The 56,952-nt window shown below is 66.0% G+C and carries 49 protein-coding genes and 1 other RNA gene; 15 read left to right on the top strand and 35 right to left on the bottom strand.

What is annotated here, in order from left to right:
* Positions 1 to 106 precede the first annotated feature (106 nt).
* From CPBF1521_RS00935 to egtB, 3 genes are read right to left on the bottom strand one after another with little or no spacing between them, the layout of a single operon-like run.
* The gene (locus CPBF1521_RS00935) at positions 107 to 376 is read right to left on the bottom strand and encodes a DUF3253 domain-containing protein (protein WP_115675615.1); all 270 of its coding nucleotides are present in this window, start codon (positions 374 to 376) and stop codon (positions 107 to 109) included.
* 15 nt (positions 377 to 391) lie between these two features.
* The gene (egtD, locus tag CPBF1521_RS00930; RefSeq protein ID WP_115675614.1) at positions 392 to 1,378 is read right to left on the bottom strand and encodes an L-histidine N(alpha)-methyltransferase; all 987 of its coding nucleotides are present in this window, start codon (positions 1,376 to 1,378) and stop codon (positions 392 to 394) included.
* Complete coding sequence (gene egtB, locus CPBF1521_RS00925) at positions 1,375 to 2,664, bottom strand: ergothioneine biosynthesis protein EgtB (protein ID WP_181901059.1); 1,290 nt, start codon at positions 2,662 to 2,664, stop codon at positions 1,375 to 1,377. Before egtB ends, egtD begins: the two co-directional genes overlap by 4 nt.
* 65 nt (positions 2,665 to 2,729) lie before the next feature.
* Here egtB and CPBF1521_RS00920 point away from each other — a divergent pair, with 65 nt between their 5' ends.
* Complete coding sequence (locus CPBF1521_RS00920; RefSeq protein WP_115675613.1) at positions 2,730 to 3,911, top strand: aminotransferase class V-fold PLP-dependent enzyme; 1,182 nt, start codon at positions 2,730 to 2,732, stop codon at positions 3,909 to 3,911.
* Positions 3,912 to 4,031: 120 nt separating this feature from the next.
* On the opposite strand, the gene CPBF1521_RS00915 is transcribed toward CPBF1521_RS00920, so the two are convergent.
* Genes CPBF1521_RS00915 through CPBF1521_RS00900 form a run of 4 tightly spaced genes read right to left on the bottom strand, consistent with a single transcriptional unit; the run spans position 4,032 to position 7,877 of the window.
* Positions 4,032 to 5,504 carry an ABC transporter permease/substrate-binding protein gene (locus CPBF1521_RS00915; RefSeq protein WP_115675612.1) on the bottom strand — a complete coding sequence of 491 codons (1,473 nt, stop codon included), beginning with the start codon at positions 5,502 to 5,504 and terminating at the stop codon, positions 4,032 to 4,034.
* Positions 5,501 to 6,238, bottom strand: coding sequence for an ATP-binding cassette domain-containing protein (locus tag CPBF1521_RS00910; protein ID WP_115675611.1), 738 nt, complete (start codon positions 6,236 to 6,238; stop codon positions 5,501 to 5,503). Before CPBF1521_RS00910 ends, CPBF1521_RS00915 begins: the two co-directional genes overlap by 4 nt.
* 48 nt (positions 6,239 to 6,286) lie before the next feature.
* Positions 6,287 to 6,619, bottom strand: coding sequence for an EF-hand domain-containing protein (locus CPBF1521_RS00905; protein WP_115675610.1), 333 nt, complete (start codon positions 6,617 to 6,619; stop codon positions 6,287 to 6,289).
* Between the two features lie 52 nt (positions 6,620 to 6,671).
* On the bottom strand, positions 6,672 to 7,877 hold the full coding sequence (locus CPBF1521_RS00900) for a DesA family fatty acid desaturase (protein WP_115676463.1): 1,206 nt from the start codon (positions 7,875 to 7,877) through the stop codon (positions 6,672 to 6,674).
* A 153-nt stretch (positions 7,878 to 8,030) separates the two neighbouring features.
* Between CPBF1521_RS00900 and CPBF1521_RS00895 the strand changes: the two genes are divergently transcribed.
* From CPBF1521_RS00895 to CPBF1521_RS00885, 3 genes are all read left to right on the top strand, one after another.
* Positions 8,031 to 8,876, top strand: coding sequence for an ABC transporter ATP-binding protein (locus CPBF1521_RS00895; protein ID WP_115675609.1), 846 nt, complete (start codon positions 8,031 to 8,033; stop codon positions 8,874 to 8,876).
* 249 nt (positions 8,877 to 9,125) lie between these two features.
* Positions 9,126 to 10,136 carry a TIGR00266 family protein gene (locus CPBF1521_RS00890; protein WP_115675608.1) on the top strand — a complete coding sequence of 337 codons (1,011 nt, stop codon included), beginning with the start codon at positions 9,126 to 9,128 and terminating at the stop codon, positions 10,134 to 10,136.
* 429 nt (positions 10,137 to 10,565) lie between these two features.
* Positions 10,566 to 11,603 (top strand): patatin-like phospholipase family protein, encoded by a 1,038-nt coding sequence (locus CPBF1521_RS00885; protein ID WP_115675607.1) that lies wholly within the window; start codon positions 10,566 to 10,568, stop codon positions 11,601 to 11,603.
* 403 nt (positions 11,604 to 12,006) lie between these two features.
* Here the strand turns inward: CPBF1521_RS00885 and CPBF1521_RS00875 are convergent, their stop codons facing one another.
* Entirely contained in the window at positions 12,007 to 14,205 is a 2,199-nt protein-coding gene (locus tag CPBF1521_RS00875) for a TonB-dependent siderophore receptor (protein WP_115675606.1), read from the bottom strand.
* 224 nt (positions 14,206 to 14,429) lie between these two features.
* Positions 14,430 to 14,912: an Lrp/AsnC family transcriptional regulator gene (locus CPBF1521_RS00870; RefSeq protein WP_115675605.1), complete on the bottom strand. Its 483-nt coding sequence runs from the start codon at positions 14,910 to 14,912 to the stop codon at positions 14,430 to 14,432.
* A gap of 127 nt (positions 14,913 to 15,039) precedes the next feature.
* On the opposite strand from CPBF1521_RS00870, the gene phhA reads away from it, so the two are divergent.
* Both phhA and CPBF1521_RS00860 read left to right on the top strand, forming a co-directional pair.
* Positions 15,040 to 15,930, top strand: coding sequence for a phenylalanine 4-monooxygenase (phhA, locus tag CPBF1521_RS00865; protein WP_115675604.1), 891 nt, complete (start codon positions 15,040 to 15,042; stop codon positions 15,928 to 15,930).
* Between the two features lie 68 nt (positions 15,931 to 15,998).
* Entirely contained in the window at positions 15,999 to 16,643 is a 645-nt protein-coding gene (locus tag CPBF1521_RS00860) for a DMP19 family protein (protein ID WP_115675603.1), read from the top strand.
* 86 nt (positions 16,644 to 16,729) lie between these two features.
* Here CPBF1521_RS00860 and CPBF1521_RS00855 read toward each other — a convergent pair whose 3' ends face one another.
* From CPBF1521_RS00855 to CPBF1521_RS00810, 10 genes are all read right to left on the bottom strand, one after another.
* Positions 16,730 to 17,848: a GDSL-type esterase/lipase family protein gene (locus CPBF1521_RS00855; protein WP_181901057.1), complete on the bottom strand. Its 1,119-nt coding sequence runs from the start codon at positions 17,846 to 17,848 to the stop codon at positions 16,730 to 16,732.
* A 224-nt stretch (positions 17,849 to 18,072) separates the two neighbouring features.
* On the bottom strand, positions 18,073 to 18,735 hold the full coding sequence (locus tag CPBF1521_RS00850) for an RpiB/LacA/LacB family sugar-phosphate isomerase (RefSeq protein ID WP_115675602.1): 663 nt from the start codon (positions 18,733 to 18,735) through the stop codon (positions 18,073 to 18,075).
* 270 nt (positions 18,736 to 19,005) lie between these two features.
* The gene (gene kduD / locus CPBF1521_RS00845; RefSeq protein WP_115675601.1) at positions 19,006 to 19,761 is read right to left on the bottom strand and encodes a 2-dehydro-3-deoxy-D-gluconate 5-dehydrogenase KduD; all 756 of its coding nucleotides are present in this window, start codon (positions 19,759 to 19,761) and stop codon (positions 19,006 to 19,008) included.
* 146 nt (positions 19,762 to 19,907) lie between these two features.
* Complete coding sequence (gene kduI / locus CPBF1521_RS00840; protein ID WP_102255330.1) at positions 19,908 to 20,762, bottom strand: 5-dehydro-4-deoxy-D-glucuronate isomerase; 855 nt, start codon at positions 20,760 to 20,762, stop codon at positions 19,908 to 19,910.
* Positions 20,763 to 20,968: 206 nt separating this feature from the next.
* A complete protein-coding gene (locus tag CPBF1521_RS00835) occupies positions 20,969 to 22,027 on the bottom strand; it encodes a LacI family DNA-binding transcriptional regulator (RefSeq protein WP_024939515.1) in 1,059 nt (352 codons plus the stop codon).
* A 141-nt stretch (positions 22,028 to 22,168) separates the two neighbouring features.
* Positions 22,169 to 23,752, bottom strand: a complete 1,584-nt coding sequence (locus CPBF1521_RS00830) for a family 43 glycosylhydrolase (protein ID WP_115675600.1) — start codon at positions 23,750 to 23,752, stop codon at positions 22,169 to 22,171.
* Between the two features lie 236 nt (positions 23,753 to 23,988).
* On the bottom strand, positions 23,989 to 25,272 hold the full coding sequence (locus CPBF1521_RS00825; RefSeq protein WP_016901232.1) for a TRAP transporter large permease: 1,284 nt from the start codon (positions 25,270 to 25,272) through the stop codon (positions 23,989 to 23,991).
* Positions 25,272 to 25,793 (bottom strand): TRAP transporter small permease, encoded by a 522-nt coding sequence (locus CPBF1521_RS00820; protein WP_181901056.1) that lies wholly within the window; start codon positions 25,791 to 25,793, stop codon positions 25,272 to 25,274. Before CPBF1521_RS00820 ends, CPBF1521_RS00825 begins: the two co-directional genes overlap by 1 nt.
* 10 nt (positions 25,794 to 25,803) lie before the next feature.
* Positions 25,804 to 26,802, bottom strand: a complete 999-nt coding sequence (locus CPBF1521_RS00815; RefSeq protein ID WP_115675599.1) for a TRAP transporter substrate-binding protein — start codon at positions 26,800 to 26,802, stop codon at positions 25,804 to 25,806.
* 37 nt (positions 26,803 to 26,839) lie between these two features.
* Complete coding sequence (locus CPBF1521_RS00810) at positions 26,840 to 27,661, bottom strand: 2-keto-4-pentenoate hydratase (RefSeq protein WP_115675598.1); 822 nt, start codon at positions 27,659 to 27,661, stop codon at positions 26,840 to 26,842.
* Positions 27,662 to 27,800: 139 nt separating this feature from the next.
* Here CPBF1521_RS00810 and CPBF1521_RS00805 point away from each other — a divergent pair, with 139 nt between their 5' ends.
* The 3 genes from CPBF1521_RS00805 to CPBF1521_RS00795 all read left to right on the top strand — a co-directional run bounded on the left by CPBF1521_RS00805 (position 27,801) and on the right by CPBF1521_RS00795 (position 31,677).
* Complete coding sequence (locus tag CPBF1521_RS00805) at positions 27,801 to 28,898, top strand: alpha/beta hydrolase (protein ID WP_181901055.1); 1,098 nt, start codon at positions 27,801 to 27,803, stop codon at positions 28,896 to 28,898.
* Positions 28,895 to 30,514, top strand: a complete 1,620-nt coding sequence (locus tag CPBF1521_RS00800; protein ID WP_181901054.1) for a carboxylesterase/lipase family protein — start codon at positions 28,895 to 28,897, stop codon at positions 30,512 to 30,514. Before CPBF1521_RS00805 ends, CPBF1521_RS00800 begins: the two co-directional genes overlap by 4 nt.
* 230 nt (positions 30,515 to 30,744) lie before the next feature.
* Positions 30,745 to 31,677, top strand: a complete 933-nt coding sequence (locus CPBF1521_RS00795) for a rhamnogalacturonan acetylesterase (RefSeq protein WP_115675597.1) — start codon at positions 30,745 to 30,747, stop codon at positions 31,675 to 31,677.
* A gap of 423 nt (positions 31,678 to 32,100) precedes the next feature.
* On the opposite strand, the gene CPBF1521_RS00790 is transcribed toward CPBF1521_RS00795, so the two are convergent.
* From CPBF1521_RS00790 to CPBF1521_RS00750, 9 genes are all read right to left on the bottom strand, one after another.
* Positions 32,101 to 33,249 carry an aldo/keto reductase gene (locus CPBF1521_RS00790; RefSeq protein ID WP_115675596.1) on the bottom strand — a complete coding sequence of 383 codons (1,149 nt, stop codon included), beginning with the start codon at positions 33,247 to 33,249 and terminating at the stop codon, positions 32,101 to 32,103.
* Positions 33,250 to 33,500: 251 nt separating this feature from the next.
* A non-coding RNA gene (locus tag CPBF1521_RS00785) (sX9 sRNA) lies at positions 33,501 to 33,577 on the bottom strand.
* 103 nt (positions 33,578 to 33,680) lie between these two features.
* Positions 33,681 to 34,148: a metallophosphoesterase family protein gene (locus CPBF1521_RS00780; protein ID WP_115675595.1), complete on the bottom strand. Its 468-nt coding sequence runs from the start codon at positions 34,146 to 34,148 to the stop codon at positions 33,681 to 33,683.
* Between the two features lie 147 nt (positions 34,149 to 34,295).
* Positions 34,296 to 35,870 carry a PepSY-associated TM helix domain-containing protein gene (locus CPBF1521_RS00775; RefSeq protein ID WP_115675594.1) on the bottom strand — a complete coding sequence of 525 codons (1,575 nt, stop codon included), beginning with the start codon at positions 35,868 to 35,870 and terminating at the stop codon, positions 34,296 to 34,298.
* A complete protein-coding gene (locus tag CPBF1521_RS00770) occupies positions 35,867 to 36,139 on the bottom strand; it encodes a hypothetical protein (protein ID WP_115675593.1) in 273 nt (90 codons plus the stop codon). The genes CPBF1521_RS00775 and CPBF1521_RS00770 overlap by 4 nt, the downstream gene beginning before the upstream one ends.
* Positions 36,129 to 36,425, bottom strand: a complete 297-nt coding sequence (locus tag CPBF1521_RS00765; protein WP_115675592.1) for a hypothetical protein — start codon at positions 36,423 to 36,425, stop codon at positions 36,129 to 36,131. Before CPBF1521_RS00765 ends, CPBF1521_RS00770 begins: the two co-directional genes overlap by 11 nt.
* Before the next feature lie 387 nt (positions 36,426 to 36,812).
* On the bottom strand, positions 36,813 to 38,996 hold the full coding sequence (gene glgB / locus CPBF1521_RS00760) for a 1,4-alpha-glucan branching protein GlgB (RefSeq protein WP_115676458.1): 2,184 nt from the start codon (positions 38,994 to 38,996) through the stop codon (positions 36,813 to 36,815).
* 11 nt (positions 38,997 to 39,007) lie between these two features.
* Positions 39,008 to 42,358 carry a maltose alpha-D-glucosyltransferase gene (gene treS / locus CPBF1521_RS00755; RefSeq protein ID WP_115675591.1) on the bottom strand — a complete coding sequence of 1,117 codons (3,351 nt, stop codon included), beginning with the start codon at positions 42,356 to 42,358 and terminating at the stop codon, positions 39,008 to 39,010.
* Positions 42,355 to 45,471, bottom strand: coding sequence for a maltotransferase domain-containing protein (locus CPBF1521_RS00750; RefSeq protein WP_115675590.1), 3,117 nt, complete (start codon positions 45,469 to 45,471; stop codon positions 42,355 to 42,357). Before CPBF1521_RS00750 ends, treS begins: the two co-directional genes overlap by 4 nt.
* 350 nt (positions 45,472 to 45,821) lie before the next feature.
* Here CPBF1521_RS00750 and CPBF1521_RS00745 point away from each other — a divergent pair, with 350 nt between their 5' ends.
* The 3 genes from CPBF1521_RS00745 to CPBF1521_RS00735 all read left to right on the top strand — a co-directional run bounded on the left by CPBF1521_RS00745 (position 45,822) and on the right by CPBF1521_RS00735 (position 47,351).
* A complete protein-coding gene (locus CPBF1521_RS00745; protein WP_115675589.1) occupies positions 45,822 to 46,301 on the top strand; it encodes a hypothetical protein in 480 nt (159 codons plus the stop codon).
* 213 nt (positions 46,302 to 46,514) lie between these two features.
* Positions 46,515 to 46,712, top strand: a complete 198-nt coding sequence (locus CPBF1521_RS00740) for a hypothetical protein (RefSeq protein ID WP_115675588.1) — start codon at positions 46,515 to 46,517, stop codon at positions 46,710 to 46,712.
* A 339-nt stretch (positions 46,713 to 47,051) separates the two neighbouring features.
* Complete coding sequence (locus CPBF1521_RS00735; protein WP_115675587.1) at positions 47,052 to 47,351, top strand: hypothetical protein; 300 nt, start codon at positions 47,052 to 47,054, stop codon at positions 47,349 to 47,351.
* Between the two features lie 77 nt (positions 47,352 to 47,428).
* Here the strand turns inward: CPBF1521_RS00735 and CPBF1521_RS00730 are convergent, their stop codons facing one another.
* Entirely contained in the window at positions 47,429 to 48,049 is a 621-nt protein-coding gene (locus CPBF1521_RS00730) for a DUF4142 domain-containing protein (RefSeq protein ID WP_115675586.1), read from the bottom strand.
* A gap of 277 nt (positions 48,050 to 48,326) precedes the next feature.
* Between CPBF1521_RS00730 and CPBF1521_RS00725 the strand changes: the two genes are divergently transcribed.
* Together CPBF1521_RS00725 and CPBF1521_RS00720 are read left to right on the top strand one after the other, a co-directional pair.
* Positions 48,327 to 48,995, top strand: a complete 669-nt coding sequence (locus tag CPBF1521_RS00725; protein WP_115675585.1) for a hypothetical protein — start codon at positions 48,327 to 48,329, stop codon at positions 48,993 to 48,995.
* Positions 48,996 to 49,197: 202 nt separating this feature from the next.
* A complete protein-coding gene (locus CPBF1521_RS00720; RefSeq protein WP_235858374.1) occupies positions 49,198 to 50,589 on the top strand; it encodes a hypothetical protein in 1,392 nt (463 codons plus the stop codon).
* Between the two features lie 853 nt (positions 50,590 to 51,442).
* On the opposite strand, the gene CPBF1521_RS00715 is transcribed toward CPBF1521_RS00720, so the two are convergent.
* The 4 genes from CPBF1521_RS00715 to CPBF1521_RS00700 form a co-directional block, all read right to left on the bottom strand.
* The gene (locus CPBF1521_RS00715) at positions 51,443 to 51,880 is read right to left on the bottom strand and encodes a hypothetical protein (RefSeq protein ID WP_115676457.1); all 438 of its coding nucleotides are present in this window, start codon (positions 51,878 to 51,880) and stop codon (positions 51,443 to 51,445) included.
* Positions 51,881 to 52,168: 288 nt separating this feature from the next.
* Positions 52,169 to 52,528, bottom strand: a complete 360-nt coding sequence (locus CPBF1521_RS00710) for a hypothetical protein (protein WP_115675583.1) — start codon at positions 52,526 to 52,528, stop codon at positions 52,169 to 52,171.
* A gap of 542 nt (positions 52,529 to 53,070) precedes the next feature.
* Entirely contained in the window at positions 53,071 to 53,496 is a 426-nt protein-coding gene (locus CPBF1521_RS00705) for a hypothetical protein (protein ID WP_147295404.1), read from the bottom strand.
* Positions 53,497 to 53,652: 156 nt separating this feature from the next.
* Positions 53,653 to 54,129, bottom strand: coding sequence for a DUF4262 domain-containing protein (locus tag CPBF1521_RS00700; RefSeq protein ID WP_115675580.1), 477 nt, complete (start codon positions 54,127 to 54,129; stop codon positions 53,653 to 53,655).
* 249 nt (positions 54,130 to 54,378) lie between these two features.
* Between CPBF1521_RS00700 and CPBF1521_RS00695 the strand changes: the two genes are divergently transcribed.
* Positions 54,379 to 55,110, top strand: coding sequence for a carbon-nitrogen hydrolase family protein (locus CPBF1521_RS00695; RefSeq protein ID WP_181901052.1), 732 nt, complete (start codon positions 54,379 to 54,381; stop codon positions 55,108 to 55,110).
* 67 nt (positions 55,111 to 55,177) lie between these two features.
* Here CPBF1521_RS00695 and CPBF1521_RS00690 read toward each other — a convergent pair whose 3' ends face one another.
* Together CPBF1521_RS00690 and CPBF1521_RS00685 are read right to left on the bottom strand one after the other, a co-directional pair.
* Positions 55,178 to 55,804, bottom strand: coding sequence for a hypothetical protein (locus CPBF1521_RS00690; protein WP_235858373.1), 627 nt, complete (start codon positions 55,802 to 55,804; stop codon positions 55,178 to 55,180).
* Positions 55,805 to 56,025: 221 nt separating this feature from the next.
* On the bottom strand, positions 56,026 to 56,346 hold the full coding sequence (locus CPBF1521_RS00685) for a hypothetical protein (RefSeq protein WP_115675578.1): 321 nt from the start codon (positions 56,344 to 56,346) through the stop codon (positions 56,026 to 56,028).
* Positions 56,347 to 56,952 lie beyond the last annotated feature (606 nt).

The following is a 56,952-nucleotide window of genomic DNA, read 5'->3' as shown; positions in this document are numbered from 1 at the left end:
TGCACGGCAGCGGTCAGCACCTACCGGGTCGATGCGCTGTCGGTGCATCGCTCGGCATCATCGTCTGCCGAGCGCCAGCAGTCATGCACACGCAGGGCAGCGCGCGTCATTCGAAATGCCGACCACGTATCAGACGGACCGGGCCACGCACCGTGCCCAGATCGACCACGTCGCCGCGCTGGGTGACCCGTACCACGTCCTTGCGGGCTAGATCGGCAGCAACGGCGCGTACCTGCGGCATCAGCGCACGCCAGCGGTTCTCGTCCTCGCTGAGCGCGCGGGCGACTTCGGACGGGCAGATCGACTGCTGCGGCAGCCGGCGCGCCAGCAGCGCACGCATGGTCGCGGCGATCTGCCCGTCATCGATTCCTTGCACGCCAGGCGCGCGAGATCAGAGCGGACGCAACACGCGCAGGCCGAACCAGTCCTTGGCATCGTTCCAGCCGTGGGTGACCTTCAACCCCGCGGCAGCGGCGAGTTCGGCAAAGCGTGCGTCGGTGTACTTGTAGCTGTATTCGACCTGCATCGCTTCTCCGTCGGCAAATTCGAATTCCTTGCCGCCCACCTGCACGCGCTGTGCGCGCTGGCTGATCAGGAAGGTTTCGATACGGCCACGTTCGCGCGCGTACACCGCATGGTGGCGGAAGCCGTCCAGATCGAAGTCGCTGCCGATCTCGCGGTTGAGCCGCGCCAGCAGGTTCAAGGTGAACTCGGCCGTGACCCCGGCCGCATCGTTGTAGGCGGCCTCGATCAGGCCGGCATCCTTGTCCAGGTCGATGCCGATCAGCGCGCAGCCGTCGCTGCCCATGGTCTGGCGCATCGCATCCAGCAACTCGATGGCGGCAGCGTCGGTGAAATTGCCCAGCGTGGAGCCGGGGAAGAACACCAGATGCCGGCGCGCCGGGCGCTGCGCCTGCGGCAGCTGCAGCGGCTTGGTGAAGTCGGTGCACACCGGCAGCATCTGGATCTGCGGAAACTGCTGCGCCAGCCGCGCAGTGCTATCGAGCAAGGCGGTGCGCGAGATTTCCAGCGGCGTGTAGGCCACTACATCGCGCAGCCCCTGCAGCAGCAACTCGGTCTTGCGACCGCTGCCGCTGCCGTATTCGACCACGTGCACGCCGGCGCCGATGGCCTGGGCAATCGAGGCCATGCTGGCCTCCAGCAACGCCAGTTCGGTGCCGGTGAGGTAGTACTCCGGCTGCCGGGTGATCGCCTCGAACAACTGCGAGCCGCGTGCATCGTAGAAATACTTCGACGGCAGCGTCTTGGGCGTTTGCGACAGGCCGGCCAGCGCGTCGGCAGTGATGTCGTCCGGTTGCGGGCGCAGGTCGGTCAGCGCGGCGTGCGCGCGTTGCATGGCGTGGGCGGCGGCGTTCAAGGCAGATCCTTGGCAAGGCGCACGCCGGCAAACTGCCAACGCGCATCGGAGGGAAAGAAGTTGCGGTAACTGGCGCGGACATGGCTGGCCGGGGTGGCACAGCTGCCACCGCGCAGCACCCATTGCGCATTCATGAACTTGCCGTTGTATTCGCCCAGCGACCCGGGCCACGGCGCAAAGCCGGGATACGGCAGGTAGGCGCTGCCGGTCCATTCCCAGACATCGCCGAACAACTGCTGCAGGCCGGTATCCACCGTGTCGGCGCCGCGCGGATGCAGGGCATCGGTATCGACGAAGTTGCCCTGCACCGCCACACCGGTGGCGGCCTGTTCCCACTCGGCCTCGGTGGGCAGGCGCGCGCCGGCCCAGCGGGCGAAGGCGTCAGCCTCGAACAGGCTCAGGTGGCATACCGGTGCATGCGCATCGCGCGGGCGCCAGCCATCCAGGGTGAACTCGCGTCCGTCTGCATCCCAATACAGCGGATGCTGCCAGCCCTGCGCCTGCACCATCGCCCAGCCATCGCTGAGCCAGGCACTGGCACTGCGGTAGCCACCGGCGTCGATGAACGCCTGGAACTCGGCGTTGCTGACCACCCGATGCGCCAACGCATGCGCGCCGACCAGCACGCGGTGACGCGGCGACTCGTTGTCGTAGGCGAAGGCATCGGCCTGCGGCCATGCCGCTGCGCCGATCTCAACGATCTGTTCGTCGCGTGCCTGCCAGCGCAGCGTGCTGGCGACGGCAGCAGGCGGGGCCGGCGCATCGCGATACGCCGGCTGCAGCGGGTTGCTCCACAGCGCATGCTTGATGTCGGTCAACAGCAATTCCTGGTGCTGCTGCTCGTGCTGGATGCCGAGTTGCACGATGGTGCAGGCCTGCGCATCCAACGTCCCATCACCCAGGCGCTGCTGCATCTGCGTATCGACTGCGGCCCGGTAGTCGCGCACCTGCTGCAACGACGGCCGCGACAACACTCCGCGACGCGCGCGCGCGTGCATCGGGCCCACGCTCTGGTAGTAGCTGTTGAACAGGAAATCCCAGGCCGGGTCGAACACACGGTAGGCCGGATCGGCCTGCAGCACGAAGCGCTCGAAAAACCAGGTGGTGTGCGCCAGATGCCATTTGCTGGGGCTGGCGTCGGGCATGCTCTGCACCATCGCGTCTTCAGCGCTCAGGGGTGCGGCGAGGCGATCGCTCAGCGCGCGGGTCTGCGCGTAGCGTTCCAGCAGCGTCAGCTGCTGTTGCTGGTGGTGGCCCAGCAGAGATGAGAGTGCAGACATCGCCATATGCTTGAGGAGCGCCTGTGAACGCGCCGTGTCGGCAGCGTGGCAGCCAGCGGTAAGCTGTCGCCATGTCTTCTTTTTCTCTGTCCAGCCTGCTCCCCGCGCCCGTCGAATGGGAACGCCGCCAGCAGGCATTTGCGTTACCTGCCGACATCACCTATCTGGATGCCGCCTCGCGCGGCCCGCTGCTGCGCGCGGTGCAAGCGGTCGCGCATCAGGCGGTGGATGCGCTGGCCACCCCGTGGCAGCTGCCGTTCGATGCCTGGCTGCAGGACATCGAGCGTTTGCGCACGCTCGCTGCAGGCCTGTTCGACGACGATGCCGACGGCGTGGCAATGCTGCCCTCGGCCGCGCACGGCCTGGCGACCGCCGCACGCAACCTGCCGCTGCAACGCGGCGAGGCGGTGCTGCTGCTGGAAGGCCAGTTCCCCTCGAACCTGCTGATCTGGCAACGCTGCTGTGCCGAGGTGGGCGCGCACATCGTGGCGGTGTCCACGGCCGGTGGCGATGCCTTGACCGCGGCGGTGCTGCAGGCCATCGCCCAGACACCGGCCTTGCGCATCGTCACCTTGCCGCATGCGTACTGGCTGGATGGACGACAGCTCGATCTGGACCGCATCAGCGCCGCGGTGCACGCACGCGGTGCGGCGCTGGTGCTGGATCTGAGCCAGAGCCTGGGCGTGCTGCCGACCGACCTGCCGTGCTGGCGGCCGGATTTCGTGGTCAGCGTCGGCCACAAATGGCTGCTGGGGCCGATGGGGCTGGCCTGGCTGTGGGTGGCCCCGCAATGGCGGGCGCACGGCGTGCCGATCGAAGAACACTGGATCGGCCGCGATGCCGGCAGCAGCTGGGAATTTCCGGTGGCCCAGGCGCCGTCCTATCGCAGCGGTGCGCGCCGGTTCGATGCCGGCGGCGTTGCCGATCCAATGAGGATCGCGATGGCGACGGTGGCCTTGCAGCAGGTCGCTGCCTGGCAACCGGCGCGCATCGCGCAGGCGCTGGGCGCGCTCACCGCGCGCTGGGATGCGGCGCTGCAGGCACGCGGTCTGGGCAGCTGGTGCACACCCGCGCACGCGCCGCATCTGACCGCCCTGCAGCCGCCGGCACACCGGCTGGAGGCCGTGGCAACGGCATTCGGCGAACGCGGGGCGATCTGCACGCGGCGGCACGGACGCCTACGTATCGCACCGCACCTGAGTGTCACCGGTGATGCGCTCTCAGCCCTGATCGCAGCGCTGCCAGAGCCATGACGCAGCACACGTAGGAGCGGACCCGGCCGCGACGGGGCGTTACCGAAAGATGGCATCATCCCGGTAACGCCTGACAACGCTCGATAAGGCCCCGTCGCGGCCGGGTCCGCTCCTACGTGGTTAGGCGCGTTGGCTGAGGCGCAAGCCACGCGGCGTGACCCAGCGCTCCAGGCCTTCGAACACTGCCTGCACGACCAGCGCGAGTACCGCTGCGGGAATCGCGCCTTCCAGGATCAGGCCGATGTCGTCCAGGCGGATGCCGGTGAGGATCGGTTGGCCGTAGCCGCCTGCACCGATCAAGGCGCCCAGCGTGGCGGTGCCCACGTTGATCACCGCCGCGGTCTGGATGCCGGCCACGATGGTGCGACGCGCCAGCGGCAGCTCCACCCGCCACAGGCGCGTCCACGCCGGCAGCCCGATCGCCTGGGCGGTCTGGCGCAACTCGCGCGGGATCGCGGTCAGCCCGGCATGCGTGTTGCGCACGATCGGCAGCAGGCTGTAGAGAAACAACGCGGCAATCGCAGGTTTGGCGCCGATGCCGAACAGCGGAATCATGAACACGAACACCGCCAGCGACGGCAGCGTCTGCAGCACGCCAGTCAGGGAGAGCACCACCTGCCCGAGCCGTGGCCGCCGCGCCGCCAGCACGCCCAGCGGCAACGCGATCAGCAAGGCAAACCCCAACGAGATGCCGACCAGGGCCAGATGCTCGCGCGTATGCCGCAGCAGGCGGCTGATGCGCGAGTCGGCTGCGGATGCGGGCGCCACGCCCAGCCACTGCGCCGCTACGGCCGCCTCGGACTGACGCTCCAGCTTTACCTGTGCGTTGAGCCGCTGCATGGTCGCCTCGTCGATGCGCCCCTGCAGCCCCTGCAATGCGTTGAGCATCGCCGGTGAGCGCTGCGCCAGGTCCTTGCGATACAGGAACACCGCCTGGTAATCGGGAAAGTAATGGCGGTCGTCGCGCAGCACCTGCAACCGGTAATACGGAATTTCCGCATCGGTGCTGTACAGATCGGTGACCTCGATCGCCCCGCTCTGCAGCGCGCGATAGGCCAGATCGTGATCCAGCCCGGTCGCCGTCTGCGGCAGTGCATAGGCGGCGCGTACGCCCGGCCAGCCGTCGGCGCGCTGCATGAATTCGTTGCTCAGGCCGATCGTGAGCGATGGATGCCGCGCCAGATCCGACATCGAGGCGATGCCGAGCGCCTGCGCACGTTCGACGCGCATGCCGAAGGCATAGGTGTTCTGGAAGCCGAGCGAATCGGTCATCGCCAGCCCGCGCGCGTCCAGTGCGGCGCGCAGTTCGGCCTGGCTGGCCTTGGGCAGCTGCAGCAGTTCCTGCGCCAGCGTGCCGGTGTATTCGGCGTAGGCGTCGATCTGCCCGGTCTCCAGCGCACGCCACAGGATGCGCGTGCCACCGAGCTGGGCGCGGTGTTGCACGTCCACCCCATCGCGCTGCCCGGCGGCGGTGGCGATCTCGCCCAGCAGCACGGCCTCGGTGAAGTTCTTCGAGCCGATTGTCACCTGCGCGGCCTGCGCACCGACGCTTCCGACCAGCAATGCAATGGCGAGCAGCACGCGCGCGCTCATGCGGCGTCGCCGATGCTGCGCTGCGCAGTGAGAAAGCGCTGCACGAACGGATCGGCCGGCTGTTCCAGCAGGCTGCGCGCACTGCCCTGCTGCACCACCTGGCCGGCCCGCATCAGTACCAGGGTGTCGGCCAGGTAGGCCGCTTCGGCAACATCGTGCGTCACCAGCACCACGGTCTTGCCGAGCTGGGCGAACAGCGCACGCATCTGCGCCTGCAGGTCGTAACGCACGATCGGGTCGAGCGCGCCCAGCGGCTCGTCCAACAGCAAGGCCGGTGGGTCCAGCATCAGCGCACGGATCAAGCCCACGCGCTGGCGTTGACCACCGGAGAGCTCGGCCGGATAACGCGCCAGCAGCTCCGGCGGCAACTGGCACAGCGCGCACAAGGTGTGCAGGCGTTGATCGATGCGTTGCCGCGTCCAGCCCAGCGTCTGCGCCAGCAACACCACATTGCTGCGTGCATCCAGATGCGGAAACAGCCCGCCTTCCTGGATTACATAACCGATGCGCTGGCGCTGCGCCTGCAGGCTGGCGCGTTGCAGCGGCGCACCATCGAAGGCGACCGTGCCGCTGTCCGGCCATTCCAGCCCCACCAGCATCCGCAGCACGGTGGACTTGCCGGCGCCGCTGGGGCCGATCAAGGCGGTGGTGATGCCGCTGGCGAACTGCAGGGAGACGGTGTCGAGGGCAACGGCCTGGCCGTAGCGACGGCTGACCTGGTCGAGAGTGAACATGCGCTCGAGCTTGCCGAACGCAGCGTCAGACGCGCGCGAAGGTGCGCATCAGCGCGGCGGCGCCAGCAATTCGCGTGCGCTCAGGTAGCCGTCGCCGTTGGCGTCCTGCCGCGCAAAACGCTCGATCAGCGTGTTGCGATGCGCGGCGCGGGTGATCGGCTTGCCGCGTCGGCCAGGCAGTTCATCGCCCTGCAACACGCCGTCGTGGTCCAGGTCGCGCTGATCGAAGGCGTAGCTCATCCACACCAGGTATTCATCGCGGCCGACGCGGCCATCGCCATCGGTATCCATGCGCTGCAGATACTGCTGGCTGTCCTGCACCTGGGCCTGCGCGAACACGGCCGGCCCGCACACACCACAGGCCATCAGCAGGCTACGCATGACCGGACCACGCGCTCCGCGCGCACGCACATCAGCCCGCGTGTCGCCATGCTCACGACCCACTCAGCGCATAACCCTTCAGACGCGCCGCATAGGCCTGCAAGGCGGCATTGCCGCTGGCTTCGGCCTCGTGGCACCACTGCTGCAGATGCTTGAGCCGTTCGGACGCATCGTGGCTGCGCGCCTCCAGCACGGCGGTCAGGCGCGCGCGGTACTCCACCAGCGTGCGCATGCGCGGGCGCTCGGCCACCCAGTGCTGCAATTGCGCACGCGCATCGGGCTTGAGCCAACGCCCGTCATCGACCAGGCCCTTGCGCAGGCGCCGCGGCAGCAACTGCCGCAGCTTGGCGCCGGTGGCCGCGGCCTCTTCGCGCAGCGCCGGGGTGAACACATTGCGCTGGTAGTCGGTCATGGCCTGGAAGCGATGCGAGAGCAGGGCCTTGAGCGTGTCGGCATCGGGCACGGCGATGTTGGGGCGGATGTCCAGCGACGGCGCCACGCGCAGCACCTTGGCCAGGCCGATCGCCTGCAGCCCGCGAATGGCGACCCAGCCGATATCCAGCTCCCAGCGCCGCATCGAGAACCGCGCCGAACTCGGGAACGCATGATGGTTGTTGTGCAGCTCTTCGCCACCGATCCACAGCGCCCACGGCGTGAGGTTGGTGGAGGTGTCGGCCGATTCGAAATTGCGATAGCCCCACCAGTGGCCCAGGCCGTTGACCACGCCGGCGGCCCAGAACGGAATCCACGCCATCTGGATCGCCCATAGCGCGATGCCGGGCAAACCGAACAGGACCGCGTTGATCACCAGCAGCGCGATCGGGCCGGCATTGGCATGCGGGGTGTACAGATGCCGTTCGATCCAGTCGGTGGGTGCGCCCTTGCCGTACTGCTCGATGTCGGCACGCTGCGCGCGTGCTTCGCGGTACAGCTCCACGCCACGCCAGAACACCTGGCCGATGCCCTTGGTCTGCGGGCTGTGCGGGTCTTCCTCGGTCTCGACCTTGGCGTGATGCTTGCGATGGATCGCCACCCATTCGCGGGTGATCATCGAGGTGGTCAACCAGGTCCAGAAGCGGAAGAAGTGCGCCACCACCGGATGGAAATCCACACCACGATGGGCCTGGCTGCGATGCAGGTACAGGGTCACCGCGAAGATGGTGAGCTGGGTGAACACCAGCAGCACCGCCAGCATGCCCCACACGCCCAGCCCGGCCACGCCGGAGGTCAGAAGGTCGATGATCGGGTCGGACAACATCGGCATCTCCACAGCGGCGCCATCGGGTTGGGTCGATGCAGACATGATGGGGGCGATGGCGGCAAACTTCACCCTTCGGATGCGTAGGGTGCGTCCTACATTCCTAAAGCGGTTCACACGCCTCCTTTCCCCACTGCGCCTGATGTCACCCGTATGACGGTTACTGCCCAGATGTCCACCGATCCTGCTGCTGTTGCGAACGCCACCCCGTTGATCGAGCTCGACCAGGCCAGCGTGATGCGCGGCCAGGTGCGTGTGCTGCATGCGCTCAGTCTGCGCATCGCGCTGGGGCAGCACACCGCCATCCTCGGCCCCAATGGCTGCGGCAAATCCTCCTTCATCAAGCTGATCACCCGCGAGCTGTATCCGCTGGTGCGCGCCGATGGCCAGGCGGCGGTGAAGGTGCTTGGGCAGACGCGTTGGCAGGTGGATCGCCTGCGCTCGCAGCTGGGCATCGTCACCGGCGATCTCAGCGTCAACCTGGCCGACATGCCGGGGCTGGACGTGGAAAGCGCGGTGCTGTCCGGTTTCTTCGCCAGCTATCTGGTGCCGCCGCATCGCGAGATCAGCGACGCCATGCGCGCGCGGGCACGCGAGGCATTGGCCCTGGCGCGCGCCCTGCCGTTGCTGGACCGGCAGTTTGCCGAACTGTCAGCCGGCGAAACCCGCCGCGTGCTGATCGCGCGCGCATTGGTCAACCGCCCGCAGGCGCTGCTGCTGGACGAGCCGTCCACCGGCCTGGACCTGGTGGCGCGCCAGCACCTGCTCGACACCATGCGCCACCTGGCCCGGCAAGGCATCACGCTGATCCTGGTGACCCATCACATCGAGGAGATCGTGCCGGAGATCGCGCGGGTGATCCTGTTGCGGGCCGGCACCGTGGTGGCCGACGGTCCGCGCGATGCGCTGCTCACCGATGCCAGCCTGTCGGATGTGTTCGCCGGCCCGGTGCGGGTGCAGCGCGACGGCGAGCGCTACTGGGCGAGGGTGGGGGAATAAGCGCGAGGCCAATGCGGCGGTCAGCGTGACGGCGTTGTCGGAGGCAGGCGCCAGCCACGCTCCGGCCCACGTCAACGCGATTGCCTGCTCGCGACCGCCCTAGCGGCATGCAGGCCTGAGCGGCACGTGTGGGATATCTGCCCGGTGGCAACCACACCTGACCGCCCTCCCGGCATGACCTTGGACACGGGACGCGGCCGCGGCGGCTGCGCTTAGACTCGGCGGACGCACAGATCAGGAGTCGTCCCGATGGCCCAGTGGTATTTCCATGTTCCCGGACAGGCCGATCGCATCGGCCCACTCGACGACGCCAGCGCCCGCGCGTATGCCCAGCGCCAGCCCGACGCGCTGGCCTGGCGCGACGGACTCGATGGCTGGACGCCGGCCCGCCAGCTGGCCGAGCTGCAGGGTAGCGGCAGCCTGCCGCCCCCGCTGACCGGCGCGACCGGGCGTGCCGACGAGATCGACTACCGCATCGTCGGCAACGACATGCAGTTCGTCGAGGTCGAGCTGGACCCGGGTGAAAGCGCCATCGCCGAGGCCGGCGCGCTGATGTACAAGGACGCCGCAGTGCAGATGGACACCGTGTTCGGCGACGGCTCGCATGCCGGCCAGAGCGGCGGCGGCGGGCTGATGGGCAAGCTGCTGTCGGCGGGCAAGCGCGTGGTCACCGGCGAGAGCATGTTCACCACGGTGTTCACCCATGCCGGCAGCGGCAAGGCCAGGGTCGCATTCGCCGCGCCCTATCCGGGCACGGTGCTGGCGCTGCGCCTGTCCGAGCATGGCGGGCAACTGATCTGCCAGAAGGACAGCTTCCTGGCCGGTGCGCGCGGGGTGTCGCTGGGCATCGCGTTTCAACGCAAGATCCTCACCGGCCTGTTCGGCGGCGAGGGCTTCATCATGCAGAAGCTCGAAGGCGATGGCTGGGTCTTCGTGCATGCCGGCGGCACCGTGGTCGAACGCGAGCTCGGCCCGGGCGAACGCATCGATGTGGATACCGGCTGCGTGGTCGCCTATCACGCCGGCGTGGACATGGACGTGCGCCGCGTCGCCGGCCTGAAGAGCATGTTCTTCGGCGGCGAAGGCGTGTTCCTGGCCACCCTCACCGGCCCCGGCAAGGTCTGGCTGCAATCGCTGCCGTTCTCGCGCATGGCCGGGCGCATGCTGCAGGCCGCCCCGCAGGCCGGCGGCCAGCAACGCGGCGAAGGCTCGGTGCTGGGCGGACTGGGCCGGTTGCTGGATGGGGACAACCGGTTCTGATGGGGTGAAGCGGCAGGCGGGTGCGCTGCCACCCTTCTCCTGCCGGGAGAAGGGTGGCGCGTAGCGCCGAATGAGGGAACGGACGAAGCCTGCTGCGGTCGCATTCTCATGTGGCCTCGTTCCTTACCCTCACCCCAACCCTCGCTCCGCGCCCCGGCCCGCGCTTGCGGCGCGGGCGCTCCAAGGCACGTGCGCCATGGCGCGCAAGCAGTGCCTTCTTGCCCCGCGGGGAGAGGGCTCTGGTTCCGTGCTGCGTGCAGGTGGCTGCGGTCATCGCACGAATGAACCGGCTCGCCCTTCTTGCCGGGACCAGGAGTGCAACGCCTGCAAACGATGCCGTTCTGAGTAATCTCCACGCACGCCGACCATCAGCGCCACAGTGATGGCACGCGTGTATTCTCCCTCGCCTTTCCCATCGACGTTTCCGCCATGACCGCGCTCCGCCGCCCCCGCCTTCTCGCCCTGATGTCCTTGCTCGGCCTGCTTTGCGCCTGCGGCGGCGAGCCACGTCCGGCGGCACCGGCGCCGCTCGTGCAAACGCCGTCTGCCGGCGCGCCCAAGCCGGTGAAGATCGGCATTGCGCTCGGTGGTGGCGCGGCCAAGGGCTTTGCGCATATCGGCGTGATCAAGATGCTCGAAGCCAACGGCTTTGCGCCGGTGGTGGTGTCGGGCACCAGCGCCGGCAGCGTGGTCGGGGCGCTGTATGCCAGCGGCATGGATGCGTTCCAGATGCAGGAAAAAGCCGTCGCGCTCGACCAGACCAGCATCCGCGACGTGCGGATCTTCTCCGGCGGCCTGGTGCAGGGCCAGAAGCTGCAGGACTACGTCAATGCGCAACTGGGCGGCAAGCCGATCGACAAGTTGCGCAAGCCATTCGCGGCGGTCGCCACGCGGCTGGAAGACGGCGAACGCACCGTGTTCGTGCGCGGCAATGCCGGCCAGGCGGTGCGCGCGTCCAGCAGCATTCCCGGCGTGTTCGAGCCGGTGACCATCGGCCAATACCACTATGTGGACGGCGGCGTGGTCAGCCCGGTACCGGTGGATGCCGCGCGCCAGCTCGGCGCCGAATTCGTGGTGGCGGTGGACATCTCCAGCAAGGCCAGCGGCAAGAATCCCGGCGACCTGCTCGGCACCGTCAACCAGTCGATCTCGATCATGGGCCAGCGCCTGGGCGAGGCCGAACTCAAGCGTGCCGACGTGGTGATCCGTCCCAAGGTCAGCGACATCGGCTCGGCCGACTTCAACCAGCGTGGTGCGGCCATCCTGGAAGGCGAACGGGCCGCGATGGCGGCAATGCCGCAGATCCGCGCCAGGATCGCGCAGTTGCAGGCGCAGCGCAGCAGCGCCACGCGTACTGCCGCCGAGCAGGCAGCCGCCGCCAAGGCGGACGCATATCGGCGCTGTCTGGAACAGCGCTCGCGCTGGCAGAAACTGCGCGGCAAGGACGAGGCCTGCGTCGCGCCGTGAGGCCGATGCAGTGCGAGGAAATGCGGAGGTGATGCGGGTACCGCGCGCGGCCATGCGGAGCGACGCGGGTGTGGCGTGCCTGTTTTGCGATGCGCGCTTTTAACGCCGATGCGTGGGGCGACTGCGGTATTGCTGCTGTGTCGATGTGCCGGGCGGGGTCGCGGCCGGGGCCGCTCCTACGAAGGTGCGGCGTTTTGGGGGACTGACGGCGTGCCGGTGGGTCGCGGCCGGGGCCGCTCCTACGGTGAGGTCGGGTGCAGTGGTCAACGGCGCGGCCAGCACCGCTTCTGTAGGAGCGGCCCTGGCCGCGATGCCTTACCGGTAACGCATCCGCATCATCGGCATCGGCATCGGCATCGGCATCGGCATCGGCAACGGCAACGGCAACGGCAACGGCAACGGCTCAATAGCGCCAACGCAACGACACGCTGACAAAGCGCGGCTCGCCGTAGTTCTGGTAATCCAGGTTGGCCCAGTAGCGCTTGTCGAAGGCATTGCGTACCGCCAACGTGGCGGTCCATTGATCGCTGATGCGGTAGTTGGCATTGAAGTGCACCAGTGCATACGCGTTCTGCACCACCGTCACCGGCGTGGTGGCGCCGGTGCCGTCGCCGGTGGGACGCGCGATGTTGAAGCCGCGTACCGCGCTCTGCCAGCTGACGCCGCCGCCGATGCTCAGGCGCTCCCAGGCACCGGGCAGGCGCAGCTGCGTAGACAGCTGCAGATAATCCTCTGGCAGGTTGGCGTAGATCGCATCGGTGGGCGGGCGCGTCACCTTGACGTGGGTAAAGCCGGCATTGACGGTCCAGCCGGGCAGGATCTCGCCGTTGACATCCATTTCCCAGCCACGGCTCTTGGTGCCGTTGATGCCGATGTAGGCTGAATTGCCGTCCGGCAGCGAGGATTCCGGCTGGGTCATGTCGCGCACGGCGAAGTTGTCCTGCTTGGCCTCGAACACGGCGGCGGTGGCCATCGCATGGCCGTCGAACACCTGCGCCTTGATGCCGGCCTCCAGGTTGGAGCCTTCCACCGGGGCGAGCAGGTTGTTGTCCTTGTCGCGGAAGTTCTGCGGATTGAAGATTTCGGTATAGCTGGCGTAGAGCGACACGTCCGGCACGATGTCATAGACCAGCCCCACGTACGGGGTGACTTCGTCGCTCACCTCGTAGCGGCCGCTGGTGCCGGTATAAGCGCCGCTGGTGCTGAAGGCCTGGGTGCGGGTTTCCCAGGAGCTCAGGCGGGCGCCGGCGATCAGCGACAGCGGGTCGGCCAGGCGGAAGCGTGTGGAGGCATACACGCCGCGCTGGGTGGTACGTGCTTCGCTGCGGCGGCCGTTGCGCGCATAGGTCACCTCGGAGATATCGCCATCCCAGTTGCGGATGTTGGGGATGAAATAGCAACGTTCGCCATCGCAGGTGGCCCAGTCATCGGGATAGGTCTGCGCGACGCCGTAGGAGGTCGACTGCAGATCCTGCCAGCTGCCGCCGACCACCACATCGTGCTGGCGGCCGAACAACGAGAAACCGCCGGACAGGTACACGTCCACGCCGTCGCGCGCATCGCTGGTTTCGCCGGCGGCAGTGCGCAGGAAGATGCCGCTGCCATCGGCGGCCGGATAGCCGGTGCCATAGGCGCGCAGGCTCTGCACATCGCCCTTGGTGTGCGCGTAGTTGACGCGCAGCAACCAGTTCTCGCCGAAGCGCTGCTCGAGGTTGGCGAAGGCGGTGCTGGTTTCGCGCTGCCAGCGGCTCCACGTGGGCGCCATGTTGGTCGAACGCGGCAGGTTGGCCGGCGACCCATCGGCAGCGAAGAACGGCACCGTGCCCCAGGTCGAGCCGACGGGGGTGTTGTCCTGGCGCTGATAGCCGACGGTGAGCGTGGTGCTGTCGGTCAGGTCGCCTTCCAGCACCGCCATGCCCGACATCTTGTTGTCGTGGTAACGGTCGTAGTAATAGTCGCGGTCCTGCCAGGCCGCCACCACGCGGCTGCGCCAGCGTCCGTCGTCGGTCAGCGGCGCATTGACATCGGCCTGCATGCGGCGGAAATCCCAGGTGCCCGCGCTCACCGCGAAGGAGGCATCGAAGTCCTTGCCCGGGCGCTTGCGCAGCAGGTTGACCGTGGCCGAGGGAATGCCGGCGCCGGTGAGCAGGCCATTGGCGCCGCGGATCACCTCGATGCGGTCATAGAAGACCGTGTCGTATTCCTGGTTGGTCGCGCCGCTGTAGGTGGGCAGGCCATCGACCTGGAAGTCGGTGATCTGGAAGCCGCGTGCGTAATACAGCGGGCGCTGGGTGTCGTAGAACGACACGTTGACGCCGGTGACGTTGCGCATCACATCGTCGATACTGAACAGCGATTGCTCTTCCAGCCGCTGCAGCCCGATCACGCTCACCGATTGCGGGGTTTCCTGCAGGGTCAGCGGCAGGCGCGTGGTGGTGGCCGGCTGTGCGCGGCTCACCGCGCCGTTGACGTTGACCTGGTCCAGCGTCTTGGCGTTGCTTGCATCGGCGGCATCGGCGGCACGCGCAGCACAGGGCGTCAGCGCCAACGCGCACAGCAAGGCAGCGGACAACGTGGCCAAAGGGGGGAAAATCGCGGGCATTGGAAGGTTTCTCATCGATCGGTGCGGGACGCGTGGCGTCACGGGGCAGGAAAGCGCAGGCATGCGCGGCGCGTCCCACTCGGGCGACGAGCTGGCTGGCCCTGCCGGGCTGGCGGATCGACGAGAAGACATGCCGGACGCCGCCGGATGTTACGTAAATGTAAATCGTTTGCGTTTGAGAGGCAAGTCACAGTGCGCGCGTGACTGTCCTGCAACCGGCCGGATCATCCCAGATGCGAGAGCGGCAAGCCTTCCGGCGCTTTCACCGTGCGCAGCACGAAGCTGGAATTGACGTCGGACACGCCGGTCGCATTGAGCAGGTGGTCGAGCAGGAAGCGCGAGAAATGCTCCAGGTCGCGCACCTGGATCTGCAGCAGGTAATCCATGTCGCCGGTGAGTGCCCAGCAGGCCACCACCTCGTCCCAGCCGCGCACGCCCGCGGCGAAGTGTTCGATATCGGCCTGGCCGTGCTGCTCCAGCTGTACCCGCACGAAGGCCTGCAGCCCCAGCCCCAGTGCCTTGGCATCCAGGCGCGCGCCATAGCCGGCGATGATGCCGGCCGCCTCCAGCCGCTGGGTGCGGCGCAGGCAGGCCGAGGCCGACAGATTGACCTGCACCGCCAGCTCCGCGTTGCTGCTGCGGCCCTGCGACTGCAGCAGCGCGAGCAGCCGCAGATCGGTGCGGTCCAGGGCGATTGGCTGGTCCATATGTTGCGCAGCAGCAGTGGATAACGCACGAATCTTGCGCCTGAAAGACTTAGGCACGCAAGATTCGCAATCCCGTTGCGTGGCCGTCGGGCTAAGGTGAGCGCTGATCATCGGGAACCGCCGCCGCATGAACACCGCACCGCAACGCATCGAAAACCAGCTCACCGACAAGGGCTATGTGCCGGTCTACACCACCGCCGTGATCGAGCAGCCATGGGAGGGCTACAGCGCCGACGACCATGCCACCTGGGGCACCCTGTACCGTCGCCAGCGCGCGTTGCTGGTGGACCGCGCCTGCGACGAATTCCTGCAGGCGCAGGATGCAATGGGCATGGGCGAGACCCACATTCCGCGTTTCGATGCGCTCAATGCGGTGCTGCAGGCGGCCACCGGCTGGACCCTGGTCGGCGTGCAAGGCCTGCTGCCGGAGCTGGATTTCTTCGAGCATCTGGCCAACCGGCGCTTCCCGGTGACCTGGTGGATCCGCCGCCCCGAGCAGATCGACTACATCGCCGAACCGGACCTGTTCCATGACCTGTTCGGGCACGTGCCGCTGCTGATGAATCCGCTGTTTGCCGACTTCATGCAGGCCTATGGCCGTGGCGGGGTCAAGGCACACGGCATCGGTGCGGACGCACTGCAGAACCTCACCCGCCTGTATTGGTATACGGTGGAATTCGGCCTGATCGCCACGCCGCAGGGGCTGCGCATCTTTGGTGCCGGCATCGTGTCGTCCAAGGGCGAATCGCTGCATTCGCTGGAATCGCCGGCGCCCAACCGGATCGGCTTCGACCTGCAACGGATCATGCGCACGCGCTACCGCATCGACAGCTTTCAGAAGACCTACTTCGTCATCGACAGCTTTGCGCAGTTGATGGACGCCACCGCACCGGACTTCACCCCGATCTATGCCGATCTCGCGCAGCAGGCGCAGGTGCCGGCCGGCGCGGTGCTGGACACCGATCGGGTCCTGCAGCGCGGCAGCGGCGACGGCTGGAGCACAGACGGCGACGTCTGAGGCTGCACCGACTCGACACCACCGCCGAGCCGGACTATGGTCGACCCTTCCCACACCGCCCTCGTTCAATGGACCTGACGCAGCTTCGCATCCGGCGTTTGGAGCTGGACGACACCCGCCTGCTGTTCACCCTGGCCAACGGCATCCGCATCGACGAGCCGATCCAGGCGCATCGGTTGTTGTTCAAGGCAGCGCCGCCGCAGCGTGCGCAGTGGCAGCTCACCGACGACGGCTTCGGGGTGAACTGGCCGGCGGTGGCGCCGCCCACGGATGAGGGGCTGCTCAACATGCCCGAGTTGCTGTGGCGGCGCCGCAGCGCACGCGCGCAAACCAAACTGACCGCGCTGCGCGGACGCATGGATGCCTTGTCGCCGGGCGAGCGCGAGCTGGTGGCCTTGGCGCGGCTGGATGCGGACATGAGCGAGAGCGGCTATGCACGCTACTTCGACCGCTGGGACGCCGCTACCCGGCGTGACGCATTGCAGGGGCTGGGCGCGATGGGCGCGGTGCAGGCGCGCCAGGCGATCGAAGGCCTGGGCACGGTATTCGAACGCCTGGAAGAAGACCCCAACCTGCTCAGCATCGAAGACATTCTCGACGCGATGAGCGAGACCGATCGCCAGCGCGTGGATGGCTGGGAAGAGGTCTACTACCGCCGCTCCGGCGAACTGGCCCGGCTGGGCCTGAGCCACTACGGGGTCGACAAGGCGTAAGCGCGCGTGCAATGACGCGCATGGCTCACAGCCGGCGTTGCGCATCGTCCATACCCGCAACGCGCTCCCGATGCACCGGGCCTGTCTCAGCCTGCCGGCTTGGCGAGATAGGCCAATAGCAGCACCAGTGGTTCCTCGCCGGTCTGCTGCAAGGCGTGGGTGCTGCCCGGGCGCGTCAACAACGCATCGCCGGCAGTGACCTGGTACTGCTTGCCATCCAGCGCGTACAGCCCGCGCCCGCTGACGATGTAATAGATCTCGTCCTTGTCGTGCAGATGCAGGCCGATGCCGGCGCCCTTGTGCAGCACGCGCTTGCGCAGCACGAACGGCAACTGCGGTGCGTCGGCGAAGAACGGATACGCCGTGGTCGGCCCGGCGCCGCCATGCGGGCCGGGTTGCGCGCGGGCGAGATCGCGTTCGTGCACCACCAGCGAGGGATGCGCCTGCGCCGCGCGTTGGGCGGCGGTGTCGGGAGCGGCGCCGCAATCGGCATCACGTCGCAGCTGTGGCGTGAGAGCGGGTTGCAGCTGCACCCAGCCATGTACGACCAGGCACGCCACGGCGGTGGCGCCGGCGCGGCTGAAGTGGGTGCCGTCGGCTTTGCCTTGTTCGGGAACGAACAGGAAGTACGGCCTGGCCGCCTGTTCGCCGAGGGCGCGGATCCAGTCGCTGGAACTGGCGTTGAGATCGATCAGGCCCACGTGTTCCTGCGCAGCGAGTTGCTGCATGGCCAGGGTGTAGCGGCCGTGGGTGTCGAGCAGCGCGCCGAAATCGTAGAGCAGACGGGCGGCGGGCGTGATCAGGATCGGCGTGGCGCCCCTGTCGCGCGCGGTGGCGATATAGCGGCGCAGGAACTGCTGATAGTCGCCCTGCGGGTCGGTGTAGCGGGTTGGATCTTCGAGTTTGGCATCGTTGTGGCCGAACTGGATCAACAGCACGTCGCCGGCACGGAGGTCCTTGGCGATGGCATCCAGGCGCCCTTCGGCGATGAAACTGCGGGTGCTGCGGCCACCCTTGGCATGGTTGCGCACCTGCCATTGCGCCGGGTCGAACCACTCCTGCAGCATCTGGCCCCAGCCGGCCTGCGGCGCACGCTCGGCACCGTATTCGGCAGCGGTGGAATCGCCGGCGATGAAGATGCGATGCGGATCGGCGCGTGCGATGTCTGCGCAGAACAGCAGCAATGCGAACAGCAGCAGACGCATGGTGGGCTCCGGGAACAATGCTAAGTACGCGACGCTGTTCCTTCTCCCATCGGGAGAAGGTGCCCGAAGGGCGGATGAGGGTGCGCCTCAGAGATCTGCGAGCGCCTGCCATAACAAACGCGTCGCCACGCGCCTTCAGAAGTGACGCATCGACCGTTTTGCCTCGTAGTCCCGCCCCAGCCTCTCTCCCAACGGGAGAGGGGCCTTGGCGTTACCTGTGCTAATTACGCTGCAGCAGCGGCGGCTTCGGGCTTGCCCAGCACGCCGGCGACGAAGGCGCGGATCTCGGCGTCCTGCGCATTGTCGAAGAAGCACTGCTGGAAACGCTCGCCGCCCACGGCCTGCTTGATCAGCTCCGGGTCGATGGCGCGCAGGCCGTCCAGGTAGGACTTGGCGGTGGCCTGCTTGACCTGGGTCAGGATGCCGGCATTGGCGGCCTGCGATTCGCGACGCTCGGCCGGGTAGCCCAGGCCACGCTCGCCGCTAAAGGCCTTTTCGAAGATGTAGCGCACGTTGATTTCCGCGCCCCAGCCATAGCCCTTGGCGAATGCCAGCGACAACGCGTTGCCGTTGTTGACCTGGGCGAACAGGTAGGCGTCGGTCGGCTCGATGCAGTAGCCGCAGAACACGCCCGGATGCGCATTGAGCGACATCATCGCGCCCTGGCCGGTACCGCAGCCGGCGACGACGAAGTCCACGGCCTTTGAGTTCAGCAGCAGGCTGGCGACGATGCCCAGGTGGATGTAGGTCAGGCGATGGTCGTTGTCGCCGTCCATGCCGACGTTGAAGACGGTGTGGCCCTGCTCGCCGGCGACCTCGTTGAGCTGCTGCAGGATCACCGGGTTCTTGCCGGCCTGACTGAACTCGTTCATGAGTGCGATTTTCATGGGAATGCTCCGATTGGGTTTGGGGACGTTGTTTCGAATGTGGATGTGGAATGTGGCTGGTGTGTGCGCTTGGGTGCTGTCTTGATCCGCTTTTTTCCGGTGCCTTGTCCGGGAAGGATCAAGACGCTGATCGACAACGGACGAAACGTTGCAGGGCCTGCAGCGCGCGTTTGCTCGATGTACGTGCCTGCCGACCCTCATCCGCCCTGCGGGCACCTTCTCCCGGAGGGAGAAGGAATGACGCAATGCCTGAAGGAAAGCGCATTTTCCTCAGCGTGCCAGCCAGCCGCCGTCGACCGGGATGATGGCGCCGTTGACGTAGTCCGAGGCGCTGCTGGCCAGGAACACCGCGGTGCCGCCGAGGTCGGCCGGCACGCCCCAGCGCGCGGCCGGGATACGGTCCAGGATGGCCTTGTTGCGGTCCTGGTCGGCACGCAGCTGGGCGGTGTTGTCGGTGGCCATGTAGCCGGGCGCGATGGCATTGGTGGTCACGCCCTTGCTGGCCCATTCGTTGGCCAGCAGGCGGGTGATGCCGGCGATACCGGACTTGCTGGCGGTGTAGGACGGCACGCGGATGCCGCCCTGGAACGACAGCATCGAGGCGATGTTGATGATCTTGCCGCTGCCCTGGGCGATGAAATGGCGGCCGGCGGCCTGCGCCATGAAGAAGGCCGACTTGAGGTTGACGTTCATCACGTCGTCCCAATCCTGCTCGCTGAAATCCACCGCGTCGGTGCGGCGGATCAGGCCGGCGTTGTTGACCAGGATGTCCAGGCGACCCAGGCCGTCCAGCGTCTCCTTGAGGATGCGCTCGACCGGCTCGACGCTGATCAGGTTGGCCTGGATGGCGATGAAGCGGCGGCCCAGGCCCTTGACCAGTGCTTCGGTCTCGGTCGGCGCCTGGATGCCGGCGGCGGCGATGTCGGCGCCAGCCTGTGCCAGTGCCAGCGCGATGCCCTGGCCCAAGCCCGTGTTGGCACCGGTGACCAGTGCGACCTTGCCTTCGAGACTGAACGGATTGCTCATTACCTTATCGCTCCTGCTGGGTGTGCCACGTTGGATGAGTGCGTGCGTCCGCGCGATGCGCGGCCGCTGGCATGGGGTGGAACTGGCGCGTCGATGGCGCGAGCGCATCGACGCGGTGAGTGCGGTGCTGGCCGGCACGCATGGCCTTACTTGAGCTGGCAGATGTCCAGCACGTGCATGTCGGTGTAATCCAGGTTTTCGCCGCCCATCGCCCAGATGAAGGCGTAATTGCTGGTACCGGCGCCCATGTGGATGGACCACGGCGGCGACACCACCGCTTCGTTGTTCTGGATCACGATGTGGCGCTGCGCGTCCGGCTCGCCCATGAAGTGATAGACGCGGTCGTTGGCGCCGAGATCGAAGTAGAAATATACCTCGCTGCGGCGGTCGTGCAGATGCGGCGGCATGGTGTTCCAGACGCTGCCCGGCTTGAGCACGGTCAGGCCCAGCAACAGCTGCGAGGACTGGCAGGTGCTCGGCACGATGTACTGGTAGATGGTGCGCTCGTTGCTGGTTTCCAGCGCGCCGCGCTCCAGCGCCACGGCATCCTTGATCGACAGTTGCTTGGTCTCGAAACGCGCATGCGCCGGTGTCGAGGCCAGATAGAACCTGGCCGGGTTGGCGGCATCGTCAGAAGCGAAGCTGACATCGGTGCTGCCCATCGCCACGTACAGGCCGTCCTTCGGCCCGAGCGTGTAGACGGTGCCGTCCACGGTCACGCTGCCGGTGCCGGCGCCGACATTGAGGATGCCCAGCTCGCGGCGCTCCAGGAACGGATGGCCGGCGGCAGACGCCGGTTCGGTCTGCCTGGGCAGTTCCAGCGTGGTGCCGAGCGGTGCTGCGCCACCGAGCACGAAGCGCTCGTAGTGGGTGTATTTGAGCGTGACCGCATCGTCGACGAACAGGCCATCGAGCAGATAGAGCTCGCGCAGGTCGTCGTTGCTGGCGCCCTTGATGGCGTCGGGATGGGTGGCGTAGTGGGTCTTGCAGTACAGGGACATGCGCGATCTCCGGTGCCAAGCGCGGGGGGATTGGCTTGCACCAGGCCATTCTACCGACTCTGGTTAACCGGTGTCATTGCGCAGTGCACGATAGCCGCATGGCGGTGCGCCGGCCTCGCCCCTTCTCCCGTCGGGAGAAGGGGCGCGTAGCGCCGGATGGGGGTACGAGGCTGCGCGCGCTCCTTAGTGGGAGGGGCTTGACGCGCTCAATCTTCCGGCGGTTGGCAGGAGTCGCGCACGATCAGGTGCGGGCGCACGCTGGCGGTGGGCAGTTGCGGGGCGTTGTCGGGCTGAATCAGCATCGCCGCGGCGGTGCGGCCGGTGTCGCGGGTGTGGCGGCGCACCGAGGTCAGCGGCGGCCACAGGCGCGAGGCCAGCGAGCTGTCGTCGTAGCCGATCACCGACAGCTGGCGCGGGATGCTGATGCCGGCGCGCAGCGCGACCTTGTAGATGCCGGCGGCCATTTCGTCGTTACCGGTGAAGATGGCGGTGGGGCGCTTCTTGCCCAGCAGCAGCTTTTCGGCCGCGGCCACGCCCGATTCGAAGGTGTAGCCGGCTTCGACGATGCGTTCGGGCGGCAGTTCGATGCCGCGCCGGGTCAGCGCGTCGGCAAAGCCGGAGGTGCGCTCGATCGAGGAACGGTAGGCGCTGGGGCCGGTGACCAGGGCGATGTCGCGGTGGCCGAGCGAGAGCAGGTAATCGGCGGCCTCGGCGGCGCCGTCGCGGTCGTGGGTGATCACCGTCTGCGAGGTGGTGTCCAGCGCGACCGAAGCGATGCGGGTGTAGCGGCAGCCGATCTCGGCCAGCATGTCGGCCAGCGCCTGGTCCTCGGAGGCGCGCGGCACCAGGATCACGCCGTGCAGCTTCTGCGCCTGGGCGAAGCGGCGCACGCCTTCGATGTAGCCGGGGCTGCGGCTGTCGCAGGGGTGCACTACCAGCTCGAAGCTGGAGCCGCGCAGCGCGTCCAGCGCGCCGTACTGCATGTCCACGATGTACTGCGCGGTGGGGTTGTCGTAGACCATGCCGATCAGGAACGAGCGCCGGAACGCCAGCCCGCGCGCGAGCGGGTCGGGCGCGTAACCGACCTCGCGCATCAGCGCCTCGACCTTTTCGCGGGTGTCCTGCCGCACCAGCGGCGAGTTGTTGATGATCCGCGACACGGTCTTCTTGGACACGCCCGACATCCGCGCGATGTCGTTGATCGTGGCTACCTTGCCCTTCGGCAGGCCGGGCATTCCCTCTTCAGGCATCTTGCGGGCGGGCATAGCGGTCAACCAGTGAAGTTGATTGGATTCTACCGGCCAGACGGCCGGCAGACCTGAGCGAAGCCTGCCGCCACCCCGAACCCGCCGTGCAGGACACGCCGCAGCCGGCAGCGCGGCGGCATGCCCGGCGATGCAGAACGGTCAGTCCAGGGCGCGGTAGCGGAAGTTGCGGAACTCCACCTGGCCCTGCCCGGCGGCATACAGCGCCGGTTTCAGTGCCAGGAACTTGCCGGCCACGTTGTGGTGGTAGCCGGACACTTCCATCTGCACCGGGTACTTGGTCCAGGTGGTGCCGTCGGTGCTGCTGTGGATGGTGACGATGTGGCGGTTGTTGGTGACCCGCAGCCACAGGGTGCCACCGGTCGCGCTCGGGGCCAGCGTGCCGGGGCGTTCCTCGCCGTAGCGGTGCATGACGAAGTTCTCGCCATTGCTGCCCACGCCGGCATAGAGCTTGTCGCTGTAGAACAGCAGCGCCCCGCCCTGCCCGCCCGGCGCCACGGTCATCTGCACCTCGAACTGGTAGGCCTGGTCGGTGGCGATCACCGTCAGCGGCGAGGCGTTGCGCGGGGCGCTGCCCTTGCCCTGCAGGCGCAACACGCCATCGCCGACCTGCAGCCGCTTGGCCTCGTCGGCGGCCGGGTTGAAGAACGCCCACTGCGGGCCCAGCGTGCTGGCGCGGAAGTCGTCCGACAGCGCCAGCCCATGCGGCAAGGCCTGCCCGCTGGGCTTTTTCAGCGGCGTGCCCAGGTCGCCACCCTTGGCGACGAACCAGCCGTCCGGGGTCCACTCGATCGGGTCCAGCAAGGCCTGCCGGCCCAGCGTCCAGTAGCCGTGTTCGTAGCCGTGATAGAGCATCCACCAGCGCTGGTCGGTGCCTTCCACCAGGGTGGCGTGGCCGCGCGACCACCACGGCTCGTCGGCGCTCCTGGTGCGGGTGATCGGGTTGTTGGGCGCGTTCTGCCAGGGGCCGTGGATCGAGCGCGAACGCGCGGTGATCACCATGTGCCCGGTCGGCGGGCCGGCGGTGCCGCCGACGGCGGTGGTCATGTAGTACCAGCCGTTGTGGCGGGTGATCTTGGGGCCTTCCTGCGCGTAGCCTTCCACGTCCCAGCTTTCCGGGTATTTCCAGCCGTCGTAGACGTGCTTTGGCGTGCCGACCACTTTCAGGCCGTCGTCGGAGAGCTGCACGTAATCGCCGCCGCTCAGGAACAGATAGCGCTTGCCGTCCTCGCCCACTGCGTGGCCGGGGTCGATGTACTTGCCCAGGCCGATGTCGATCGGCGCGCTCCACGGGCCCTTGATGTTGTCGGCCCAGACCACGAAGTTGCTGCGCTCGCCCTGGTCGCCGCGGCGCGCCGGGAAGTAGATGTAGTAGCGCTTGCCGTGCTTGATCAGGTCCGGCGCCCAGATCGCGCCGACGTTCTGCGTGATGGCGTGGCCCAGCGGCTGCCAGTTGACCAGATCGCGCGAATGCCAGATCGGCAGGCCCGGGTAGGCATCGAACGAGGACAGCGTGAGGTAGTAGTCCTGCCCGTCCTTGAGCACCGACGGGTCGGGGTGATCGCCGGCCAGTACCGGGTTGAGGAAGGTGCCGTCGCCCTGGTCGGCGATGCGCTGGTGTTCGAGGCCGCGCTTCCAGTCGGCCGCGGTAGCGAGCCCGGCACACAGCAGCAGGCCACCGGCCAGCAGCCAACGCAAACGGGTTGAAGCGATACGCACACGCATGCTTGCTCCTAGTCCCCGCACGGCGGGGCGATGCGGCGGCCAGCGCCTGGAGCGTCGGCCGCCTGGATGAAGGCGGAACTACCTGCCAGCAGCCACGCTGGGCAGCGCGCCGCTAACGTCGGCAGGCGTTTGTCGAGCGAGGCGCGGCGTGCGGACATCGCATTGCACGCGCCGTGCAGGCCGCTGCCACGCACCGACGACGCCCGCCTGAGGGACGCAGTCGGGATCGCGGGCACTTACGCGCGCAGCGCGCGTGGCAGCCACAGCGACAGTTCGGGGAAGAACGCCACGATCAGCAGCACGCCCAGGGCCGCCAGCCAGAACGGCCAGATGGTGCGCATGCTCTGGGCGATGGTGATCTGCCCGATCGAGGTGCCGATGAACAGCACCGAGCCGATCGGCGGGGTGATCAGGCCGATGCCGCCGGCCAGCACCATCACCAGACCGAAGTGGATCGGGTCGATGCCGTAGGCCTTGACCACCGGCAGGAAGATCGGCGTGCAGATCAGGATCTTCGGCGCCAGGTCCATGAACATGCCCAGCAGCAACAGCATCACCACGATCATCAGCAGCACCGTGTTCTTGCTGTCGGCGATGGCCTGCAGGAACTTCACCGCCGCCGCCGGCACCTGCAGGTAGGCCAGCAACCAGCCGAACACCGCCGCAGTGGCGATCACGAACAGGATCACGCCGGTGGTGCGCGCCGCATGCGTCACCGCGGCGAAGAACTCGGCCCAGCGCAGCTGCCGATACAGCAGCGCGGTGACGATCAAGGCGTACACCACCGCGATCGCCGCGCTCTCCACCGCGGTGAAGATGCCGGCGCGGATACCGATGAAGATCAACGCCACCAGCCCCAGGCCCGGCAACGCGCCGATCAGGCGCAGCGCCACTGCGCGCCAGCCGGGGAACGGCTCGGTGCCGTAGCCGCGATGGCGGGCCACCGCATAACCGGTGACCATCATCGCCGCGGTCATCAGCAGCGCCGGGAAGATACCGGCCGCGAACAGGTCGGCGATCGACAGCCCGCCACCGGCCGCGGCCGAGAACAGGATCAGGTTGTGCGAAGGCGGCACCAGCAACGCCACCAGCGCAGCGGTCATGCTCACGTTGACCGCGTAGTCGCGGTCGTAACCACGCTTGATCATCTGCGGGATCATGGTGCCGCCGACCGCCGAGACGTCGGCGATCGCCGAACCGGATACGCCGCCGAAGAACAGCGACGACAGCACGCTGACCTGGCCCAGGCCGCCACGCACGCGCCCCACCAGCGAGGAGGCCAGCGCGATCAGGCGTTCGGAGATACCGCCGCGCAGCATCAGCTCGCCGGCGAAGATAAACAACGGGATGGCGATCAACGAGGCCGAGCCGCTGCCGGCGGAAATCTGCTGCACCAGCACCACCGTGGGCAGGTCCAGATACAGCAGCGTGGCCAGTGCGGCCGCGCCCAGCGCATACGCCACCGGCACGCCGATCAGCAGCAGCACCACGAAGGTTCCCAACAACATCGCAATGCCCATCAGCGCACTCCTCCGGCCTGGATCGGGCGCAGCACACGCCACAGCTTGTACAAGGCAAAGATCACCATCAGCGCACCGCCGATCGACAGCGGCAGGTAGTTGATGCTCTGCGGCATCTGCGCGCCGGCCATCTTGATGTCCAGGCCATCGAGCAGCAGCGCCGCACTCCACCACGCCAGCACCGCGCCGATGGCGATGATCATCAGCGGGCGGATCAGGTCGAACACGCGGCGCACCAGCGGCGGCACGTGTTCGCCCAGCAAATAGAAGCCGAAGTGGCGGTTGGTATGCACGCCGGCGGCCGCGCCCAGGCTCAGCGCAGTGCTCAGCAACAGCAACGTCACCGGCTCGGTCCAGCTGGGCGAGTCGTTGAGCACGTAGCGGGTGAACACCTGCCAGCCCTGCACGACCACCAGGCCCAGCAGCGCGATGGAGGCCACGCCAACGGCGGTATCGGAAACGCGGTCCAGCGCGCGCTGCAACGGCGCGACCGGGACGGCGACGGTCTCGGGTTCGGTCATCGGGTCACCTCTATGCAAAATCGCGGATGCGGCGGTACAGCGCTTCGATCTCGGGCTGCTTGCGGTATTCGGCCAGCAGCGGCGCGGCGGCGGCGCGGAACGCCGGCATGTCGACCTGGTTGAGCTTCACGCCGTAGTCGATCACCTGCTTGCGCGCGATGGTCTCGGAGGCATCCCACAGATTGCGCATCACCGGGACCGAGGCGCGTGCCAGTTCCACCACCAGGGCACGATCGTCCGGGCGCAGCGACTGGAAACTCTGCCGCGACATCACCAGGATGTCCGGCGCGTAGGAATGCTCGCTCTGCGACCAGTAATGCGCGGCTTCGAAATGCCGGCTGGACTGGAAGCTGCGCATGTTGTTTTCCGCACCGTCGATCATGTGCGTTTCCATCGCCGAGAACGTCTCGCCCAGCGACATCGGCGTGGGATTGGCGCCCAGCATGCGCATCAGCTTGAGGAAGATGTCCGACGAGGCCACGCGCAGTTTCAGGCCCTTGAGATCTTCCGGGCGGTGCAGCGGATGCTTGGTGTTGTAGAAGCAGCGCGCGCCCGAATCGTAGATGGCCAGGCCCACCAGATCGCGCTGCTCGAAGCTGCGCAGCACGCTGTCGCCGACATGGCCGTCGATGGCGCGGCGCAGATGCGGCACCGAGTCGAACACGTACGGCAGGCACAGCGCCTGGGTCAACGGAAAGGTGTTGTTCAACGCACCCGAATACACGCGGGTGATGTCGATGGCACCAAAGCGCGCCATGTCGATCGCCTCCGACTCGCGCCCGAGCTGGCCGGAGTGGTACTGGCGCAGCTTGAGCCGGCCATTGGTACGCTCTTCGAGCTGCTTGCCGAACCAGCGCACCGCTTCCACCGTGGGGTAGTCGCCGACGTGCACGTCGGTGGCGGTGAGCAGCTGCCCACCGGGAATCGGCGTGGTGGCACCGGCGCCCAGCCAAGGGCCGGCCGCGGCGGCGCCGAGCCCGGCACCGAGGAAATGTCTGCGTGTGATCATTGGCGCCCTCCCAAGCGTCTGGTCACTGGGTCCGGCGCTACTTGGCGGACACAGCCGTACAGGAAATGTCGCCGATGCCGGCGAAGCGAATCAGGGCATGCTGTCCCACTTCGATGTCATGGATACCGGTGGCATTGCCCGTGGCGATGAGATCACCGCGCTTGAGCGGACGCCCGCGCCGGGCCGAACGGCCAAGCGCAAATGCGTAGGCGGCGCGCAGCCCGCCCGGCAACGTGGTGGCCCCGCCGGTGCCGACCAGCTGGTCGTCGATCAGGGTTTCGGCGGTCAGCGCAGATTCGTCGCGCGCCAGCCAGTCGGTCACTTCCGGGCCCAGGATCAGGCCGTTGTTGTTGCCGAAGTCGGAGATCACCACGCGCGGGCCCAGCTTGTTGATGGTGGCCAGCGGGCTGCTGGCGATCTCCACGCCGATGAACAAGGTGGCCGGCAGCTGCGCCGCCTCCTCCGGGGTGAAGTGGGTCTGCTCGGCCGGCGCGTCCGCGTCCAGGCGCAGCACGTACTCGGCCTCGACCGCGCCAAAGCCGCCCGCGTAGATCGGGAACTCGGTTGTTCCACCGGTAGCATTCCAGAGCTTGTGCGAGAAGATCGGGCCGAGCAGGCGCTCGTCGCCGGAATGGTCGCGGCGCTCGGCAGCGATATAGCCCACCTTCCAGCCGACCACCCGGTCGTCCCACTGGCTGATGGCGATATCCTGCACCTGGTAGGCAGTGACCAGATCGTCAGGGATTTGCCCGGGAAAGTCGGGCAGCGATGCCCCTGCACGGCGTGCCTCCACAAAGCGCTGCGCGATCTGCGACAGCGAGGATGTGGACGATGGCGGGGTGGCGGCGTCGTTGCTCAAGGGTGTCTCCCTGATAGGTGTTTTTGTTGCACTGCCAATCGACAGTGGCACGGTGTGCTGTATATGGTAAACCGGTGTCATTGGCAATGTGCAGTGCGGCAAAGTGGCCGCAGGAACGAAGCAACCCTGGGAGGGGTGGATGGAACAGACAAGCCAGACGCGCGTGTTTGCCGCGTTTTCGAGCCTCATGCGCCGGTGCATGACCGTGGGGGTGATGGGTTTGCTGCTGGCAGGGCCGGTGCTGGCCGCCGAGGCACCTGGCGCCGAGACCGCAGCCGAGCAGGCCAGCCGGATCCCGCTGTGGCCCAAGCGGCTGGCACCGGGTGACAAGGCGCTGCAGCAGCCGCAGCGCATCGTCCAACGCAGCAGCGACCCTGCACTGCCCGATCGCTATATCCAGCAGATCAGCACGCCGTATCTAGTGGTCTACCGGCCCCGGCAGCCGAACGGCACCGCCCTGCTGGTCACCCCCGGCGGCGGCTACCAGCGCATCGTGCTCGACAACGAAGGCAGCGCGCTGGTGCCGAGCTTCGTCGACCAGGCCGGTATCACCCTGTTCGTGCTGCGCTACCGGCTGCCCGGCGAAGGCCACCCGAACGGCGCCGACGTGCCGCTGGCCGATGCACAGCGTGCGCTGCGGCTGATCCGCGCCAATGCCACCCGCTACGGCATCGATGCGCAACGGGTCGGGGTGATGGGCTTTTCGGCCGGCGGCCATGTCGCCGCCAGCCTGGGCACGCGCTACGCCGCGCAGGTGTACCCGGCCCAGGACGCGGCCGATGCGCTGAGCGCGCGGCCGGATTTTGAACTGCTGATCTACCCGGTCATCGACATGGACAGCGCCAACGCACACCCGGGCTCGCGTGAGCGCCTGCTCGGCAGCAATCCAGACGCCGCTCAGGTGCGCGCGTATTCGCCGCAACTGCATGTGGATGCCCGCACGCCGCCCAGTTTCCTGCTGCATGCGCAGGACGACACCGTGGTGCCGGTGCGCAACAGCCTGCTGATGCACGAGGCGCTGCTGCGCGCCGGCGTGGCGAGCGAGCTGCATGTCTTCCCGCAGGGCGGCCATGGCTTCGGCACCGCCAGCGGCACCGGCCTGACCGTGGCCGCATGGCCGCAGCTGGCGCAGGCCTGGATCGCGCATGTCACCAGGGTGCAGACGCCTGCATCTGCATCTGCATCTCCACAGACACAGACACCGGCAGTGATCCCTGCGCAGGACGCGGCGCGATGACAGCGCCGTCCATGCCCGACACGCGCCGACGCACGCTGCTGCGTGGCGGGCTGCTTGCCACTGCCGCAGCAGCGCTGCCCGGCGTCGCCGGCGCGGCCGCACCGCCGCCACGCGATGACAGCGCGCCGCTGGCACGCGTGCGTGGCGGCGCGCTGCGCGGCTATCGCGACCAGGGCATCTGCGTGTTCAAGGGCATCCCGTACGGCGGCGACACCGCCGCGCGGCGCTTTCAGGCACCTGTGCTGGAAACGCCTTGGCAGGACGTGCGCGATGCCAGCGCCTACGGTGCAGCCGCACCGCAACTCAAGGCCAGCGAACCCACCAGCGAGGACTGCCTGTTTCTCAATGTATGGACGCCCGGCCTGCGCGATGGCGGCAAGCGGCCGATCCTGTTCTATATCCACGGCGGCGGCTACACCACCGGCTCCGGCAGCGACCCGCTGTACGACGGGGTGCGCCTGTGCAAGCGCGGCGACGTGGTGGTGGTCACCGTCAATCACCGGCTCAACCTGTTCGGCTATCTGTCGCTGGCGCAGCTGGGCGATGCCGGCTTTGCCGACTCCGGCAATGCCGGTCAGCTGGACCTGATCCAGGCACTGCAGTGGGTGCGCCAGCACGCGGGCGAATTCGGCGGCGATGCCGGCAACGTCACCGTGTTCGGCCAGTCCGGTGGCGGCGCCAAGATCGCCACGCTGATGGCGATGCCGGCCGCGCGTGGCCTGTTCCATCGCGCCTGGACCATGAGCGGGCAACAGGTCACCGTGGCAGGGCCACGCGCGGCCACCCAGCGCGCGCAATTGCTGCTGGATGCGCTGAAACTTGCGCCAGGCGAGCTTGCGCGGATCCGCACGCTACCGGTGGCGCAGCTGCTGGCTGCCGCGCAGCTGCGCGACCCCTCGCGGGTGGAAAACAGCGCGTTGTATTTCGGCCCGGTGCTGGATGCGCGCAATGTGCCGGTGCACCCGTTCTGGCCGACCGCGCCACTGCAATCGGCCCGCATTCCCATGGTGATCGGCAATACCCGCGACGAGACGCGCGCGTTTCTCGGCAACGACGCCAAGAACTTCGCGTTGAGCTGGGACGAGCTGCCGGCCAGGCTGGAAAGCCAGCAATACGTCGACCTGCTGCCGCAGGTGGTGATCGCCGAATATCGCCGTCTGTATCCGCAGTACTCGCCCTCGGACGTGTTCTTTGCGGCGACCACCGCCGGCCGCTCGTGGCGCGGCGCGGTCGAAGAGGCCGAAGCGCGCGCGCGCCAGGGCGCACCGACCTGGGTGTATCAGCTGGACTGGGGCTCGCCGCTGGATGGCGGCAAGTTCGGCGCCTTCCACACGCTGGATATTCCGCTGGTCTTCGACACCATTGCGCAGCCCGGCGCGCGCACCGGCGACGGTGCCGATGCGCAGCGCATGGCCGCGCAGATGAGCCAGGCACTGCTGGCGTTCGCGCGCAGCGGCAACCCGAATCATCGCAGCCTGCCGCATTGGACGCCGTATTCGCTGCAACGCCGCGAGACGCTGCTGTTCGATACACCGAGCCGGCTGGAGCACGACCCGCGCGGTGGCGAGCGCAAGCTGTACCAGCAGGCGCCTTTCATTCAACGCGGCACGTTTTGAGCGCTTGCGTGGTGGAGCGCCACCTCGCGCGGGCTGATGGCCGTCTGCAGCGGCAGGGTTTTGCCGCTACAGGGTGGCGCCGATCAAGGCGTGGCCCCGGTGATCGTGCTTGGGGCTTTCTGACTGCCTTTGGTCTTCCAACTCGATTTCGGCGTCTGCCTGCCTTTCGTCTTCCGTTCGTCTTCCGACTGACATCCGTTCCTTGATCGCTTCTTCGTCTCTGGTGACTCATGCGCTTCCCGTCTCTCGTACCGCTGGTTCTGCTGGCAGCAACCGCTACACCTGCTGCACACGCCGTTGAGGCGCCGCCTGCACCCGTGCCGGCTTCTGGTGTGCCCGCGACCGGCACGCAGCTTGCCGCCAGCAAGATCGTGCTGGTCGGCGATTCCACCACTGCCGTGCAAGGTGGCTGGGGGCCGAGTTTCTGCGCGCAGCATGTGACCTCGTTCCTGAGCTGCCTCAATCTGGCGCGCGGCGGCCGCAGCACCTCCAATTACCGTGCCGAAGGGTCGTGGGAGATCGCGCTGCACGAGCTGCGCAGCGGCGGTTATCGACAGGTCTATGTGCTGATCCAGTTCGGTCACAACGACCAACCCGGCAAACCGGGGCGTTCCACCGACCTGACGACCGAATTCCCCGCCAACCTGCGCCGGTATGTGGCCGAGGCGCGCGCCGCCGGTGCGATTCCGGTGCTGGTCACGCCATTGACGCGGCGGCAATTCGCGCGCGGCCAATTAGTGGATGACCTGGGCCCGTGGGCGGAGGCCACGCGCAAGGTTGCGCAGGAATTGCAGGTGCCGTTGATCGATCTGCATGCGCGCAGTCGTGCGCTGGTGCAGGGCATGGGCCCGGTGTTGGCGATGCGGCTGGCGCAGCGGCCTGCCGACCCCGCGCAAGTGCTTGCCGCGCAATCGGGTACCACGATTGGCAAGACGCCGGTGCAGGCATTGCATGCGCCGCCGTCGTCGTCATCAAGGGGCGCGACATCGGGCAGCGTCTCCGCCACCGCGCAGGACAATGCCAGCGCCGAGCCGATGGGCCAGGCCAAACTCGCGTTCGACTACACCCATCTTGGTGCGGACGGCGCCGATCTGTTCGCGGCGATTGTTGCCGACGAGTTGGCAAAGCACGTGCCCGCGTTGCGGCCGTTGTTGATTCCGTGATGCGTCATTTCATCTGATCAACTAGAGCGGCTAACAAAACTACTTGACGCCAGTCAATTGCAGGCCGGCTGATGTGCTGCCTGGCTGCAGGGCCCTTGCCCGCCCACCATCGCGGGACACGCCGCAAGTACATCCATGTAGGCTCTGGCGCGGCATCCATGCCGCTCAAGGTCCCGCGACGATGGGCGGGCAAGGACTAGTCGAGAGGGTCGGTGCGTATGGTTTTCGGCAAAGCAACTGACCAACTTCCTGGTGCGGTGTCCTCACCAATTGCGGGACCGTGTGGCGGCTTGGATGCCGCCACCGCGCCCCCGGGGATGGGTTCACGGCGTGTCCCGCGAGCGGTGAAGGGACCGCGCAGTCGACCCTGCGCTCACTGACAAGCACTCGCTCGCCAGGTTTTATCGGTCGCTCCTAGCTGCATCAGCTCACGACAGGCACTGGCGCATCCGCTTCGATCACCTGCTCGCGCTTGAGCTCTTCCCACACCGCTGCCGGAATCGCCACCCGCATCGAGGCCGCATTCGCATGCGCCTGCTCGGGCGTGCGCGCACCCGGAATCACCGCGGACACCACCTTCGGCGCGGCGGCAAATTGCAGCGCCACCGTGCGCAGATCCACGCCGTGGCGCTCACAGATGGCCAGCGCCTTCTGTCGCTTGGCCGGTGCCCATTCCGGCACGGTGCCGTCGTAGAGATACCGCTCGCGGCCGGCCAGATAGCCCGCCAACAACGGCGCACCGACCACCACCGACGCGCCGTGCTTTGCGATCTTCGGGAAGGTGTCGTGCAGCGCCTGCGTGTGGTCGAGCAACGAGTACTGGCAGGCCAGCAGGAAGATATCCGGATCGGCCTCCTCGATCGCACGCAAGGCCGGCTCGGGGCGATTGACGCCAAAGCCCCAGGCCTTGATCAGGCCCTCCTTGCGCATCTTGGTCAGCTCGGGCATCGCGCCTTTCACCGCCTCGGCAAAGCGCTGTTCCCACGGCATGCCGAGGTCTTTCTCGTTCTCCGGGGAGAGGTCGTGGATGTAGGCGATATCGATCTGCGACACGCCCAGCCGCTGCAGGCTGTCTTCGATGGACCGACGCACGCCAGAGGCGCTGTAGTCGTAGCGGTAGTCGAAGGGCGAGGGCTGCTGCCACATCGTCTTCGGCGGCTTGTCGGTGGCAGTGAGCAGGCGCCCGACCTTGGTCGACAGCACGTAGTCGCCTGCAGCGTGATTGTGCAGATGGTGGCCGGTACGACGCTCGGACAAGCCCAGGCCGTACCACGGCGAGGTATCGAAATACCGCACGCCCGAGGCCCATACCGCGGCCAGGGTCGCTTCGCTTTGCGCATCGCTGGTGGGCGCAAACCCGTTGCCGATTGCCACGCCACCAAAGCCTAGGCGACTCGACGGCCGATAGCGCGCGCCCTTGGCTGCAGGATTGGTCGGCAACGCAGAAGCGGCAGCCTTGCCGCGCGTGGGCATCACGCTGCCGGGCGCGGAGGTCTGCGCCAACAACGGGGCGGCAGCCAATGCGGCGGTGCCGGCAGCGGCGGCGGAAAGGAACTGGCGACGGGTATTCATGGGGGAAATCCTTGCGGCGACTCGATCCACAAGCATGGTCCCGCCTGCGTGCAGACCAGGTCAGCAAGGCACGCGCGCGTACACATGCAGGCAACGAACGGCCCGCGTGCAGGTTTAGACAAGCAGGCACGTCAGCACAGGTTGTCAGCGGTCGCTGCTGGTGGTCATTGCATGCACCGCATGCTCGGGACATGCAGAAGTGGCCTGTGTTCCGGGCCGCTACACTTCATCGCGTGGCGTTGCCTAAGAGCGGCTGACACAGCGTCGCGAGCGGGAGTCGACTGTGTGCGGACGGCACGCTCACAACCGCAGTGCACGCGTGGCATATGTTGCTTCCGAGCACCGAGCGCGCCTGCCTGACGGCTGTGCAGTCGTTTTGCTAACCACTCCAGATCCCTGCACAAGTCCGTATTGCATGGATCCAACGTCCATCAGTGTATTTCCAGCAGTTGCACCTGTGCCCGCGGTGGGCCATCGCCCAGCCACAGCGTGCCCACGCTGATCGGCAGGCTGAAGCGACGCGGGCCGGCGCTGCCCGGATTGACGTACAGCACACCGTCGTGCGCCTGTATCGACGGCTTGTGCGAATGCCCGCTGATGATCACATCGGCAGCAACATCTGCTGCCAGCGTTTTTAGATCGTGCAGCACATGGATGCGCACATTTGCGATCAGCAGGTCCAGCGTTTGCGGAAGTTGCGCTGCCCACGGCGTGTTGTCGATATTGCCGGCGATCGCATGCAACGGTGCCAGCACGCCCAGCGCGGTGAGGATCTCCGGCTTGCCCACGTCGCCGGCATGGATGATCGCCGCGCAGCCCTGCAATGCAGCCACGGCCTCGGGCCGCAGCAGGCCGTGCGTGTCGGAGATCAGGCCAATGCGTAAGGCTGCAGCCGTCATCGGGTGTGGGTGAAGGTGGCGGGCGATGAGGATGCACTGCCGGGTGATGCCGTTGCGTCAACGTGGCGCCTTTTCGCGTCGGCAGCATGTTCAGCGGCCAACCTCGCCATGGCAGCTGTTGCCCGGCACACCGTGGCGTGCCGGGTATCAATCAACTCGGTGCATCGACTCACGTGTTGTCCGCGCTTTCCAGGCCCAGACGCTGTTGGGATCGCCCTGCAGTCCGCGCCGTTTATTCGCACGCGCCAGTTGCCAGTACGCCCATGCCAACACCAGCGCGATCAGGTCCACGCCGAGTACCGTGGCGTCCTGCCATGGCAGCACCAGGCCGCGCGCGGAAACACAGCTGGCCAGCGGAATCAGCGCCGTCAGGCCTGCGCAGGCCAGCAACACCTCGTACGCCCCACGTGCGGTGGGGCGGATCAGTGCCCACACCAGCACGGCCGCGAAGACCGCGTAATAGACATGACGCTCCTGTCCTTGCGGCAGCAGACGCGCGGCGATGAACAGCGCCGAGACGCCGGCCACGCTGCCCAGGCACACGCCGACGGTGAGGCGCGCCATCGCGTGGGTGCGGCGCGGTTGATCGACCAGCCGACGCTTGCGGCGTGTTTCGATCCACAACAGGTTGCCGCTGTAGAACAGGAACGCGCCGCCCAGCCCGAGCAGGAAATACAGCCACTGCACCGGCGCCTGCCCGAAGTTGCCGAAGTGCAGCCCTTGCAGCCCGCGCAATGCAGCGGTGCCTGGTGACATCGTCCTTGGTTCGAGTACGCGCAGGACCTGGCCGGTTGCCGCGTCCAGCGCCACGCCACCGAGGGTGTTGAGCCGGCGCTGCGCGTGATGGCCATACACCTCCGCACGCGCATTGGCATCGCCTGCATCGTGAAACCCGACGCTTTCCGGTACGAAGCCCGGGCTGGCCGCGCGCGCCTTGTCCAGCAGCACCGCCAGCGGCAACACCGGCGCCGCACGCCTGGCCGGTTGCACATGCGGGGTGAGCTCGAAGTCCGGCTCCAGGATCTGCATCAGCTTGCCGTCGAACACCAGGAACTGGAACGGCGCCAGCAGCAGCACGCCCAGGCACAACACCGCACCGGACCAGGCGAAGATCACATGGAACGGCAACGACAACATGCCGACCACGTTGTGCGCGTCCTGCCACAGGCGCTTGACGTTGGCGCCGATGCGCAGCGCGAACAGGTCCTTGAGGAACACCGGCGCATACAGCACCACGCCGCTGACCAGGGCCAGCCCGTACAGCACGCTCACCACCCCGAACAGGTAGGTACCGAACACGCGCGGCAGGCCGGCGGTGAAGTGCAGGTCATAGAGAAAGTCGGCAAAGCCCACGCGCTGCGGCAGCTCCAGCAGGCTGCCATCGGCGGCTTGTTGATACTGCCGCATGCCACCGCTGGCCTCGGCCTGCGGGCCGTACCAGTACAGCCGCGCCAGTGGCCCGTGCTCGCCGGGCAGCAGCACTAGGAAGGAGTCGGCCACCTGCGGATGCCGGGCGATCACCGCATCCAGCAGGCGCTGCGCGGCGGCGACAGGATCTGCCGGCGCCGGCTGCGTGGCAGGCGGGGTGGTCTGCCAGCCGCTCAATTGGTGAGTAAACACGGTGATGGCACCGGCATAGAAGGCGATGAACAAGGCCATGCCGGCTAACAGGCCCATCCAGCTGTGGACCGACAGAAACGCACGCAAGGTCGCTGCTTTCATGCGCCCAGCTCCGTCCAGCCCGTGGCCTTGATGCCTGCAAGCGTGAGGTAGCACAGCAGCGTCAGCCCGCTGAGTACGACCCAGGCACGCGATGCGCTACGAAACACGAACGGCAGCGCCATCGCACCGATCCATGCCGGAAACATCAGCAACAACCACGCCAGCGTGTAGCTCCGCTGCGGCCCCGGCAGCACCAAGGCGCACAGGCCGACCACGCCCACCGCAAGCGGCAGGCCCAGCACCACGGCGGCCAGCCATCTAGCCCACATGGCGCACCTGCCTGCGTTGCACGCGCGCCTGCTGCCAGGCATCCAGGTACGGCAGCGCCACCGCCACCAGCATCAACGCCGTCACTGCGGCGAAGATGCCGGCCCAGGTCCCCAATGCAGCGATGGCGCAGCCCAGCGACAGCAGCAACGCGCTGGCGCCGAGGCGTAGCGCACGCGCCGACAGCCGGCGCTGCGGCCACAGGCGTTGATGCCTGGTTGCCAGGTAGAACGCCAGCACCGAGACCACAGCGGCGAGCAGATAGCACGCCGTCATCAGGCCGCTCATGCCTGCACCTGCATCGAAGCGGAGGGCGACAAGCTGCCCGAGAGCACAGGCCGCGTGCCGCCGCCCTGCGCCCCGGCACACCCCGAATACGCAGCCCGCACGGGTGCATCTGCGCGCCCGACCCTGCGCACGACAGGAACAGGCCACTCAAGCATCGAAGAAGTAGCAGCACTCAAAACGCCCACGCACAACGCTCCCGTAACGAGATCGACGGAAGGCATGGCGGCGGCTGTGCCCGGCAGCCCTCCCCGGGCCGCCTGATATCAGTGGTCGACACCCAGCTGCGCCGCCCGACAGGCGCACGCAACACGGTCTCACCACTCTATGGCGCGCAATCTAACAGGTGCCACGGCGCCGGACCAGCGGCCAGGCGCCGTGGGTGTTGCATCAGCCCTGCGGCGTCAGCACGATGACGCCCAGCGGCGGCAACAGCAGCGGCAGGGATTGCGCATGGCCATGCATGGACTGCTGCTCGGCGCCCACCACACCGCCATTGCCCAGGTTCGCGCCGCCATAAATACCGGCATCGCTGTTGAACACCTCGCGCCACTGACCGCCCTGCGGCACGCCGATGCGGTAGCCGTGCTGCACGATCGGGGTGAAGTTGATCACCACCAGCACCGGGGCGTCGCCGCGCTTGCCCTTGCGCAGGAACGCGACCACGCTGTTGGCCGCGTCATCGCCCACCACCCACGCAAACCCGGCCGGGTCGTCATCCTGCGCGTGCAGCGCGGGGTATTCGACATACAGCCGGTTCAAGTCACGCACCAGGGTCTGCACGCCGCGATGGCGTGGGTCGTCCAGCAGATGCCAGGGGATGCCGCCGTCGTGGTTCCACTCGGTGGGCTGGCCGAACTCGCAGCCCATGAACAGCAACTTGCGCCCCGGGTGGGTGAACATGTAGCCCAGGTAGGCGCGCAGGTTGGCAAAACGCTGCCAGTCGTCGCCCGGCATGCGGCCCAGCAACGAGCCCTTGCCGTGCACCACTTCGTCGTGCGAGATCGGCAGCACGAAGCGCTCCGAATACGCATAGACCATGCTGAAGGTCAGCTCGCCATGGTGGTAACGGCGGTAGATCGGATCCAGTGCGGCGTAATGCAGGGTGTCGTGCATCCAGCCCATGTTCCACTTGTAGTGGAAGCCCAGGCCACCATGCGCCACATCGGCAGTGACGCCGGGGAATGCGGTGGATTCCTCGGCAATCATCACCGCGCCCGGCGTGTGCTCGCGCACCACCTCGTTGAGCCGGCGCAGGAAGGCGATGGTCTCGTAGTTCTCGCGCCCGCCATGGATGTTGGGCACCCACTCGCCGGCATTGCGGCTGTAGTCGCGGTACAGCATCGAGGCCACCGCATCCACGCGCAGGCCGTCGACGTGGAAGCGCTGCAGGAACTCCAGCGCACTGGCGATCAGGAACCCGGACACCTCGCGCCGCCCGTGGTTGTAGATCAGCGTATTCCAGTCGCGATGGAAGCCTTCGCGCGGGTCGGCATGTTCGTACAGCGCGGTGCCGTCGAAATGCGCCAGGCCGTGGGCGTCGGTGGGGAAATGCGCCGGCACCCAGTCGACGATCACGCCGATGCCTTCACGGTGGCAGCGATCGACGAAACGGGCAAAGCCATCCGGCGAACCGAAGCGCGCAGTCGGCGCGAACAGGCCCAGCGGCTGGTAGCCCCACGAGCCGCCGAACGGATGCTCGGTCACCGGCATCAGCTCGACATGGGTGAAGCCCATGTCAGCCACGTACGGAATCAGGCGGTCGGCCAGCCCATCCCAATCCAGGTCCACGCCTTCCTGGCGCAGCCAGGAACCGGCATGGATCTCGTAGATGCTCATCGGTGCGTCGTGCGCCTGACGGCGCGTGCGCGTGGCCATCCAGCCGTCATCGCTCCACTGGTGCGGGGTGGGGTCGGCCACGATCGAGGCGGTGCCCGGCGCCAGCTCGGCACGCCGCGCCACCGGGTCGGCCTTGGCCGGCAACTCATTCCCATGCGGGCCGCGCAGCTGGTACTTGTAGTGCGCCCCCGGGCCGACGTCGGGCACGAACAGCTCCCACACGCCGGACTGGTGCCGCAGCCGCATCGGATGCCGGCGTGCGTCCCAGCTGTTGAAGTCGCCCACCACCGCCACGCGCGTGGCATTGGGCGCCCACACCGCAAAGCGCGTGCCGCGTACGCCATCGACCTCGATCACGTTGGCGCCAAGTGCATCGGCCAGCTGCAGGTGATGGCCTTCGCTGATCAGATGCAGGTCGAAGTCGCTGAGCTGCGGGCCGAACGCGTACGGGTCGGCGGTGTCCTGCTCGCCGCCGGGCCAGCCGATGCGCAGGCGATACCCGCCCTGCGCCGGCAACGCGCCGGCAAACAGGCCCGGCTCCGGGCCCGCGTCCAGCGCGATGACCTGGCCATCGTCGAGCACGGCATTGACGTAGTCGGCACCCGGTTGATAGGTGCGCAGCACCCGACCGCTATCGGTCGGGTGCGCGCCAAGAATGGCGAATGCATCGCCATGGCGTGCCTCGGCCAGGGCGCGGGTCGCGCCGGGATCCCATCGATTGGTCACTGCTGTCATCACTCCACTCATCATGTGTCTCCCGCACCAGCGCGCGCGCGGTGCAGGATGCGTCGCAAGCCCTCGATCGGCACCATCAACCAGCCGGGGCGGTTGGCGGCCTCGTAACGCACCTCGTAACAGGCCTTCTCCACCAGGAACAGCAAGGTGGCCGCATTGAACGCCGCCGGCGCGATCCACGGGTGCGTGCTGGCATCGAGCACGGCATGGTACGCATCCAGAAACGCCTGTGTGGAACGGCGGCGGAACTGCACCAGGAACTCGTCCAGATGCGTGTCCACGCCCACGCCCGCGCGTGCGGCGGTGCCTTCCTCGCCACGTGCCGACACTTCGCTGGCGTAGTCGAGCGAGCGCAGGAAGCCGGCCACATCGCGCAGCGGGCTGGCCTTGGCGCGCCGTTCGGACAGCGGCTTGGCCGGCTCGCCTTCGAAGTCGATCAGCACCACATCGTCGAAGGCCACCAGGATCTGGCCCAGGTGGAAATCGCCGTGCACGCGGGTCAGCAGGGAATCGGCCAGCACGCTCGGCGCCTGGGCGAGCAAGGCATCCAGCTGCGGGCGCTCGGCCAGCACCGCCTGCAGCGCTTCGCGTTCGGTGGCGTCATCGGTGCCGGCCAGACGCGTGGTGACCGTGTCCCACATCTCCTCGACCTGGCGGGCGACGCCGGCCACCACATCGTTGGCGGTCGGCAGGTCGATGCGCTGCGGGGCGAAGTCGGCATCGTCGGTGTCGCGCGACAAGGCCTCGTGCAACTCGGCCAGGCGTTTGCCGACCACTGCGGCGAAGGCGTCGTACCCGGCGATGGCTTCGGCGCGCGATTCGTCGGTCTGCGCGGTGGCGTACTCGTCGAAGCTGCGCGCCAGATGGTCCAGCGTCCAGCGCCAGGCATCGCCCTGGTTGCGGATGAAGCCCTGCAGCAGCGCGATCGTGGTGATGGTGCCCTGCGTGTCGATACGGCTGGCGCTGCCCAGCAAGGGCGCGGCATTGGCATAGCCCATCTCGGTCAGGCGACGGCCGATCTCGATCTCCGGGTTGGCACCATTGGCTACGTGCCGCAGCAGCTTGAACACCGCCTTGTCCGCAACCACCAGCGAGCTGTTGCTCTGCTCGGCCGACAGCCAGCGGATCTCCGGATCCTGCGGAATGTCCAGCGTGGCCAGCGCCGGGGTCGCTTCGAAGCGCACCTGGCCCTGCTGCGAGGCATCGTCGCCATCGCAGAAGTCCAGCGCGGCGTTGTCACGCAAGGCGTCGATCACCCCGCGCACCATCGGCTTGAGTGCGAAGGCATCGGTGAGATACCCCACCTCGCGGCCCTGGCGCACGCGCGCCAGCGCCAGCTGCTCGGCCAGCGTGCTGGGGTGGTCGCGCTCCCACACGATGCCGATCGGCAGCATGTAGCTCTCGTGGCGGCCGTCTTCCAGCTCCACGTCCAGCTCCAGCAGGCTCATCGGCTCATCGCCGGGCAATGGCGTACGCCGCGAAATGCGCACGTGCTTCAGTGCCTGGTCCTTGGCCGAGAACCAGCGCCGTGCCGACAACCAGGCCGGCAGGATTTCTGCTTCCAGCGTGGACAGATGCGGCAGCAATGCGTTGCTTTCGTCGGTATCGCTGCGCAGCACCAGCGTGCGGTAATCCGGCAACGGCACCGGGCTGGGCACATGCCAATCCGGCAAGGTGCCTTCGCTGACCAGCTGGAACGCGTAGAAGCCGAACGGCGGCACCGTGAGCAGATAGGTCAGCCGGCCGACCGGCGGGAAGCTGCCGCCGCCGATGATGTCCACCGGCACGCGGCCCTCGAACTCGGACAGGTCCAGCTCCACCGCCTGCAGCGTGTGCGACAGGTTGGCCACGCACAGCACCGTCTCGTCCTGGTAGCAACGCAGGTAGGCCAGCATGCGGCGGTTGCCCGGGTACAGGAAGCGCAGGGTGCCGCGACCGAAGGCCTGGTAGCGCTTGCGCACGCTGAGCACGCGGCGGGTCCAGGTCAGCAGCGAATGCTGGTCGCGGATCTGCGCTTCCACGTTCACGGCCTGGAAGCCGTACAGCGGGTCCATCACCGGCGGCAGCACCAGCTGCGCCGGGTCGGCGCGCGAGAAGCCGCCATTGCGGTCGATCGACCATTGCATCGGCGTGCGCACGCCATCACGGTCGCCCAGATGGATGTTGTCGCCCATGCCGATCTCGTCGCCGTAGTACAGCACCGGCGTGCCGGGCATGGTCAGCAACAGGGAGGTCATCAATTCGATGCGGCGGCGGTCGCGCTCCAGCAGCGGCGCCAGCCGGCGCCGGATGCCCAGGTTGATGCGCGCGCGGCGGTCGGCGGCATAGGTCTGCCACAGGTAATCGCGCTCCGAATCAGTGACCATTTCCAGCGTCAGCTCATCGTGGTTGCGCAGGAAGATCGCCCACTGGCAGCTCTCCGGAATCTCCGGGGTCTGGCGCATGATGTCGGTGATCGGGAAGCGGTCTTCGCGCGCGATCGCCATGTACATGCGCGGCATCAGCGGGAAGTGGAACGCCATATGGCATTCGTCGGCGTTCTGGCCGAAGTACTGCTGGGTGTCTTCCGGCCACATGTTGGCCTCGGCCAGCAGCATGCGGTCCGGGTATTCGGCATCCAGCGTGGCGCGGATCTTGCGCAGGATCGCGTGGGTTTCCGGCAGGTTCTCGTTGGAAGTACCGGAGCGCTCGATCAGGTAGGGCACCGCATCCAGGCGCAGGCCGTCCACGCCGCGATCCAGCCAGAAGCGCATCACTTCCAGCACCGCCTCCAGCACCGCGGGGTTGTCGAAGTTCAGGTCCGGCTGGTGCGAATAGAACCGGTGCCAGAAGTACTGCCCGGCCACCGGGTCCCAGGTCCAGTTGGACTTTTCGGTATCGCAGAAGATGATCCGCGTGCCTTCGTATTCCTGGTCGGTGTCCGACCACACGTAGAAGTCGCGCTCCGGCGAGCCGGCCGGCGCAGTGCGTGCGCGCTGGAACCACGGGTGCTGGTCGGAGGTGTGGTTGATCACCAGCTCGGTGACGATGCGGATGCCGCGTGCATGCGCCTGCGCCACCAGCTGCTCGAAATCCTCGATGCTGCCGTAGTCCGGATGCACCGCCATGTATTCGGCGATGTCGTAGCCGTCGTCGCGGCGCGGGCTGGGGTAGAACGGCAGCAGCCAGATCGTGTCCACGCCGAGTTCGGCGATGTAATCCAGCTTGGAAATCAGGCCCGGGAAATCGCCGATGCCATCGTCGTTGGAGTCGAAGAACGACTTGACGTGCACCTGGTAAATGATCGCGTCTTTGTACCAAAGCTGATCTGCCACCACCGCGGACTGTTCCGCGTCGGCTTGTAACGATGGGACTGCATTCATGCGACCTCTCCTGCGCGGATGCGCCATAACGCGAACGGCCGCGTCGCCTCTAAGCGGATGTGCTGATACTTGCCTTGCCATGTGAAGCGGTGGCCGTCCCACAGATCGTCCACCGCCACGCTGGCGTGATCGGGCAGGCCCAACTCCCACAGTGGAATTTCGATGTCCGCGTCCTGGCCCGCATGCGGGTCCAGGTTGATCGCCACCAGCACCATGCTGCGGCTACGCGACAGGTAGCCGGCATCCAGGAACTTGCCGAAGTACAGCACCTGGTCGTTGTGCGCCTGGTAGAAGCGCGTGCCCAGGTGCGACTGCAGTTCCGGATGCATGCGGCGCAGCTGGTTGAAGCGGGTGATCTCATCGACGATGTCGCCGGGCGCACGCTCGGGCCAGGCACGCAGCTGGAACTTCTCCGAGTCCAGATACTCTTCCTTGCCCGGCGCCAGCGGCGTGGCCTCGCACAGCTCGAAGCCCTGGTACATGCCCCACAGCCCCGACAGCGTGGTTGCCAGCGCGGCGCGGATCAGGTGGCCGTTGCGCCCGCTGGTCTGCAGGAACAGCGGATTGATGTCCGGCGTGTTGACGAAGAAATGCGGGCGGAAGCATTCGCGTGGCACGCCCTGGTTCAACTCTTCCACGTACTCCTGCAGCTCGTGCTTGTGGTTGCGCCAGGTGAAGTAGGTATAGGACTGCGAGAAGCCGCACTTGGCCAGCCGGTACATCATCTTCGGCCGGGTGAAGGCCTCCGACAGGAACACCACGTCCGGCCGGCGCCCGCGGATGTCGGCAATCAACCATTCCCAGAACGGGAACGGCTTGGTATGCGGGTTGTCGACGCGGAACAGCGTCACCCCCTCGTTGACCCAGAACAGCACCGCATCGCGCAGCGTGTTCCACAGGTCCGGCACCGCACCGCTGGCGTAGAAATCGACGTTGACGATGTCCTGGTATTTCTTCGGCGGGTTTTCCGCGTACGGAATCGAGCCATCCGCGCGCCAGGTGAACCAGTCCTTGTGGTCCTTCAACCACGGGTGATCCGGAGCGCACTGGATGGCGAAATCCAGCGCCACCTCCAGCCCATGTGCACGCGCGGCCTGGATCAGGCGGCGGAAACCGTCCAGCCCGCCGAGCTCGGCATGCACCTCGGTATGCCCGCCATCGCTGGCACCGATTGCATACGGGCTGCCCGGCTCGCCATCGACCGCAGTGACCGAGTTGTTGCGGCCCTTGCGGTTATTCAACCCAATCGGATGGATCGGCGGCATGTACAGCACGTCGAAGTTCATCGCGCGGATATGCGCCAGCCGCTTGATCACATCGTCGAAGGTGCCGTGCCGCTGCGGATCGCCGCTTTGCGAGCGCGGGAACAATTCGTACCAGCTGGCAAAGTGCGCCGCGCGCCGCTCCGACTCCACCCGGAAGGTCATCGGCGTCTCGGAGCGGAACGGCTTGTCGTCGGCCGCTGCCATCGCCTGCGCGGTATCCGGCTCCAGCACGATCGCCAGCTGCTGCAGCGGCTCGCTCTGCGCACCGATGCGGGTCAGGATGGCCTGCAGGCGCTCGGCCAACGCACCGCTACTGCGTGCGTGCGCAGCCTGCACCACGGCCACCGCTTCCTGCACATCCACCGGCAGCACCGTGTTGGCGGCACGCTTCTTTTCCAGATCCGCATGCAAGGTGGCAAATACATCGCGCCAGCCTTCGACGCGGAATTCATAGGTGCCGATGCGCTCGAGCGGGAACTCCGCGCGCCAGCGATCGTTGCCCAGCGCACGCATCGGCGCACTGGCCCAGGTCTTGGCATCGGCCGGGCGCCACAGCACCGCCACCGCGATACGGTCGTGCCCGTCGCAGAACGCATCGGCTTCCACGCAGATGCGGTCGCCCACGGTGCGCTTGACCGGGAAACGGCCGTTATCGACCGACGGCGTCACCGACTCGATGCACACACGCGGCCAGGCGGCCGCGGTCTGCGCGCGCGGACGCATGCGCGGCACCGCCAGCACATGCCGCGCCGGCACGCTGCGGTACACCCGCACCTCGCCCGGCTCCAGCGCTTCCAGAGTAGCACCGGAGAGCGTGCTGCCGTCTTCGCCCACCAACGCTTCGGCATCGCCAAGCAGGCGCAACAGGTCCGGCGCCGGGACCGGCACCACATGATCGGCATCGCCATTGATCAGCAGCAGCGACGGCAAGCCGCCCAATGGCTCGATGGCCACCGCCGTCAGGCCGGTGCCCTCGCGCAGCAGCGGGCGCAAGCGCAGGCCGGCATTGCTGGGCGGCACGCCATCGCGCGCCCTGATCGACAACGGCAACGTCTCCAGCTGTGCCTCGTCCAGCAGCCAAGCCCCGCCCAGGGCGTGGGCCAGCTGCCAGTGCTGCCCGGCAGCGGCCGCAGGCTTGCCTTCGGGCGCGCCCACCACCGCGACCACCTGCGACGCCAATGCGCGCAATGCGGTGTCTTCGTCGAAGAACCAGCTACCGCGGCCGTCCCACCAGGCAAGCGAGGAGAACGCCGCATCGAAGCCGGCACCGGCCAGCTGCTGCAAGGTCTCGATGCCCAGGCCCGGCGTCCAGGCTGCAAACACCACCTCCGGCGCCTGCGCATGCACGCGTGCGATCAGCTCGCGCCAGCGCTGCGCCGGCACCTGCTGCGGCTGCAACAGGCGGAAGCCGGCCACGCCCTGCGATGCCCACTCCAGCAGGCGCGCACTCCACCACTCCACCAGCGCCGCACCTTCCTGCGCATAGGTGAAGCGTGCCTCCGCCACTTCGGGCGTGGCGCGCGGCTGGCGCGGGTCCGGCACCGCCGTGCTGCGCGCCCGGAACCACTGCGGGTTGTCGCGTACCACCGCACTGTTGCCACCCACTTCGTCCAGGCGCACGTCGAGCAGCAGCTTCACGCCGGCGCGGTGCGCGGCCTGCACCACCTCGCGCAGGCGCTGCGCGTCGGCCTCGCTGGCACCGGCCACCTCACTCAGCCGGCCCTGGGCGTCGCGCGCAAACGGCGGCGCGAGCACCACATGATCAAAGCCCGCCTCGCGCGCCGACCTGCAGCGCTGCTCCAGCCCGGCTTGGTCCCCGGTTGCCTCGTTGAGAACACAGATCCGCATAGCGCCCCCTCAGCCGACCACGGCGCATACGCGCGCCGTGACGAAGAAAGCGATGCGGGCCGACGCGCCCCGCACATCCGCCGGCGCTCGTTCACGACGCACCAGTCCAACTCCCGTCCGGATCGACCCATCTCCACCCGATCCCTGGTCGACCCTTCCCACCGTGACTGCACTCATGCGCAACTCCGCAACGATTCTTGACCGATGCAGTCAAGCACCCCGGCTGCGAATTTCATGTGTCGGTGGAATTGACGAAAATCAAACAAGCGCAGCTGTGGTGAGGGCTCAGGCAGCATTGGCCAACGCCCAGGCGTTGTAGGCTAAGGCCTCAACCTGCAAGGAGCGCAAGGATGCGGAGCTACGTCATGGCGGCACTGCTAGCCATCGCCACTGTTGCAACGGCAAAGGATCAGAGGCTGAGCCCGAGCCGCGCCGGAGAGATCGTAGGGCTTTGGCAAGATGTCAGCGTCAACGACGACATCGTCAAGGAGGACTACGCCGGCTTCGTGCAGGTTGTCGACCTGGACAAAGATGGAGTCGATGAGATCGTCTATCTGAGTTCTTCGTACTGCTCGGATTCCACTTCCGACTGCCCCAACAGCATCGATGTATTGCGCAAGTACTCACCCGGGAAGGCACCCAACGTCAGCGCTCCAATCGACGCATGGGAAATCAGGGCACGCAGGACCGGTTATACGCCAGACGCCAGCGAGCATATTCCTGGCGAAGTGATGCGCCTTGCAGTCCAAGGCAATCGCATCGAGGTCGTGTTCCTCGTGCAGGAAAGCTCCCCGATCTGCAAACGGGAACAACCCAATCCGGACGGATAGCAGCGCTGTCCCGCCCCCGGCAGCTACAGCTGGGCTTATACCTGGAAGCCAGGCGCCCTGGCGCGCATTACCGGCGCTGGCAGCTACGAACCACATGTCCCCAAGGCCCATTTCCCTGAGCCGCTAAGAGGCGCCTGGGTCACCGCAGGGATCGCCTGCCGCGACGCCGAGACAGCGGACCCCAAGCACCTCATCCAGTTCGGCTGGGATGACATGACCGGCAAGGGCGAAGACCTCTGGCCCAACGCGGTCACCCTGCTGGCACGCACACCATGGACATGGCGCATCATCACCGCGTCTGCCAACGCGCCGAAGAAGGACGTTCCTGCAGTCTTCATCCTGAGCGAGATGGAAGATCGCCTGATCATTGCAGAGCAAACGCGCGTCAGAACCTTTGATCGGTGCCGCTGAGCGGAAGGTCGGTTGCCGTCGCGTTTACAGCAACGCGAGGTGCGCTCGAACGCATCGCCAGAGAACGTTTGATCAACGTCCGGGCACGCGTATCAAGTGAACCCGAGCCTGCTCTTCGGCGATTACGGCAGGCCCGATGATGTAAACAGTGCGGGAAAGTGCTGGGTAGTGGCCATCGCTGATTTCGCCGGGTGGTGGCACCGCAGCGCGTTTGACGTCATTGCAACGTTGCGACGACACTGGTACTGAAGCAATCACGTTCAATGGATGCGTAATAGGAGATCGCATTGGTAAGGCACCCAGCTGTGGCAACGTTCCAGATTGTAGAGATGTGAAGATATGAGCATTCAAACAAGAACCACCAATGCATTCGCGCTCCGCTCTTTCCTGTCGCTTGTTGGTGGCGTGGTCTTGTTTCAAGTCGGAAACACGCTGGGCAAGGGCTCCTCCTATCAGGTCAACTGGTACTTCATTGCCCTTTGCGCGGTCTATGCATTAATTCCGATCGCCATTCTTCGGGCCATCCGGCGCCGCCCCAATTTTTCCAGGCGTCTGTATTCGATAATTCTTGGCGTGCTGGCGCTGTTGGCAGTTGTGGGAGGAATCGCTGTTTCCCTGATTCCCTTTTCGGGTCCCTGAAACTCGAAAACGGCGACGTCGCTCCCTCGCCGCTTGCAAACCAGGCGTGGCAGACCAGCGGCCTACCACGCCCACGCTTACATCGTCTTCTTGATGGCTTCCGCCTTCGCCAGGTGCTGCTCGACGTGCGTCTTGGTCTCGGTCAGGTGCTGCTTGACCGGCTCGGTCGACGCCACCGTCATCATCTGCGTCTGGATCAGCTGCAGCGCGTCCTTGTGCCCGGCGATCATTGCATCGATGTAGGCCGCCGCGTAGTCCTTGCCGGACTTCTGGCCCAGCGTGGACAGGTCCTGCTCGCCCTTGCTCTCCAGCTTCTTGACGTCCGGGGTTTCGGCCAGCGTCCCCAGCGCCTTGGTCTTTTCCAGGTTCTCGGTGTGTTCTTTCTCCATCATCTTCGCGTACTCGAGCACCGCGCCGGTGACCTTCTTGTCCTGCGCCTGCTTCGCTGCGGCGATCTCGTGGTTGTTCACCGCCCCGAGCAGGCCCAGGGCGATGTCGTCTCCGGAGCTCGCGCGCGCCGCGCCTTCCGGCGCCGGGCTGGCTTCGCCGACAGGCGGCGTGGTCGGGGTCGCCGCGCCACCGGTCGGCGTCGGCTCGGTGGACGCGGCAGGCGCTGCGGCCTCCTTGTCGGCATCAGGCTTGCAGCCAGCGAGCGCCAGCGCCGCGACCATGGACAGGACCAACAGTGATTGTTTCATGCTCCACTCCCTTTCGATTGAAGACAGCAGCATCGCGCTCCCCAGGTGAAGAGGGCTCATACACGTCCACTGGTTGAATCAGACACAAGCGTGGGCTGCACGGCGAAGACACAACACCGCACCATGCACCGCACCGCACGCGGCGGCACGCGCTTGCGCACGGGCGTGGAACTCGTGGGCCAGCGCGGCTGGGCATGCGTGGCGTGTGGTGACACTTTCCTGCTGAAAGACGGCCCGGTTTGCCGCACACTACCGCGCCACATTTGGAGTGATTGCCATGCATAAGGCCTGGATGCTTGCCCTGTTGGGCGTTTCGCCGTTGGTCCACGCCGCACCTGCCGGTGACGATGCCACCTGCCGCAATGGGTTGTTCACCAGCGCACCGGTGGCGTTCTCCCTCGGCAAGGTCATCCCGCCGCGCCTGTACCTGCTCAAGGACACCGATGGCTGCCCGGACACGGGCGGGGCCGCATGCCAGGAGCGCGCCTACGTGGTCAAGAACGATATCGTCCTGACGGCGCAGCGCCGCAATGCCTATGTCTGCGTGCTCTATCCCAACAAGGGCGGCGGCACCGCCGGTTGGGTTGCACAGTCCAGCCTGCAGATGCAACCAAGCGCAGCCACGCCCACACCGCAGGCGTGGAACGGCCACTGGCACTATGGCGACAACACGCTGCAATTGACCACCAACGCAGACGGCAGCATCACCGTCAACGGCGATGCGTACTGGCCCAGCGCCTATCCCGATCCGGAACAGACGCCGGGCGGTCCGCACACCGGTTCGGTCACCGCGCGCGGCTATCCAGAAGGCAACCGCGTCGAGGTCAACGAGAACACGTGCAAGGTGCGCCTGCAATTGCTGGGCGACATGCTGCTGGCCGACGACAACCTGGAATGCGGCGGAATGAACGTGTCCTTCGGTGGGGTGTATCGAAAGAAGCCATAGCAAGCGCGGGCACCCTGTGCGCCACTCCCGCAGAGGAAGGCGCACACTTGGTTGCGCGACCTCCAACCACTGGCCCATCCCCAACGCAGGCCCAAGCGCCCCCGCCCAACGGAAGCAGGAACGCCATCACTATCACTACGGCATAAAAGCCGATGCGAGGTGGCGCAGTGCGGTTTCCGTTGGCCTGCACCGGCCAGAACGGATGCGGCTCGCTCGACCTAGCAATCGGGCCAATGCACGGAAGCAGCAGGACGCGCCAGATCACCTGGCCAGCGGTGGCGCACCAGGTGGACCGGCGTCATCTATCATTGCCGATTGCTGTTTTGAAGGAATTGCGTTGAGACGTCCCGCCCCACGCCCGCTGCGCGCACTTCTGTTTCTTTCCGTGGCGTTGCTTGCCGCTTGCAGCACGAACACCACCACCAACACGCCGCCGCCATCGGTGGACACTACCGCCAACGCAAATTACTGCATCGGGCGGCTTGCCGTGACGTCCAATGTGCCCCTGCACTTTCTGGGAAGTTCCGCGCAGTTTTACTGGGGCGACATCGATACCTACCGCGAAGACGCGACCAGCTATGCGCAGCGCCTGCTGAGCGCACAAGCATCGGCCAGCGATGGCCGGGTGCGCCAACTGATCAAGCCGGTGGAAACGCTGGCGCAGGACGATGGCAGGGTCATCGTCGCACACGCGGAAGACGCGCTGCCGCTCGACCCGAATGTGGTGCAGGTCAGCGGCTTCGCCCATCGCGATGGCACGACCTTTCGCTTCCAGAAAACGGCCATCAGCCGCCTGCAGGACATCACCGAACGGCGCACCAAGGACATCCTGGCATCGATCACCAGCAGCGCATCGCCCTTCCCGCCAGCGGCACAATCCCGGCAGGGGTTTTGCGTCACGCACGGCACCGTCAATCTGGCACCCGGACACGATTGGCACGAAGCCTCCAGGGTCGAAGGGGAATTCACCCTGCAGGAAGCGCGCTACCGTTTCAGTCTGCGTTCGCGCTACCTGCGCTCGCTGTCGTTGAACGAACAGGAAGTGACAAACCAGCGCGACCTGCTACTGGCACTGGCGGGTGCCGTCCCGAACTCCAGCCTCGCGCCGATCAGTGAACTGCCGGTCGCCGCCAGCAACCCATCGCAAGCCAGTGCCCGCCTGCTCGAGATGACGACAGCCGACGGCAAGCAGCAGGTCTACGAGTGGCACCTCCCGGCCGCCAGTACGGCACCCGGTACGCCGGCAACGTTTCTCTACATCTGGCCAGCGTCCGGGCAGGCGTCAGCGCAGGACCAGGCCAATTTCAGGCGCTGGGTCGTGGCCCATCCGCAGCAGACCACACCGCTGTTGCAGATACAGCAACTCGCCAGCGGCGGTGGACAGCAGCACGCGACGCCAGCAGGAGAAGAGAGCAGGCTGATGTACCGGATGCAGCTGCATTACCACGGCGACCAGGCTGCCGGCGGGCGCCATTACGTGATCTACAAGGATGGCCAGAAGGTCGATGATGGATTCAGCGATGCCCACGGTTTTACCAAGGCGCACAACGCGGATTACGACCAGGTATGGACAACCGAGGTGCTCAATAAATGAGTCCCTGCTTCGGTGCCCGAAAACCGCGCTATTAGTGCCAAAACCACGCACATTGGCAGCTTAATCAGCTGGATCAAGACCGGACAGGCTAAACAGAGATTGAGCGAATCTACGGCCCTGCGGGGCCCTGAGGGGTTCAACGCAATCGTCAACGGCAGCGTCCGCGCATTCGGTTTTTAGCACACTGACAAAGTCGTCTGAAGTCATCTCTGGTGCGTCCGTTCTTATCTCTCGCCGCAGCCAAATCCCAAGACCTGCAATACGTGCAGGCGCTCAGCGTATCCAACCAATGGTCTGATCGATGTAGCACCTTCCACGCATAATCAGGTGCCCCCGCATCACTTCCGTCTCGAACTCATGAACGGTGTCGCCGGGCTGCATCGCGCGCAGTAGTCCAGCTTCCTCCAGACTGTGCGAACCTAGCGCCGCAGCTGCCGCTGGAGGAGCAAGCGCTCGCCCCATCTTCTTGATGCCTGCAGGTAGCGGCTTACAGATGCCAGGTGTAACCAGAGGCGGCCGATGGATCGCAAGCACTACGCAACCGGCCACTACGCCTGCGAGTGCAATTAGCCAGAGCAGGAAACGAGTCGAGTTTGGTCTGTATGCCATAACTCTCTATTGTCCCTGATCGACGCAGAAAGCCATGAAGTCCTCGCCCCTTTTGCCTACCAGGAAACCTGCAATCTGCTGTATGGAGACGACAAAGCTCTCTCCTCACCGCAAGTACAGCAAATCTCGATTCACCCCTACTTACGATGCGCCAATGACGTAGGACGACGCGGTGACAGGCGAGCATGGTGTGATAGCTGGGACGTAGGCACTGCAATGAGGCAACTCCTACCTGAGCGAGTTGTCAGGCGCTCCGTTGATGCTTCCCAGCAAGAAAAGCAATTGCCTCCGGATCCTGGCTAGTGATGTGATCCGTGATGTGAAACACCTCCTTGCACCACGGATGCGTCAGCGCCTGAGCCCGGTCGAGCACGGCCCCAAGAAATGTTGCTTTGGACCATGGCGACTCTGCGGCATCGGTGAGCCCCACGTTATACGTCCCCTCGGTGGCCCAGAGGCGGAACGGAAATGCAATGCGATCTGCTGGCGAGGCCGATTCACCCCACTCGCCGAGGCTGATCAAACCGCTCATATGCTCCGGTTCGTGCCCGGGCGTGTACTGAAGGTAGTAAACGGCGTGCGCGTTACCGTCATCTGTAACGAAACGCGTGAGGCGAACGGTCTCTTTCCCGCAGCACTCGCAGGAGGAAACGCTTGGTGGTTCAAACTCGATTGCGATCATATATTTTTGGCGCCTGACACCAGAGGTACGTCGCGCCGCACAGTGGCGACGGAAGGCTTCTGCGTTCGATAACATTGGCGCTGGAACCTCAAAGAACGCACTTTCAGGAATCGCAGCCCGATCGCGCCAACTGCCGGCCGAATCAGGCACGCGCTCCAGCCAAGCTTGGGGACGGCAGCGGTGGCAGAAGACGTTAGGAATATCAATAAAAGTGTCGCCAGATACGTCATGAAGGACGAGCTCCTGAATTGAACCGCGTCGCGAGGCGGGTTCGGCTTGAATGAATTGTCAGGCTTTCCAAGACAGGAGACCAGCAGCGATAAGCTTGAGACGCATCATGGCCTCCTCGGTGCCGAGCCTGCCGGCCTTGCCATAGCTGGCATGAGCCGCAGGGGCTTCGGGATGGAGATGAGCCAGAACGGTCTCGGCCAGTGCGCGATGTGGAGCTATGCGGGCTGCCAGCCGGCCTAGCAGCGCCTGGCCCGTAGCGTCGGACTCATGCCCGTCCAGCGCGCATGCCCAGTAAAAGTTGTCGTACGCTGCACAGAAAGCTTCGAACGACAACGCACCGGCAGCACACTGCCGCACCAACTCATCGTGGTGGTCGAGCGCGAGAACAAGTTCCGGCTCTGAAGGGTAAGTGGCCATATGCTCCAAAGGACCTAATGCCCGCATCGCCTCGGCGTCGCCGTGGAGGCAGTGCCGCTCACGTTACTTGCCATGCGACCGCCTGGATAGCGCCTCCAGCGCCTGTAGGTCATGCGTAGTCTCCAGTGGTGCGGTCCTCGAGCAACTGCCCAGCATAAGAGGCTGGGAACCGCTCGCGTATACCAACAGATCGGAGCCCAAGAGTGGAACGAACCCATCACTGACAAAATTGATTGAATCTTCCGCGGTTGCCTGGACACGATCTCCTGGCTTCAGGTGACCTTTCCAGACCTTCAGCACGCGAAGCTCTACGAACTGCACAGCATCCCGACCAAAACCGGGTGCCGCATAGCTCCTCTCAACATGCGCAGAGACCACGTGCTGAGCAGAGGAGTAGGCCTGCGCCGTGGATTGCTGCCTACCGCATGAGATGGCCATGGCAGGCGCAGTGACGGCGAGGCAAGCAATGAGAACGGCGACTTTCAGCATGCTGCCCACCAGTTGAAGAGATCTGTGCCACGCCAAAGGATAGCTTGGATAAGTTAGCGCTCAACAAGCGTGAACGCATCGCCGACCGTGGCAAATGGCTGGCCCAGCTGGAGCGCCCCACGCGCATCACGCGAGTGCGGTACAAAGACCTCGACTGACTCGCCCGACACATGCGCCAATCGCGTACAGATTGCATCCGTCTTGTCCTCCTGTCCGGGTAGCACCACAGACATCTCCATGCAGATGCCGGCGACCCGGATGGCACCAAGACGGGCAGATTGCGAGAAGGACGCTTGAAGCAGCTCAACCATCTCCACCGATACGGAACGTTCAACCCCAAGGTCACCAGCCACCTGAGCAATTGTCCCATCTGGACGCATCAAGACACCGAATGGAATGAACTCGCCATGTGCCAGCAGCATGTCCTCGGCGAAGCCACGCGCCTCGTTATAGAGGGCATTCAGATCTTCGGAAGCCACACTACAGTCCTGGTCCTGCCTGCTACGGGAATGCGGCAACGCGAATGCCTGGCGATACGTTGGTCGCTGTCGATTGCTAGCGGTGATCGAATCCATCGCCTGACAGTCTGCATCCGCCTCGTCGACGACCACCCAGCGGCCCTGGATGAAGGATTGTCAGTTGCCAGTCGCGGCCTGGCCGAGTACCGGCTGGGCTGCACGGAACTCCGCACTGGACCGGGGGTGCCAGGGAAACAGACCGGACTTGGACGGCCACACAATCTGGTAAAGCGGAAAGTCGTCCCCCTGATAGTACCAGCGCGCAAAACCCACATGATCGTAGTACTCCGACGATGGGACTTCGGCAAAACAGCAGGAATAGTGATTGATGAGGGCATCTGTTGGGTGTGACAGATCGAGCGGTGTTCCGGCTCGCGCCGCATCCGCAACGATCGAGAGGATCTGGTGCGATACCCTTGAGGACAAGCCGAAGATGATCAATTCCGGGTGTCCAAACGTCTGGTACAGGCCAACGGTGAAGGAGTACCCAACCTGCTCGCCCTCCTCCGTGATGTGGATGCAATGCCATCCATATTCGGCAACGTCATCAAGTAGCTGCCGCTCACTTTCGTCTACACCAACACTGCGAACCATGCTTTGTGCCTGACTGCGAGCCGACCGCCCAAGTGCGGTACGGCACTATCCTCGCCGAGCGGATAAGTAAGGTCAATCTGGAATTCGCCTGCACAGCCCGCCGGATCCATAGGGGAGCGACGCACGCTCGCTGGTGCAGCGTGGCGTGGTACCTCGACTGGCACCAGGCCTGGTCTTTCAGCAGGTTCTGGTTACCCGCCTTTCGGAATCCGCTACGCTCAGCCCCAATACGTGGACACGAGACCGGCAATGAAGCTGACAGCTGCGCAACTCCTTTCGACGCCTGGCCGAATCGAAGAGAACATCAGTAAGCACCACGATGTCATCCGCCTGGCTGCGAGCAAGGGTGCCGATGTGCTGGTCTTTCCCGAGCTGTCTCTCACCGGTTACGAACCAGCACTGGCACAGGCCCTGGCGGTGCAGCCGGCTGATCAGCGCTTTGATCAATTTCAGCTGGCAAGTGACCGGTACGGCATGCTCATCGCCGTTGGCGTACCCACGAAGGGGGCAAAGGGCACCGAAATCAGCATGCTCTGCTTCCAACCGGGGCTGGAGCGCACAAGCTACTCCAAACAGCAGTTACACCCCGACGAGTTACCCTTCTTCACCGGCGGTGATGAGCAGCTTTTTCTCAGACACGCAGATCAGGTGTTGGCGCCTGCCATTTGCTACGAGTCACTGCAGGCAAGCCATGCGGAACAAGCTGCAACGTCAGGTGCTGGCGTGTACCTGGCAAGCGTGGCCAAATCCGAGAGAGGCGTGGCATCGGCCTATAGCCATTATCCGACGATTGCAAAAACGCATTCCATGACTGTCTTGATGGCGAACTGTGTAGGCCCCGCCGACACCTTCCTAGGAGCGGGTCAGTCTGCCATCTGGAGCAGTGATGGTGAATGCGTGTGCAGCGCTGACGCCTCCAAGGGGGCATTGGTGGCATACGACACGGGGACTGGAGAAGCGAGAGTCTTCAGACTGGTTTGAGGTTCGGCCAAGACTAATGGGAGGCGGCTCTATCTGTGCGGTGACACTCGGCCGTCCCAGACGCCTGCTACGGCGGTAGGCGTGTAAGGTCATCCGCGGAGGCGGGTTCGGCGTGAACGCATTGTCTGGAAGCAATGACCTGCGGGTATAGGCTCTTTGCGCTGTTAAGCGCATCAGCCAACGTCCCTACCTTGGACAGTAGCTTGCCGATATCCTGCTCAGGATCAGCGTAAAAATAATCGATGCAAAAGCGAAGTGACGTGCCAAACTGATCGCCGATGGGTGGAAGCGCGATGCTCCTGATCTGCATCGGCTCGCCTGCTCGCGCCAAATCGCGTACCCACCAGGAGAGGAACTCGAGTGCCTTGAGGCCTTTCGGATCGCGCGTGATACCAAAGTTGACGGAGATGGCAAGCTCGTTGACCAAGCCTCCCTTTGTGCGCTTCAATGCGCCGAGCGGCAGGTCGGCATACGGAAGAAGACTAAAGTCGCTTTCCGTGACATCAGAAAGATCCACCTTGTCCACCGCTGCATCGGTAATGCCAGGGATAGACGTAATGGCGTCTTGCAGTTCTTGTACTTCAGGCGGCATTGCAGCTCCAGACGAATTGACTCGAATGATCGTCGTCGAGGTGCTGTTTGCCGTCAATTCCTCATGGTCTTGGAAATCGCCGCCCGCGGCGCGACGCAACATCAGGAGATAAGATCAAACGCATATCTGTTGTCTTCCGGCATCGCCAGCGCTGTTGCGCCGGACTCGCACGATCATCTTGAGAGATGAAGGAGCCAGGCACCACCTATCTCGTCGAAGCACAGTGGTATCGAAAGGCCTTGCGCGATGCGCATGGCAAACCAGGGCGTGGCGCCATTCCCGCTGACTTAAAAGCAAATTTTTGAGTCAGCGGGCAATTTACGTCAAGGCGTGTAGCCCCACTGCGCGATGATGGCTTCCAAGATGGCTTGATTCGGTACGCTCGCGCCTTTACATGTCATCAGATATGCCCGGCGTGCCGCCGCCGTGGCTGACGGGTTGAAGGCCGGGCTCCATACCTGGATGGAATGGAAGGTTGCGATCGGCACTGCACATTCTGGAGTCGGAGCACCGAAGCCGGACACGCTTGCCATGCAAAGAAAGACCGAGCAAGGATCTCCCGCCTGGGCGCGCGCTGGAGCGCTCAAGCCAAGGCTTAAAGCTGCAGCCAATGCAAAAGTGGTGGCAATGCTACGTAGCTTCATGATGAATACGTCCCTGGTAGTGATTGAAATGACGTGCTTGTCTCTGGGCGACCTGCGTTAAGCGTGGCTCAGCGAGAAAGCCCCTGACACCGCTTGCAATGGTGTCGGCTGGGTCACCTGATGTTCCGTCTTCGCCAGAATGGCGGTGGTCAGGGTAGCATGTCGACCGCGCGGTGTGAGGGTTTGAAACGGCCGGCTAGCCGGCAAGCGAAGGTACGCTGGGCGCTAGTCCGGCCCAGTGGGGCTGAGGACAAATGCTTGCTCATCCATCGCACATTCTGTGAATGCGCTGCCGCCACAGCGGCCATTTCCATCAATGACACGCCGTAGCGTTGCGGGTGCTCTGCCGTCGCGACGGTCTGTCACCGTCATGGCGACTGTTTCAGATTTGATTGCTGGAACTGCCATGGATTGCATGCGTGACTTTGCACGTCACCACGACATCTACGAGGAACTCTGGAATTCCTCTGCGATTACCTGGCTCTGTGTAATGCGTCATCGAGCGCGATGGAGATGTGCACATCGCCGGGACGACACTCGGGTTTGGTACATCCGTTGTCGCAGGCGAGCAACTTCCTACTATTGACGGTTTTAGCGAACCTCTTT

Source organism: Xanthomonas euroxanthea, assembly GCF_900476395.1.
GTDB classification, from domain to species: domain Bacteria; phylum Pseudomonadota; class Gammaproteobacteria; order Xanthomonadales; family Xanthomonadaceae; genus Xanthomonas; species Xanthomonas euroxanthea.
The sequence above is the reverse complement of the archived record's forward strand: the minus strand, read 5'-3'. Positions and strand labels throughout refer to the sequence as shown.

Coding starts and splice junctions, on each gene's coding strand:
- egtB (WP_181901059.1), bottom strand. CDS start 2,664: ATGGCGATGTCTGCACTCTCATCTCTGCTGGGCCACCACCAGCAACAG.
- CPBF1521_RS00920 (WP_115675613.1), top strand. CDS start 2,730: ATGTCTTCTTTTTCTCTGTCCAGCCTGCTCCCCGCGCCCGTCGAATGG.
- CPBF1521_RS00915 (WP_115675612.1), bottom strand. CDS start 5,504: ATGAGCGCGCGCGTGCTGCTCGCCATTGCATTGCTGGTCGGAAGCGTC.
- CPBF1521_RS00910 (WP_115675611.1), bottom strand. CDS start 6,238: ATGTTCACTCTCGACCAGGTCAGCCGTCGCTACGGCCAGGCCGTTGCC.
- CPBF1521_RS00905 (WP_115675610.1), bottom strand. CDS start 6,619: ATGCGTAGCCTGCTGATGGCCTGTGGTGTGTGCGGGCCGGCCGTGTTC.
- CPBF1521_RS00900 (WP_115676463.1), bottom strand. CDS start 7,877: ATGTTGTCCGACCCGATCATCGACCTTCTGACCTCCGGCGTGGCCGGG.
- CPBF1521_RS00895 (WP_115675609.1), top strand. CDS start 8,031: ATGACGGTTACTGCCCAGATGTCCACCGATCCTGCTGCTGTTGCGAAC.
- CPBF1521_RS00890 (WP_115675608.1), top strand. CDS start 9,126: ATGGCCCAGTGGTATTTCCATGTTCCCGGACAGGCCGATCGCATCGGC.
- CPBF1521_RS00885 (WP_115675607.1), top strand. CDS start 10,566: ATGACCGCGCTCCGCCGCCCCCGCCTTCTCGCCCTGATGTCCTTGCTC.
- CPBF1521_RS00875 (WP_115675606.1), bottom strand. CDS start 14,205: ATGCCCGCGATTTTCCCCCCTTTGGCCACGTTGTCCGCTGCCTTGCTG.
- CPBF1521_RS00870 (WP_115675605.1), bottom strand. CDS start 14,912: ATGGACCAGCCAATCGCCCTGGACCGCACCGATCTGCGGCTGCTCGCG.
- phhA (WP_115675604.1), top strand. CDS start 15,040: ATGAACACCGCACCGCAACGCATCGAAAACCAGCTCACCGACAAGGGC.
- CPBF1521_RS00860 (WP_115675603.1), top strand. CDS start 15,999: ATGGACCTGACGCAGCTTCGCATCCGGCGTTTGGAGCTGGACGACACC.
- CPBF1521_RS00855 (WP_181901057.1), bottom strand. CDS start 17,848: ATGCGTCTGCTGCTGTTCGCATTGCTGCTGTTCTGCGCAGACATCGCA.
- CPBF1521_RS00850 (WP_115675602.1), bottom strand. CDS start 18,735: ATGAAAATCGCACTCATGAACGAGTTCAGTCAGGCCGGCAAGAACCCG.
- kduD (WP_115675601.1), bottom strand. CDS start 19,761: ATGAGCAATCCGTTCAGTCTCGAAGGCAAGGTCGCACTGGTCACCGGT.
- kduI (WP_102255330.1), bottom strand. CDS start 20,762: ATGTCCCTGTACTGCAAGACCCACTACGCCACCCATCCCGACGCCATC.
- CPBF1521_RS00835 (WP_024939515.1), bottom strand. CDS start 22,027: ATGCCCGCCCGCAAGATGCCTGAAGAGGGAATGCCCGGCCTGCCGAAG.
- CPBF1521_RS00830 (WP_115675600.1), bottom strand. CDS start 23,752: ATGCGTGTGCGTATCGCTTCAACCCGTTTGCGTTGGCTGCTGGCCGGT.
- CPBF1521_RS00825 (WP_016901232.1), bottom strand. CDS start 25,272: ATGGGCATTGCGATGTTGTTGGGAACCTTCGTGGTGCTGCTGCTGATC.
- CPBF1521_RS00820 (WP_181901056.1), bottom strand. CDS start 25,793: ATGACCGAACCCGAGACCGTCGCCGTCCCGGTCGCGCCGTTGCAGCGC.
- CPBF1521_RS00815 (WP_115675599.1), bottom strand. CDS start 26,802: ATGATCACACGCAGACATTTCCTCGGTGCCGGGCTCGGCGCCGCCGCG.
- CPBF1521_RS00805 (WP_181901055.1), top strand. CDS start 27,801: ATGGAACAGACAAGCCAGACGCGCGTGTTTGCCGCGTTTTCGAGCCTC.
- CPBF1521_RS00800 (WP_181901054.1), top strand. CDS start 28,895: ATGACAGCGCCGTCCATGCCCGACACGCGCCGACGCACGCTGCTGCGT.
- CPBF1521_RS00795 (WP_115675597.1), top strand. CDS start 30,745: ATGCGCTTCCCGTCTCTCGTACCGCTGGTTCTGCTGGCAGCAACCGCT.
- CPBF1521_RS00790 (WP_115675596.1), bottom strand. CDS start 33,249: ATGAATACCCGTCGCCAGTTCCTTTCCGCCGCCGCTGCCGGCACCGCC.
- CPBF1521_RS00780 (WP_115675595.1), bottom strand. CDS start 34,148: ATGACGGCTGCAGCCTTACGCATTGGCCTGATCTCCGACACGCACGGC.
- CPBF1521_RS00775 (WP_115675594.1), bottom strand. CDS start 35,870: ATGAAAGCAGCGACCTTGCGTGCGTTTCTGTCGGTCCACAGCTGGATG.
- CPBF1521_RS00770 (WP_115675593.1), bottom strand. CDS start 36,139: ATGTGGGCTAGATGGCTGGCCGCCGTGGTGCTGGGCCTGCCGCTTGCG.
- CPBF1521_RS00765 (WP_115675592.1), bottom strand. CDS start 36,425: ATGAGCGGCCTGATGACGGCGTGCTATCTGCTCGCCGCTGTGGTCTCG.
- glgB (WP_115676458.1), bottom strand. CDS start 38,996: ATGACAGCAGTGACCAATCGATGGGATCCCGGCGCGACCCGCGCCCTG.
- treS (WP_115675591.1), bottom strand. CDS start 42,358: ATGAATGCAGTCCCATCGTTACAAGCCGACGCGGAACAGTCCGCGGTG.
- CPBF1521_RS00750 (WP_115675590.1), bottom strand. CDS start 45,471: ATGCGGATCTGTGTTCTCAACGAGGCAACCGGGGACCAAGCCGGGCTG.
- CPBF1521_RS00745 (WP_115675589.1), top strand. CDS start 45,822: ATGCGGAGCTACGTCATGGCGGCACTGCTAGCCATCGCCACTGTTGCA.
- CPBF1521_RS00740 (WP_115675588.1), top strand. CDS start 46,515: ATGACCGGCAAGGGCGAAGACCTCTGGCCCAACGCGGTCACCCTGCTG.
- CPBF1521_RS00735 (WP_115675587.1), top strand. CDS start 47,052: ATGAGCATTCAAACAAGAACCACCAATGCATTCGCGCTCCGCTCTTTC.
- CPBF1521_RS00730 (WP_115675586.1), bottom strand. CDS start 48,049: ATGAAACAATCACTGTTGGTCCTGTCCATGGTCGCGGCGCTGGCGCTC.
- CPBF1521_RS00725 (WP_115675585.1), top strand. CDS start 48,327: ATGCATAAGGCCTGGATGCTTGCCCTGTTGGGCGTTTCGCCGTTGGTC.
- CPBF1521_RS00720 (WP_235858374.1), top strand. CDS start 49,198: ATGCGGCTCGCTCGACCTAGCAATCGGGCCAATGCACGGAAGCAGCAG.
- CPBF1521_RS00715 (WP_115676457.1), bottom strand. CDS start 51,880: ATGATCGCAATCGAGTTTGAACCACCAAGCGTTTCCTCCTGCGAGTGC.
- CPBF1521_RS00710 (WP_115675583.1), bottom strand. CDS start 52,528: ATGGCCACTTACCCTTCAGAGCCGGAACTTGTTCTCGCGCTCGACCAC.
- CPBF1521_RS00700 (WP_115675580.1), bottom strand. CDS start 54,129: ATGGTTCGCAGTGTTGGTGTAGACGAAAGTGAGCGGCAGCTACTTGAT.
- CPBF1521_RS00695 (WP_181901052.1), top strand. CDS start 54,379: ATGAAGCTGACAGCTGCGCAACTCCTTTCGACGCCTGGCCGAATCGAA.
- CPBF1521_RS00690 (WP_235858373.1), bottom strand. CDS start 55,804: ATGTTGCGTCGCGCCGCGGGCGGCGATTTCCAAGACCATGAGGAATTG.
- CPBF1521_RS00685 (WP_115675578.1), bottom strand. CDS start 56,346: ATGAAGCTACGTAGCATTGCCACCACTTTTGCATTGGCTGCAGCTTTA.